Annotated in this window: 41 protein-coding genes and 1 pseudogene; 19 read left to right on the forward strand and 23 right to left on the reverse strand. The window is 64.6% G+C overall.

The genetic code is table 11. The features are described 5' to 3' along the window. Positions 1-1,266: geranylgeranyl reductase family protein (locus BEN49_RS10135; protein ID WP_317040430.1), on the forward strand; the 1,266-nt coding region annotated here is incomplete at its 5' end. 144 nt (positions 1,267-1,410) lie between these two features. Here BEN49_RS10135 and BEN49_RS27815 read toward each other — a convergent pair. Further along, complete coding sequence (locus BEN49_RS27815) at positions 1,411-2,331, reverse strand: tetratricopeptide repeat protein (protein WP_070742933.1); 921 nt, start codon at positions 2,329-2,331, stop codon at positions 1,411-1,413. 217 nt (positions 2,332-2,548) lie between these two features. Here BEN49_RS27815 and lpdA point away from each other — a divergent pair, with 217 nt between their 5' ends. The 3 genes from lpdA to BEN49_RS29485 all read left to right on the forward strand — a co-directional run bounded on the left by lpdA (position 2,549) and on the right by BEN49_RS29485 (position 5,019). Then, positions 2,549-3,943: a dihydrolipoyl dehydrogenase gene (lpdA, locus tag BEN49_RS10145; protein ID WP_070742934.1), complete on the forward strand. Its 1,395-nt coding sequence runs from the start codon at positions 2,549-2,551 to the stop codon at positions 3,941-3,943. A gap of 174 nt (positions 3,944-4,117) precedes the next feature. Next, the gene (locus BEN49_RS25590) at positions 4,118-4,828 is read left to right on the forward strand and encodes a virulence RhuM family protein (RefSeq protein WP_239691896.1); all 711 of its coding nucleotides are present in this window, start codon (positions 4,118-4,120) and stop codon (positions 4,826-4,828) included. After that, positions 4,825-5,019: a Fic family protein gene (locus BEN49_RS29485; protein ID WP_239691897.1), complete on the forward strand. Its 195-nt coding sequence runs from the start codon at positions 4,825-4,827 to the stop codon at positions 5,017-5,019. The genes BEN49_RS25590 and BEN49_RS29485 overlap by 4 nt, the downstream gene beginning before the upstream one ends. Positions 5,020-5,066: 47 nt before the next feature. Here the strand turns inward: BEN49_RS29485 and BEN49_RS10155 are convergent, their stop codons facing one another. Together BEN49_RS10155 and BEN49_RS10160 are read right to left on the reverse strand one after the other, a co-directional pair. Then, complete coding sequence (locus tag BEN49_RS10155) at positions 5,067-5,948, reverse strand: energy transducer TonB (RefSeq protein ID WP_070742936.1); 882 nt, start codon at positions 5,946-5,948, stop codon at positions 5,067-5,069. A gap of 157 nt (positions 5,949-6,105) precedes the next feature. Then, positions 6,106-7,038, reverse strand: a complete 933-nt coding sequence (locus BEN49_RS10160; RefSeq protein ID WP_070742938.1) for a DMT family transporter — start codon at positions 7,036-7,038, stop codon at positions 6,106-6,108. Positions 7,039-7,134: 96 nt separating this feature from the next. Here BEN49_RS10160 and BEN49_RS10165 point away from each other — a divergent pair, with 96 nt between their 5' ends. The 5 genes from BEN49_RS10165 (at position 7,135) to BEN49_RS10185 (ending at position 14,086) form a co-directional block, all read left to right on the forward strand. After that, positions 7,135-8,463: a replication-associated recombination protein A gene (locus BEN49_RS10165; protein ID WP_070742940.1), complete on the forward strand. Its 1,329-nt coding sequence runs from the start codon at positions 7,135-7,137 to the stop codon at positions 8,461-8,463. A 151-nt stretch (positions 8,464-8,614) separates the two neighbouring features. Beyond that, positions 8,615-9,289 carry a porin family protein gene (locus BEN49_RS10170; protein ID WP_083325973.1) on the forward strand — a complete coding sequence of 225 codons (675 nt, stop codon included), beginning with the start codon at positions 8,615-8,617 and terminating at the stop codon, positions 9,287-9,289. A gap of 86 nt (positions 9,290-9,375) precedes the next feature. Continuing rightward, entirely contained in the window at positions 9,376-11,163 is a 1,788-nt protein-coding gene (sppA, locus tag BEN49_RS10175) for a signal peptide peptidase SppA (protein WP_070742944.1), read from the forward strand. Between the two features lie 187 nt (positions 11,164-11,350). Continuing rightward, positions 11,351-13,228, forward strand: a complete 1,878-nt coding sequence (locus BEN49_RS10180) for a M1 family metallopeptidase (RefSeq protein ID WP_070742946.1) — start codon at positions 11,351-11,353, stop codon at positions 13,226-13,228. A gap of 12 nt (positions 13,229-13,240) precedes the next feature. Next, on the forward strand, positions 13,241-14,086 hold the full coding sequence (locus tag BEN49_RS10185) for a purine-nucleoside phosphorylase (protein WP_070742948.1): 846 nt from the start codon (positions 13,241-13,243) through the stop codon (positions 14,084-14,086). On the opposite strand, the gene BEN49_RS25595 is transcribed toward BEN49_RS10185, so the two are convergent. From BEN49_RS25595 to BEN49_RS10215, 6 genes are all read right to left on the reverse strand, one after another. Then, positions 14,049-14,507, reverse strand: coding sequence for a type II toxin-antitoxin system VapC family toxin (locus BEN49_RS25595; RefSeq protein WP_083325974.1), 459 nt, complete (start codon positions 14,505-14,507; stop codon positions 14,049-14,051). The genes BEN49_RS10185 and BEN49_RS25595 overlap by 38 nt on opposite strands. 87 nt (positions 14,508-14,594) lie before the next feature. Then, positions 14,595-14,852 carry a hypothetical protein gene (locus BEN49_RS10195; RefSeq protein ID WP_070742951.1) on the reverse strand — a complete coding sequence of 86 codons (258 nt, stop codon included), beginning with the start codon at positions 14,850-14,852 and terminating at the stop codon, positions 14,595-14,597. A gap of 25 nt (positions 14,853-14,877) precedes the next feature. Further along, positions 14,878-15,714, reverse strand: a complete 837-nt coding sequence (locus BEN49_RS10200) for a DUF4249 domain-containing protein (protein WP_070742953.1) — start codon at positions 15,712-15,714, stop codon at positions 14,878-14,880. A 204-nt stretch (positions 15,715-15,918) separates the two neighbouring features. Continuing rightward, the gene (locus BEN49_RS10205; protein WP_070742955.1) at positions 15,919-18,324 is read right to left on the reverse strand and encodes a TonB-dependent receptor; all 2,406 of its coding nucleotides are present in this window, start codon (positions 18,322-18,324) and stop codon (positions 15,919-15,921) included. A gap of 157 nt (positions 18,325-18,481) precedes the next feature. After that, positions 18,482-18,793, reverse strand: a complete 312-nt coding sequence (gene trxA, locus BEN49_RS10210; protein ID WP_070742956.1) for a thioredoxin — start codon at positions 18,791-18,793, stop codon at positions 18,482-18,484. Positions 18,794-18,970: 177 nt separating this feature from the next. Further along, positions 18,971-19,426 carry a hypothetical protein gene (locus BEN49_RS10215; RefSeq protein WP_070742958.1) on the reverse strand — a complete coding sequence of 152 codons (456 nt, stop codon included), beginning with the start codon at positions 19,424-19,426 and terminating at the stop codon, positions 18,971-18,973. A 159-nt stretch (positions 19,427-19,585) separates the two neighbouring features. On the opposite strand from BEN49_RS10215, the gene BEN49_RS10220 reads away from it, so the two are divergent. Together BEN49_RS10220 and BEN49_RS10225 are read left to right on the forward strand one after the other, a co-directional pair. Then, positions 19,586-19,930, forward strand: coding sequence for an HNH endonuclease family protein (locus BEN49_RS10220; protein ID WP_239691898.1), 345 nt, complete (start codon positions 19,586-19,588; stop codon positions 19,928-19,930). Positions 19,931-19,947: 17 nt separating this feature from the next. Next, on the forward strand, positions 19,948-21,012 hold the full coding sequence (locus BEN49_RS10225; protein ID WP_070742960.1) for a DUF6687 family protein: 1,065 nt from the start codon (positions 19,948-19,950) through the stop codon (positions 21,010-21,012). Between the two features lie 199 nt (positions 21,013-21,211). On the opposite strand, the gene BEN49_RS10230 is transcribed toward BEN49_RS10225, so the two are convergent. Further along, the gene (locus tag BEN49_RS10230) at positions 21,212-24,931 is read right to left on the reverse strand and encodes an AAA family ATPase (protein ID WP_070742962.1); all 3,720 of its coding nucleotides are present in this window, start codon (positions 24,929-24,931) and stop codon (positions 21,212-21,214) included. Positions 24,932-25,168: 237 nt separating this feature from the next. Between BEN49_RS10230 and BEN49_RS10235 the strand changes: the two genes are divergently transcribed. Continuing rightward, the gene (locus BEN49_RS10235) at positions 25,169-26,095 is read left to right on the forward strand and encodes an alpha/beta fold hydrolase (RefSeq protein ID WP_070742964.1); all 927 of its coding nucleotides are present in this window, start codon (positions 25,169-25,171) and stop codon (positions 26,093-26,095) included. Between the two features lie 103 nt (positions 26,096-26,198). On the opposite strand, the gene BEN49_RS10240 is transcribed toward BEN49_RS10235, so the two are convergent. Next, positions 26,199-26,708, reverse strand: a complete 510-nt coding sequence (locus tag BEN49_RS10240; protein ID WP_125916709.1) for a hypothetical protein — start codon at positions 26,706-26,708, stop codon at positions 26,199-26,201. A 278-nt stretch (positions 26,709-26,986) separates the two neighbouring features. On the opposite strand from BEN49_RS10240, the gene BEN49_RS10245 reads away from it, so the two are divergent. Both BEN49_RS10245 and BEN49_RS10250 read left to right on the forward strand, forming a co-directional pair. Beyond that, entirely contained in the window at positions 26,987-28,234 is a 1,248-nt protein-coding gene (locus BEN49_RS10245) for a putative sensor domain DACNV-containing protein (RefSeq protein WP_158022819.1), read from the forward strand. A gap of 263 nt (positions 28,235-28,497) precedes the next feature. Next, complete coding sequence (locus BEN49_RS10250; protein ID WP_158022820.1) at positions 28,498-29,040, forward strand: hypothetical protein; 543 nt, start codon at positions 28,498-28,500, stop codon at positions 29,038-29,040. A gap of 36 nt (positions 29,041-29,076) precedes the next feature. Here the strand turns inward: BEN49_RS10250 and BEN49_RS10255 are convergent, their stop codons facing one another. The 6 genes from BEN49_RS10255 to BEN49_RS10275 form a co-directional block, all read right to left on the reverse strand. Continuing rightward, positions 29,077-30,342, reverse strand: a complete 1,266-nt coding sequence (locus BEN49_RS10255; RefSeq protein ID WP_070742971.1) for an exonuclease SbcCD subunit D C-terminal domain-containing protein — start codon at positions 30,340-30,342, stop codon at positions 29,077-29,079. A 79-nt stretch (positions 30,343-30,421) separates the two neighbouring features. Then, a complete protein-coding gene (locus BEN49_RS10260; RefSeq protein ID WP_070742973.1) occupies positions 30,422-30,835 on the reverse strand; it encodes a putative toxin-antitoxin system toxin component, PIN family in 414 nt (137 codons plus the stop codon). Further along, on the reverse strand, positions 30,816-31,040 hold the full coding sequence (locus tag BEN49_RS10265) for a hypothetical protein (RefSeq protein ID WP_070742975.1): 225 nt from the start codon (positions 31,038-31,040) through the stop codon (positions 30,816-30,818). Before BEN49_RS10265 ends, BEN49_RS10260 begins: the two co-directional genes overlap by 20 nt. Positions 31,041-31,158: 118 nt before the next feature. After that, positions 31,159-31,773: a hypothetical protein gene (locus tag BEN49_RS26770; RefSeq protein WP_125916713.1), complete on the reverse strand. Its 615-nt coding sequence runs from the start codon at positions 31,771-31,773 to the stop codon at positions 31,159-31,161. Between the two features lie 116 nt (positions 31,774-31,889). Further along, the gene (locus BEN49_RS10270) at positions 31,890-33,251 is read right to left on the reverse strand and encodes an MBL fold metallo-hydrolase (protein ID WP_083325976.1); all 1,362 of its coding nucleotides are present in this window, start codon (positions 33,249-33,251) and stop codon (positions 31,890-31,892) included. A gap of 204 nt (positions 33,252-33,455) precedes the next feature. Then, on the reverse strand, positions 33,456-33,890 hold the full coding sequence (locus BEN49_RS10275; protein WP_070742976.1) for a DUF4890 domain-containing protein: 435 nt from the start codon (positions 33,888-33,890) through the stop codon (positions 33,456-33,458). A 204-nt stretch (positions 33,891-34,094) separates the two neighbouring features. Between BEN49_RS10275 and BEN49_RS10280 the strand changes: the two genes are divergently transcribed. Beyond that, a complete protein-coding gene (locus BEN49_RS10280; protein ID WP_070742978.1) occupies positions 34,095-35,675 on the forward strand; it encodes an amino acid permease in 1,581 nt (526 codons plus the stop codon). An 89-nt stretch (positions 35,676-35,764) separates the two neighbouring features. On the opposite strand, the gene BEN49_RS10285 is transcribed toward BEN49_RS10280, so the two are convergent. Further along, positions 35,765-36,199 (reverse strand): hypothetical protein, encoded by a 435-nt coding sequence (locus BEN49_RS10285; RefSeq protein WP_070742980.1) that lies wholly within the window; start codon positions 36,197-36,199, stop codon positions 35,765-35,767. A 49-nt stretch (positions 36,200-36,248) separates the two neighbouring features. Further along, complete coding sequence (locus BEN49_RS10290) at positions 36,249-36,458, reverse strand: hypervirulence associated TUDOR domain-containing protein (RefSeq protein WP_070742982.1); 210 nt, start codon at positions 36,456-36,458, stop codon at positions 36,249-36,251. A 157-nt stretch (positions 36,459-36,615) separates the two neighbouring features. Between BEN49_RS10290 and BEN49_RS10295 the strand changes: the two genes are divergently transcribed. The 4 genes from BEN49_RS10295 (at position 36,616) to BEN49_RS10305 (ending at position 43,500) form a co-directional block, all read left to right on the forward strand. Continuing rightward, the gene (locus BEN49_RS10295; protein WP_239691899.1) at positions 36,616-38,751 is read left to right on the forward strand and encodes an amidohydrolase family protein; all 2,136 of its coding nucleotides are present in this window, start codon (positions 36,616-36,618) and stop codon (positions 38,749-38,751) included. 5 nt (positions 38,752-38,756) lie between these two features. Continuing rightward, complete coding sequence (locus tag BEN49_RS29490) at positions 38,757-39,722, forward strand: amidohydrolase family protein (protein ID WP_239691900.1); 966 nt, start codon at positions 38,757-38,759, stop codon at positions 39,720-39,722. A gap of 166 nt (positions 39,723-39,888) precedes the next feature. After that, entirely contained in the window at positions 39,889-41,196 is a 1,308-nt protein-coding gene (locus tag BEN49_RS10300) for an amidohydrolase family protein (protein ID WP_070742984.1), read from the forward strand. Between the two features lie 276 nt (positions 41,197-41,472). After that, the gene (locus tag BEN49_RS10305) at positions 41,473-43,500 is read left to right on the forward strand and encodes an RICIN domain-containing protein (RefSeq protein WP_083325977.1); all 2,028 of its coding nucleotides are present in this window, start codon (positions 41,473-41,475) and stop codon (positions 43,498-43,500) included. A gap of 236 nt (positions 43,501-43,736) precedes the next feature. Here BEN49_RS10305 and BEN49_RS10310 read toward each other — a convergent pair whose 3' ends face one another. The 4 genes and pseudogenes from BEN49_RS10310 to BEN49_RS27820 form a co-directional block, all read right to left on the reverse strand. Continuing rightward, complete coding sequence (locus tag BEN49_RS10310) at positions 43,737-45,803, reverse strand: OmpA family protein (protein ID WP_070742987.1); 2,067 nt, start codon at positions 45,801-45,803, stop codon at positions 43,737-43,739. Positions 45,804-45,939: 136 nt separating this feature from the next. Next, the gene (locus tag BEN49_RS10315) at positions 45,940-47,043 is read right to left on the reverse strand and encodes a tetratricopeptide repeat protein (RefSeq protein WP_070742989.1); all 1,104 of its coding nucleotides are present in this window, start codon (positions 47,041-47,043) and stop codon (positions 45,940-45,942) included. 119 nt (positions 47,044-47,162) lie between these two features. Beyond that, the gene (locus tag BEN49_RS10320) at positions 47,163-48,260 is read right to left on the reverse strand and encodes a hypothetical protein (protein ID WP_070742991.1); all 1,098 of its coding nucleotides are present in this window, start codon (positions 48,258-48,260) and stop codon (positions 47,163-47,165) included. A 268-nt stretch (positions 48,261-48,528) separates the two neighbouring features. Next, positions 48,529-49,025: pseudogene (locus tag BEN49_RS27820) on the reverse strand (FAD-dependent oxidoreductase); the annotation flags it as partial.

Here is a 49,025-nt window from a genome sequence, read left to right on the forward strand (position 1 = left end):
GGGCTACCTTCGCCCCCGATTATGCTGCACCACAACATCTGCATCCTGGGCGCGGGGCCCGGCGGGGCCACCGCCGCCCTGCACCTGGCCAACGCCGGCCAGCCCTGCCTGCTGCTCGACCGCGCCGCCTTTCCGCGCGACAAGGTGTGCGGCGACGCGCTGAGCGGCAAGGTGTTGATGGAGCTCAAGCGCATCGACGAAACGCTGCCGGCCAAGTTGGGGGCCCTGCCCACGCAGGTGCCAAGCTGGGGCATCGACTTCTTCGCGCCCAACGGCCGCCGCCTGGCCATTCCCTTCAAGCCCAAGTTCGACAAGGCCACCGACCGGGCCGCCGGCCACGTGGCCAAGCGCATCGATTTCGACAACTTCCTGGTGGAGGAAGTGCGCCGGCGACCCGAAATCGACTTCCGCGAAAACGTGGACGTGGCCCGCACCGAGCGCACGCCCGACGGCGGCTGGCAGCTGTTCGACAAGGCCGGCCAGGAAGTAGCTACCTGCCGCCTGCTGCTGGTGGCCAATGGGGCCCAGTCGGCGTTTGCGCGCCAGGTGGCCGGCCACGCCCTCGAGCCCGACCACCACTGCGCTGGCCTGCGCACCTACTACCGGGGCGTGGCGGGCCTCAGCCCCGACAACTTCATCGAGCTGCACTTCCTCAAAGACTTTTTGCCCGGCTACCTGTGGGTGTTTCCGCTGCCCAACGGCGAGGCCAACGTGGGCGTGGGCATGCTCTCGAAGACGGTGGCGGCCAAAAAAATTAACCTGCGCCAGCGGCTCGACGAGATTCTGGCCACCCACCCGGCCCTGGCCCCGCGCTTCGCGCAGGCCGAGCGGCTGGGGCCTGTGCGCGGCTTCGGGCTGCCGCTGGGCTCGAAGCGGCGGGCGCTGTCGGGGCCCCAGTACCTGCTGCTCGGCGACGCCGGCTCGCTCATCGACCCGTTCTCGGGCGAAGGCATTTCGCACGCCATGGTGAGCGGGCGCCACGCCGCCGTGTGGGCCGCCCAGGCCGTGGCCAGCGGCGATTTCAGCCCAAAATTCCTCCAGAACTACGACAAGGCCGTGTACAACCGCCTCTGGCAGGAGCTGCGCCTGAGCCGCGCCATGCAGCGGTTGCTCAACTTCCCCAGCCTGTTCAACATCGTGGCCAACCGCGCCGCCAACAACCCCACGCTGGCCGAAACCCTCTCCGCCATGTTCCTCGACCTGGACCTGCGCGAGCGGCTGCGCAAACCCAGCTTCTACTTCAAGCTACTGTTCGGCGGGAAGTGATTTTTAGGGCCCCCAGGCGGTCATGCTGAACGCAGTGAAGCACCACTATCGCAGCAGTAGACAATGATTGCTAGCGCAGTAGAGATGCTTCGGCTGCGCTCGGTATGACCGCCTGGGGCCCCTAAAAGCAAGCCCAAACGCGCGTTAGTGCCGGGGAACCGTGGGGCGCGGGGCGCGCATGGGCGCGACCTTGATGGGCTCTTTACCGTCGTGGCCCACGTAGCGGCGCAGGCTTTTGGCGGCGTTGGGGTTGAGGTCGGTGGCGTGCTCCAGGTCGCGGCGGGCCTCGGGCATTTTGTCGAACGAGGCGTAGCTGATGCCGCGGTACTCCCAGGCGTCGGCGTAGGCCGAATCGATTTGGATGGCGTGGGTGAAATCGGCCACGGCGGGCTTGTACTGGAGCATCTGCATCTTGGCCACGCCGCGGCCGAAGAACGATTCCTTGTCGTCGGGCCGGTAGCGGAGGGCCCCGGCGAAGTCGGCTGAAGCGGCCTTGTACTTCTTCATCATCAAGTGGTTCACGCCGCGGTTGTAGTAGGCGTCGGGGTTGTTGCGCTGGTAGCGCAAGGCGGCCGAGTAGTCGAGCTGGGCGGCGGGGTACTCGTGCAGGTAGCTCTTGGCCTTGGCGCGCTGGAGCAGGGCGGCGGCATCCTTGGGGTTGTTCTCGAGGGCGGCGTCGGCCGTGGCTAGCATCTGGCGGTACTCGGCGCCGGTCATTTTCTTCTCGCGGCTGCGCTCAGCCGAAATCTCGCGGGCCGTGGGGGCCCCGGCGCTGGCGCCCTCGGTAGCCAGCACGCCGGCGCGGACGTCAGGGGCCGAGCGGGCCGCGCCGGTTGAGTCAACGGCCGGTACCGTTGGCGCGTCGGCCGCCGCAGCTGGTGCGTTGGCCAGTGTATCGGCGGGTGCGGCTGGCGCACTAGCCATTGCAGCTGGAGTGGTAAGCGCCACAGATTGCGCGCGCGTCACCACGGTGGTAGACCGCTCCTTTTCGGAGCTGGCGGCGCAGTTGGTGAGGGCCCCCAGCAGGCCCAGGGCCGCCAGTGAAAATGGAGTCGAAATGCGCATAGGGAAAGGAAAAAGTGAACCGTTTTGGCCGGAGCGGCTAAAACCGGGCCTTATACGGCCAAGTGCGCCCGGCGGCTGTCCGGCTTCTGAAGAAGCGCGGGCACGTTCGGGGCCCCGGCGGGGTTTAGGAGCGGGCCGGGGTGCGCGGCTATCTTTGCGCACCGGCCGGGGCGGCGGCCGGGCGGCGATTTTCCTTTCTCTTCTTTCGTAAGACTTTATGGCATTGCAATTTGATTTGGTGGTGGTGGGCAGCGGCCCGGGCGGCTACGTGGCGGCCATTCGGGCGTCGCAGCTGGGGCTGAAAGTAGGTGTAATTGAGCGCGAAAGTCTCGGCGGCATCTGCCTCAACTGGGGCTGCATTCCCACCAAAGCGCTGCTGAAATCGGCGCAAGTATTCGAGTATTTCCACCACGCCGCCGACTACGGCCTGAGTGCTGAGGGCGTAGGCTTCGACTTTGCCAAGGTGGTGCAGCGCAGCCGCGGCGTGGCCGACGGCATGAGCAAGGGCATCAACTTCCTGTTCAAAAAGAACAAGATCGAAGCCGTGATGGGTGTGGGCAAACTGGTGGCCCCCGGCAAGGTGGAAGTCATCAAGGCCGATGGCACCAAGGAAACCGTCGAAGCCAAGAGCATCATCCTGGCCACCGGCACCCGCGCCCGCCAACTGCCCAACCTGCCGATTGACGACAAGAAAATCATCGGCTACCGCAAGGCCATGACCCTGGAGCAGATGCCCAAGAAAATGGTGGTAGTGGGCTCGGGCGCCATCGGCGTCGAGTTTGCCTACTTCTACCGCACCATGGGCGCGGAGGTCACCATCGTAGAGTTTATGCCCCGCATTGTGCCGGTGGAGGACGAAGAGATTTCGCGCCAGATGGAGAAATCCTACCGCAAAATCGGCATCAACGTGCTCACCAGCGCCGAAGTGACGAAGGTGGACACCACCGGCCCCGGTTGCGTGGTGACCGTGAAAACGGCCAAGGGCGAAGAGCAAATCAGCTGCGACGTGGTGCTCAGCGCCGTGGGCATCCAGACCAACATCGAGAACATCGGCCTCGAAGAGCTGGGCATCAAAACCGAGCGCGGCCGCGTGTTGGTGGACGACTTTTACCAGACCAACGTGCCCGGCGTGTACGCCATCGGCGACATCGTGCCGGGCCCCGCGCTGGCCCACGTGGCCTCGGCCGAGGGCATCATCTGCGTCGAGAAAATCGCCGGCCACCACCCCGAGCCGCTCAATTACCAGAACATCCCCGGCTGCACCTACGCCTCGCCCGAAATCGCCAGCGTGGGCTACACCGAAGCCGAAGCCAAGGCCAAGGGCTACGACATCCTGGTGGGCAAGTTCCCGTTCTCGGCCTCGGGCAAGGCCAGCGCCGCCGGCGCCAAAGACGGCTTCGTGAAGGTCATCTTCGACAAGAAGTACGGCGAGTGGCTGGGGGCCCACATGATTGGGGCCAACGTGACCGAGCTGATTGCCGAAGTAGTGGTGGCCCGCAAGCTCGAAACCACTGGCCACGAAATCATCAAATCGGTGCACCCGCACCCCACCATGAGCGAGGCCATCATGGAAGCCGCCGCCGCTGCCTACGGCGAAGTGATTCACCTGTAAGCTTTTCAGCTGCTAGTAACTCTAGGGGCCCCGGCTGCATCGCGCAGCCGGGGCCCTTTTGCTTGGGCTAGAATCGTAGTGTTGCTTTGCAAATAATTACCCTTGCGTTTCTCGATGACTCCCGCCGAAAACATCCTGCTTTACCAGGCCCCTAATGGGCAAACCTAGCTCGAAGTGCAGCTCGACCACGAAACCGTGTGGTTGACGCAGGCGCAGATGGCGGAGTTATTCGCTGTTTCCCGCCCTAATATAACGCTGCACTTGCGCAACGTGTTCAAGGAAGGAGAGTTAGACGAAATTTCAGTTGGTAAGGAATCCTTACTAACTGCTACCGACGGTAAGCAGTACAGTACTAAATACTACAACCTCGACGTCATCATCTCCGTCGGCTACCGGGTGAAATCGTTGCGCGGGACGCACTTCCGGCAGTGGGCTACGGGCGTGCTACGCCAGTACCTGGTGCAAGGCTACGCGCTGAACGACAAGCGCCTGCGCGAAAGCGCCCGCCAACTGGCCGACCTCAAGCGGCTGGTGCAACTGCAAGGTGAAGTGGCGGCCAACCAAGAGCTGACTTCGGACCAATCGAATGCTTTGCTGCGCGTGCTGGGCGACTACGCCAGGGCCCTCGACGTGCTCGACCAGTACGACCACCAGCGCCTGCAAGTGCGCGGCACTGCTTCGGATGAGCCGTTTGAATTGACTTACGAAGCCGGCCTGGAGGCTGTGGAAGGACTGCGTAAGCAATTTGGCGGCAGCGCTTTGTTTGGGCGGGAAAAGGATGCGTCGTTCCAAAGCTCGGTACGTACCATTTACCAAAGTTTCGGCGGCGAGGACTTGTACCGAGCGTGGAGGAAAAGGCGGCCAACCTACTGTACTTTGTGGTGAAAAACCACTCGTTTTCCGACGGCAACAAGCGCATTGCGGCTTTTCTATTCGTGTGGTTTCTCGACCGCAACCGCTGCCTCTACCATCCCGATGGCTCACGCCGGCTGGCTGAAACGCTCTGGTGGCCCTCACGTTGCTCATCGCTGAAAGCAAGCCCGAGGACAAAGCCACAATGGTTACGCTGGTGGTGAATCTGATTAACCAGGATAATTAAACGCGGTATTCGAAGCAGGACGTCTTACTGGGGGAGGGCTACCACCGCCGCGTTGAAGTTTAAGTTTTTGAGAATTGGCGCCAGATGCGCATCAAGCTGGGTTTTTTCGTTGAGAAAACCCAGCGTGTTTTCCTGTTCCAAATTCCAAGTGACGAGGTAGTGCAGCTGGCCGGGAGCTACTGTGAATAAGTAGCGGGTGGTGCGCAAGCCGCTGCTGGGGCCCGGACTAGCAATTTTGTGCAGGCTTTCCACCCGGGTTTCACTGCCGTACCACTTGCTGGACGTGAACTCGTACTTGTACAAGGCGTAGCGGCCGGGTGGCAGGGCGCAGCAAAACGTGTTTTGCTTGCGGGAGCGGAGCGGCGGCTTTACTTCAATGCGGACGGATTTGCCCGTGGTTAGGTTTGCCAGCCGCACGTACTGGCCAAGCCCACCGCTTTCGAAACCCAGGCGCTGAATGAAGCTGCCGTACACAATGCCTTTGTCGGACGGGAATATGCGTCGGTCGGCGCCCCACACGGGGGCGGGTAGTGCCACCTTGTTGAAAGCGGGAATTTCCAACGAGTCGCCGGCCGCCGCAAGGTTCAGGTTAAAATTGACGGGAATGGTGAACGAGACGCGGACGCCGCGGCCGTTTTGCGTGCCGGGCCGCCATTGGATTGAGTCCAACCGGTGCGCGTTGCGCAGCACTTCGGCGTCGATGTCGGCGCGTATGCCCTGTACGAGCTTGATGTCGACGGCATGACCCTGGGCATCAACCGCGAATGAGAAAAACGCCCGGCCTTGCACGCTGCCGTCCCGGGCAAGTTGGCGGGCGGGCCCCAGGCCATCGTTAATAAATTTTACAATCCGCTCGTTATTCGAGCGGGTGCTGTCGCCAGGTTCGAGCCCCGGAAACTGTGGCATGCGTTCTACATAAACGTATTTTTTGGTCTCAGCATTGGCCTTGCCTAGAACAGACTGGCCAAAAGCGTTGCCAACCGATAACGATGCTAAAAAACCACCAAAAAGAATAAAAGTATAGCGCATAATGGCCTAATATAGGCCACCAGGGGCACAATTTTCAGTCCTGCGCTTCCAGTACCCCAGTTGGCGCTGGGGCCCCGGCTTTAGGCTTTTTGCTCACCAGCCACACGCCTACGAAAATGAGCACGGCCTGGCCGGCTTTATCCCAGGTGAGGGTGTCTTTGCCCAGGGCCACGGCGATGAGCACGGCCAGCACCGGCTGGAGGTAGATGTAGACGCCGAGCAGGGCAGGGGAGGCGTACTTCAGAGCCCAGTTGTTCAGCAAGTAGGCCAGGATGGTGAGGAAGAACACCATGTAGAGCACCTCGGCCCAGATTTTGGGCGGGAAGTGGGCGTAGTCGGTGGCCAGGGCTTCGCGCCAGCCAAAGGGCACTGCCACCAGGGCCCCTATCAGGAAGATGCGCCCCAGCACCGTGAAGGGGTGGTACTTACGCATGAGCGGGGCCACCAGCACCAGGTACAGCCCGAAGAACGTGGCGTTGAGCAGGATGTAGATGTTGCCCAGCGTGGCGTGCGGGTACACTGCCGCCTGCGCCGGCCGGGTGAGGATGAGCGCCGCCGCGCCGCCTGCCCCCACCAGGATGCCCAGCAGCCGGTAAAGAGTAATCTTTTCGCGCAGCAGCACGGCCGAGGCCACTACTACGACGATGGGCGAGATGGTTTGGAGCAGCGAGGCCGAGATGGGCGACGTGTAGTTCAGGCCCGAAAAAAACAGCAGCTGGTTGAGCCCGATGCCGCTGACGCCGCAGAACAAGGCCCGCAGGTTGTCGGCCCGGCCCTGGATTTTGTCTTGGGGCGCGGCTAGCTGCTTGGCCACTGCGAAGAAGATGGAGGCCCCCAGCACCCGCAGCGTCACGATGCCGAAGGGGTGCATGTACGCGGGCATCAGGTCTTTGGCCAGGCTGTAGGTAGCGGCGTAGATGAGGGTGACCAAGAACAGGGCCGCGTGGACGCGGTATTGGTTTTTCATGGGGGATTGGGGCGGCGCGGGGCGAACTTTGTGGCGTGCGCTGGGGCCTAGCAATGGGGCCCCGGTGCACGCCACAAAGTTCGCGCTCCTTCCGCTATGTCCTCCCTCTTTCCCGACGACGAACCCGCCGCCTTTGCCCCGCTGCCCGGCCCGGGCCCCGACGCGCCCCTGGCCGAGCGCCGCCGCCCCCACCGCCTGGCCGACTACGCCGGCCAGCCCCACCTACTGGGGCCCCAGGGCGTGCTCACGCGCTACCTGGCCGCCGGCCGCATGCCCAGCCTGTTGCTGTGGGGCCCCCCGGGCGTGGGCAAAACCACCCTGGCCCTGCTGCTGGCCAGTGAGTTGAAGCAACCATTCGCCGCTCTTAGCGCCATCAACGCCGGGGTGAAGGACGTGCGCGAGGTCATCGAGCGGGCCAAGCGGCAGCGCGGCACGGTGCTGTTCATCGACGAGATTCACCGCTTTAGCAAGGCCCAGCAGGACGCGCTGCTGGGGGCCGTGGAAAATGGGACGATTACCCTAATTGGGGCCACTACCGAAAACCCGTCGTTTGAAGTGATTCCGGCCTTGCTCTCGCGCTGCCAGGTGTACGTGCTCGAGCCGCTGGGGCCCGACACGCTGCGCGACATCGTGGCCAAGGCCCTGGCCGAAGACGCGGCCCTGAGCCAGAAAAAGGTCAAAATTAAGGAAGACCACGCCCTGCTGGCCCTGAGCAGCGGCGACGCCCGCAAGCTGCTCAACCTGCTCGAAATTGTGGTGCAAAGCACGCCGCCCGACAAAAAGGGCCTCGTCACCGTTACCGATGCCGTGGTGCAGCAGGTGGCGCAGCGCCCGCTGGCGCGCTACGACAAGGGCGGCGAAATGCACTACGACGTGATTTCGGCCTTCATCAAAAGCATCCGCGGCTCCGACCCCAACGCCGCGCTCTACTACCTGGCCGTGATGCTGGAGGGCGGTGAGGACGTGAAATTCATCGCCCGCCGCATGCTCATTCTGGCCTCGGAGGACATCGGCAACGCCAACCCCAACGCCCTGCTGCTGGCCACGAGCTGCTTCCAGGCCTGCACCGTCATCGGCCTGCCCGAGTCGGATTTAATTCTTAGCCAGACGGTTATCTACCTGGCCACGTCGGAGAAGAGCAATGCCGCCTACACGGCCATCCGGGCGGCGCAGGCCGAGGTGCGGGCCCGCGGCGTGCACCCGGTGCCGGTGCCGCTGCGCAACGCGCCCACCCGCCTGCTCAAGCAGCTCGGCTATGGCAAAGAGTACGAGTACTCGCACAACGGCGCGGGCAACTTCGCGGCCCAGGAGTTCCTGCCCGATGCCCTCAGCGGCACCACCTACTACGAGCCGGGCCAGAACGCCGCCGAGCAGCGCATCCGCGAGAAGCTGCGCGGTTGGTGGGGTGAGAAGTACAACTACTAAAATCGCAGATTTCGCAGATTTGGGTTGATTGCGCAGATTCCTGGGGGCCCTAAAGTCGCCGGCCTACCCCACCGATTGAGCCACTGCCGCGGCTGGTGCAAGCATAAAGTTGTTGATTTGAGGAATCATTTGCCCTCATCCATAACTTTCCATGCGGAATACCTACTTACCAACTTTGCTGGCCGGTGCGCTGGCCCTTTCTTCTCTTTCGACGGCGCAGGCCCAGCAAACGGGCGTGCAGTTTGGGGCAAAAGCTGGCATGAGCCTGGCGCTGCTGGACGGCTTGATAAATGGCGACGCACAATTTAAGTCCGGGCTGGCCGCGGGGGCGTTTGTGCGCTGGCGTCCATCGGCGCGAATTGCAATTCAGCCCGAACTGGTGTTCAGCCAGCAGGGAACCGACGTCAGCAACTCTTACGCCGGCAACCCGGCAAAAAGCCAAATAAAACTTTCTTACCTCAACGTGCCCGTGCTGCTAAAAATATACCTGGGAAACGTGGTGAATTTGCAAGTAGGGCCCCAGGTTGGCTTGTTGCTAAGCGGGCGCCGCACGGGCCAGGTGGGCTACTCCAGCGGGTCATCGGGCAACGGCTACATCACGACTGATGAAGACGTGGCAAAAAATTATCGGGGCGACTTAGCACTTTGTGGCGGCCTGGGAGTTGACTTAAAAAACGGCTTACTCTTTTCTGCCCGGCTTAATTACGGCCTGACCGACATCAACAATAACGAAGCAGATAAAACGGCGCGGGAATACCTAGGAATTGGCGGCTTGCACAACCGGGGGTTTGAGTTTGCTCTGGGCTACGCTTTTGGGTCGAAGTAAATTATTACCCCTGCATACCAGCGCGGCCACGTAGCGTGCCGTTAGAATCTGCGAAATCAACCCAAATCTGCAAAATCTGCGATTTTATGCGTCAATTTTTTAAATTTACCCTTGCCACGCTGCTGGGGCTGGTGCTGTTTTTCGGCCTTGGCCTGGCCGTGTTGGCCATCATCGTGGGGGTGGCCAGCAGCGCCAGCAAAACCAAAAGCGTGGCCGTCAACTCGGTGCTGGAGCTGAAGCTGAACGAGCCGCTGACCGAGCGCGGCCAGTCCACCGATTTCAACCCGCTGGGCGGCCGGCAGTCGTCCACGGGCCTGGTGGCGCTGAAGGAAGCCATCGGCCGGGCCAAAGCCGACGGCGACATCAAGGGCATCCTGCTGAACCTGGACATTGTGCAGGGCGGCATGGCCTCGCTGGAAGAGGTGCGCGACGCGCTGCTCGACTTCAAGAAGTCGGGCAAATTCGTGGTGGCCTACCACGAAACGGCCTCCGAGAAGAGCTACTACCTGGCCTCGGTGGCCAACGAAATTTACCTGCACCCGCAGGGCCTGCTGGAATTCAACGGCTTGAGTTCGGAAGTAATGTTCTACAAGCGGCTATTCGAGAAGGCTGGCATTGAGCCTTACATCTTCCGGGTGGGCTCGTTCAAGAGCGCCGTGGAGCCGTTTTTTCGCGAGAACTTCTCCGACTCGGCCCGCCTGCAAACCGTGTCGTACCTGCGCTCGCTCAACGACCACATGATTGGCCAGGTGGCCGCCGCGCGGAGCATCGCGCCCGCCCGCCTGCACGTCATCTCCGACTCGATGCTGGTGCACGACGCCGCCGACGCCCTGCGCCTGAAGCTGGTGACCAAGCTCGGCTACTTCGACGAAGTGCAGGACTACCTGCGCGGCAAGCTAGGCGTGGCCAAGGATAAAAAACCCAACCTGATCAGCCTGAGCGACTACACCGACAGCGACCAGGCCGAGGAAAGCGAAGGCAAGACCAGCGGCAACCGCATCGCCGTTATCTACGCCGAGGGCGACATCGTGGGCGGCAAAGGCTCAGACGACAACATCGGCAGCACCAAGTTTGCCGAAGCCATCCGCAAGGCCCGGCTCGATGAGAAGGTGAAGGCCGTGGTGCTGCGCATCAACTCGCCGGGCGGCTCGTCGCTGGCCTCCGACGTGATTTACCGCGAGGTGCTGCTAACCAAGAAAGTGAAGCCGATCATCGCCAGCATGAGCGACGTGGCGGCCTCGGGCGGCTACTACATCGCCATGGCCTGCGACACCATCGTGGCCCACCCGAACTCCATTACCGGCTCGATTGGCGTGTTTGGCGTGCTGCCCAACATCCAGCCGCTGCTGGCCGACAAGCTCGGCATCACGGTGGACCGCGTGACGACGGGCAAGTTCTCGGACCTGCCCACCATCACCCGGGCCCTGTCGGACTACGAGAAAAAGACGATGCAGCACAGCGTGGACCTGATTTACGCCGACTTCACGAGCAAGGCCGCCCTGGGCCGCCACATGCCCGTAGAGCGCCTGCGCCGCCTGGCCTCGGGCCGCGTCTGGAGCGGTGCCGAAGCCAAAGCCAACGGCCTCGTGGACGTGCTCGGTGACTACGAAGCCGCCCTGAAAATCGCCGCCACCCGCGCCCACATCAAGGCCGACGATTACAACGTGCAGCGCCTGCCCCGCCGCAAATCGGGCTTGGAAGCGCTGCTGGCTCGCTTCGGCGTCGGCGATGATACCGAGGCCGCCGATGCCCGCGTGCAGGCAGCCCTTAAAACCAAGCTGGGACCCCTTTATCCGGTGTACGCCCAGTACCAGAAGCTGCTGACGATGAGCGGCGTGCAAGCGCGCTTGCCGTACGAGTTGGAGATTAAGTAGCTTCTGCAAACGGTCACCCCGAAAACGGTCATTCCGAGCGCAGCAAGGAATCTGGATTTGGGGCCCCGACGGAAGCCACCAGATTCCTCGCTGCGCTCGGAATGACAAACTTGCCCCGCAGACAAGCTTTGCTTTTCCATAGCAACTGTGCTTTGGCACGACGATACCTTTCACGCAACAAATAAAAATGCGTCGTTTCCTATTAATCGGCCTGGTCATCACGGCCCTGTCCCAGCCAGCCGTCCACGCCCAGGCGCTCTACCAGCCGCGCGACATCAAGCAGGCCTTTGCCAAGCAAACGCGGGCCGCCGATGGCCGCCCGGGGCCCAAATACTGGCAGAATACGGCCCGCTACGACATCACGGTGCAGGCCGCGCCGCCGGCGCGCGACATCCGGGGCCGTGAGAAAATCACCTACTTCAATAACAGCCCCGATACGCTCAAAAGCCTGACCATCCGGCTGATCCAGAACATTCACCAACCCGGCGCAGCCCGCGAGAGCGACGCCGCGCCCGACTACCTGACGGAGGGCGTGACGATTGACTCGTTCGCCGTGGCGGGCCAGGCGCGGCCGTTTGCTGGCCAGGGCCCCGCCACTTGGAAAACCGTGCGCCTGCCCAAACCACTGGCCCCGCACGATTCGGTGCGGATGGCCTTTGCCTGGCACTTCCCGATTTCGGTGCAGAGCGGCCGGGAGGGTATGATCGACAAAACCACGTTTTTCCTGGCCTACTTCTACCCGCGCATCGCGGTTTACGACGACTACAACGGCTGGGACCGGCTGAACTTCGTGGACAGCAAGGAATTTTATAATGACTTCAACGACTACACCTTGCGGGTGCAGGTGCCGGCCAACTACCTCGTGTGGGCCACGGGCACGCTGCAAAACCCCAAGCAAGTGCTCCAGCCGGCCTATGCCAAGCAGCTGGCCAAGTCCATGACCAGCGACGCGGTGCTGCACATTGCCACGGCCGCTGATTTGGCCAAGAAAAACATCACCGCCCAGGGCCCCCAGAACACTTGGGTGTGGACGGCCAAGGACATTTCGGACGTGACGCTGGGCCTGAGCGACCACTACGTGTGGGACGCCGCCAGCGTAATCGTGGACCCCGCCACCAAGCGCCGCGCCAGCGTGCAGGCCGCCTTCGCCGACTCGACGGCGGACTTCCACTACGCCGTGAAGAACGGGCAGAACGCGCTGGGCTGGTTCTCGCGCAACCTGCCCGGCGTGCCGTACCCGTTCCCGAAAATGACGGTCTTTCAGGGCTTTGCCGACATGGAATACCCGATGATGGTGAACGATAGCCCGGAGCCGGACCTGAAGTTTTCGCAGCTCGTGGCCGACCACGAGATTGCCCACACCTACTTCCCGTTCTACATGGGCATCAACGAGAGCCGCTACGCTTTCATGGACGAGGGCTGGGCCACGACGCTGGAGCTGTTCATCGGGCGGGCTGAAAACGGGGCGGAGCAGGCCGACGAGTTCTACAAGAAATTCCGGGTGAACCGCTGGATCCACGACCCGGCCACGGCAGAGGACCTGCCCATCATCACGCCCACCAGCGAGCTGAAGGCCGGCGCCGGCAACAACTCCTACGGCAAGGCTTCGCTGAGCTACCTGGCGTTGCAGGACCTGTTGGGCGAAGACCTGTTCAAGAAAAGCCTGCGCGAGTACATGGCCCGCTGGCACGGCAAGCACCCCATTCCGTGGGATTACTTCAACTCGATGAACAGCGCCTCGGGCCAGGATTTGAACTGGTTTTTCAACAACTGGTTCTTCACCAACAACTACATCGACCTGGCCCTCGACCCCGTGACGACCACCGCCCAGGGCCCCGCCGTGGCGGTGCGCAACGTGGGCGGTTTCGCGGTGCCCGTGAACCTGAAGGTGACCTACGCCGACGGCACCACGGCCGCCGTGCACCAGTCGCCAGCCGTGTGGCGCGCCAACGAGCGGCAGGCCACCATCGCCCTGCCCGGCACAAAGGCCATCAAAACAATAGAATTGGTGAACGGCATCTACATGGACGCTGACACCAGCAACGACCGCCTAACGGTGAAGTAACCAATTGACAGTATGAGTTTTCCTGACGCCGCCGGGGCCCTACGCGCCCTGCACGAAGCCGCCGATTACATCCGGGCCCAGTCCGGCAACTTCCAGCCCGCCACGGGCATCATCCTCGGCACCGGGCTGGGGGCCCTGGTGGGGGAGGTGGATGTGGCCTACGCGCTTGATTACGAAGACATTCCACACTTCCCGCTTTCCACCGTCGAGAGCCACGCCGGGCGGCTGGTGCTGGGCACACTGGGCGGCCGGCGCGTGGCCGTGCTGCAAGGCCGCTTCCACTACTACGAGGGCTACAGCATGGCCCAAGTGGTGTTTCCGGTGCGGGTGCTGAAACTGCTGGGCATCGAGCAGCTGCTGGTGAGCAACGCGGCCGGCGGGCTGAACCCAGACTTCCAGCTGGCCGACATCATGTTGATCGACGACCACCTCAACCTGCTGCCCACCAACCCGTTGGTAGGGGCCAACCTCGACGCGCTGGGGCCCCGCTTCCCCGACATGTTCGCGCCCTACGACGCTGGCCTGCTGGCGCGTGCCGAGGCGGCGGCCGAGGCCCTGGGCCAGGGCCCCACCACGCGCCGCGGCGTGTACGCGGCCCTGCCGGGCCCCATGCTCGAAACCCCCGCCGAGTACCGCTACCTGCGCACCATCGGGGCCGATGCGGTGGGCATGAGCACGGTGCCCGAGGTAATTGCCGCCCGGCACATGGGCCTGCCCGTGCTGGCCGCCTCGGTCATCACTGATTTGTGCGCGCCCGGCCACCTCAAGCCCGTAGTGCTGGCCGACATCTTCGCCGCCGCCGGGGCCGCCGAGCCGCGCCTCACGGCGCTGCTGCGGGCCGTGGTGGCGGGGCTGTAGGCCAGCACGCCAACCCTTCGCGTACGGCTGCTTCATGCAACCGATGATCGTGGGTGATGAACACCCGTAGGGTTTGAACGGCCAGGGCACTGGCTAATTGGATGGCATCTAATGACCGCAAGGCCAGTTGCATGTGTCTGTTGAGGAGTTGAGCCGCTAACTTTAATACTACCGGGTCCAAGTCAATCCAGCCGTAAGTTGAATGGTCCGCTTCGAACGCTTGCTGCAAAGCACTGCTTTTTTCCAATGTCAGCTCACCGCGTCTGTATTTGCGGCCCAGGGCGCTGACAAATTCTACCCGCGTGAGGGCGGAAAGATAGATCCCCTCCCGGGAGTTGAGATGCCGCCGCAAGTCATCGGAACCGGTTTCATTGTCGTCGTAAAGCTTAATCAGCGAGGACGTGTCTAGAAAAACACTCATTGCAAGGAAGGTGGTTTGGCTCGGAGTGGCCGGTAAAACGCCTTGCTTGGCTCGGTGTTAGCAAAAAAAATACCGGCTTGTGCCCATTTAAATTTCCTCCTCTCGTTCCGCGAGCACTTCCTCGCTTAATGTAGGCCCTGTCATCCCGGCAGTAATTTTACGGCCCGCCTCCCAGGATGCTTGCAGTCGCCGCATCCGGTCGTCGGGGTCGTGGTTGGCCGGCGGATGCACTGCGGCACTCAGCTCGTCCAGGAATTCCACCCGCACCCGCACCGGCTTGCGGTAATCCACCGGTGTATCGAGGCGCAATTGCCCGTTTTCGTAAACTCCTTCGACGACTAGCATATAGCTAAACTACAAAATTATCGGCTTACCTCGACAAGAAGATGGTCTTGCGGGTGTAGTTGAGCACCGTGAACACGCCCACGCCGCCCTGCACGGTGCTGTAGACGGCCGAGGGCTGGCCGAAGGGGTTGCCGTTGGCGCTGCGCGCGTCGTTCACCGACTGGCGGAAGAGGTAGAAAGCGGGGTCGAGGTGGTAGAGGGTGGCCGTGACGGTATCGCCGGGGTTGAAGCGGTAGCTCGTGCCCAGCGTGAAGAGTTGGCCGTTGAGCAGGCGGTCCTGCACGGTCAGGTCGTTTTCGGGGCTGCTGTAGATGCGCAGGCCCTTGTGCAGTTGCAGGCGGTAGTTATCGTCGGGCGTGGCTGGGTCCTGGAAGTAGGTGAGGAAGTAAGCCTTGCGGTTGTCGCCGGTCCCGTCGTTGAATTTGTAATTTAGCGAGTCGATGGGCACCGTGGTGGGCATGGTGGCCGTGCCGGTAACGTGGCGGCCCTTGGTGTCCTGCACATCAAGGCCGAAGGTATCGCCGGGCTTGGCCACCAGCGGCGCGGTGCCGATGTGGGTGTACAATTTCTTGGTCACCGGGTCCTGGCCCGGGCGGTAGTACAGCGGCACCAGGGCCCCACCGGGCAGCGTCAGGTTCACGGTTACGTCGGTGGGCACCGTGGGCAGCACGGCCGACAGGTACGCCTGCGACTCGGTGACGGTGAGGCGCGGCACCACGCCCGGCTCTAGGTAGCACTCGGCCACCAGCTGCGAGTTGTACTCGGGCAGCACCACGGCCAGGTCGTTCGAGAAACTGCCGCAGCCGGCCAGCCCCAGGGCCCCCGCCGCGGCGATGAAATAACGAAAGTGAATCGACTTCATATAAATAAGTAGTTCTTATTGCGGCGGCTAGCTACTTGTCAGCTGCCCGCTAATCATTGAACTGCGAACCGGGCCGAATCATGCCAAACCGTACTGCTTGCGCCCTGGGGCCCCGGCAATTACCGGGTAGCCGGCAATAAGCCGGTAGCCCGGGGCCATCCAAAAAAATCAGCGAAATCACGATTAATCACGGCTAATCTGTGATTAGAATTTGAAATTATAGGTCACCGACGGGATGAATGGGAACAGCGACACTTGCTGGGCCCGGAAGCCAGTGATACGGTCGGTGGTCTTGTCGCGCACGGTTTCGAAGTAGTCGAAGTAGGCGTTGCGGCGGTTGGTGGCGTTGTACACGCTGAAGGTGAAGTCGCGCTCGCCGCCGCGCTGCGTGGGCCGCAGCTTGTACACCAGGCCCAGGTCGAGGCGCGCGTAGGGGATAAGGCGGAACGAGTTGCGGTCGGGGTAAATGGGGATGGGGCGCGGGTCGGTGCCGCCGGTGGTGTTGCCCTCGTTCGTGTTGACGTTGGAGCCGTTGATGTCCTGGTAGCCGAAACGGCCCAGGGGCAGCGTGGTGAGGTTGCCGCTGGTGTAGATGTAGCTGGCCGTGAGGGTAAAGCGCGTGTTGAGCTGGTGCAACACCACCACCGTCAGGTTGTGGCGGCGGTCGTAGTTGGGGTGGTAGTCCTGGCCGTTGTTCACGCCGGTGGTGCCGCGCTGGGGCCCAATGTTCAGCCAGGCCCAAGCCAGGGTGTAGCCCACCCAGCCGGTGGTTTTGCCGGTTTTCTTTTCCAGGTACAGCTCGTTGCCGTAGCTCCAGCTCTTGCCGAACAGGAACTCGGTGTCCAGCTCGGGGTTCACAAACAGCTGGGCCCCGTCCTTGAAGTCAATCTGGTTTTTGCCCCACTTGTAGTACACCTCGTCGGTGAGCAAAAACTTGCCGCCGCCCAGCAAAAAGCTCACCCCCGTGCTGGCCTGCTGCGAGCGCTGCGGCTTGACGGACAGCCGCGACGGGTACCAGATGTCCGTCGGCAGCGTGGCGCCCGAGTTGGTTACCAGGTGCACGTACTGGTACATCAGGGCGTAGCTGGCCTTCAGCGAGACGTTGTCACTCAGGGAGTAGCGGGCCGAGAGGCGTGGCTCCAGGCCGGCGTAGTTGTTGGTGCCGCTGTGCCAGGCCGAGAGGCGCAGGCCGGCGTCGATTTGCAGCTTGTCGCTGGCCCGGAAGTTGTCGCCCACGTACAGGGCCCCCTCGCTGGCGGTGTAGCCCACGTCGGCCCCGAAGTTCACCGAGCCATCGCCCGAGCCAGCCTGCAAGCGGCCCACCCCGAAGCGGTGCGCCGTGGCCGCCGCCCCAAACTTGATGGTGTGGCGGTCGTTGGGCACGTACTCGAAATCAGTGCGCAGGGCGTAGTCGCGGATGGACGAGCCCAGGTTGAACGAGAACTGGTCGAGCTTATTGGTCAGGTTGTACTGGTAGTCGGTAATGGTGGCCGTGGTGTTCACCAGCAGCCGCGGGTTGAACACGTGGTTCCAGCGCAGCGTGGCCAGCGTGTTGCCCCAGTCGAAGTTGAAATTGAAGCCGTTGGTGGCCCCCGAGAAGCCAAACTTATCGCGCCCCAGGTAGGCACTCAAGTACACGTTGTCTTTGGGCCCCAGGGTGTAGTTGGCCTTGAAGTTGAGGTCGTAGAAATAGTAGTCGGGGATGGGCGTGAAGTCCTCCTTGTTTACGTTGGCCCGGTTGTAGGCGCGGGTGAAGATGTCGAAATACGTGCGCCGCCCCGACAGGATGAACGAGCCCTTGCCTTTGTTGATGGGGCCCTCAAAAGTGAGGCGCGACGAAATCAGGCCCAGGCCGCCCGTCACGTGGTAGTTCTGGCGGTCGCCCTCGCGCAGCTTCACGTCCACCACCGACGAGAGCCGGCCCCCGAACTGGGCCGGGAAGCCGGCCTTGTACAGGTCCACGCTCTGCACGGCGTCGGAGTTGAACACCGAAAACAGCCCGAACAAGTGGCTGGGGTTGTACACCGTGGCGTTGTCCACCAGAAACAGGTTCTGGTCGGCCGAGCCGCCGCGCACAAATAGGCCGCTGGTGCCCTCGCCGCCGGGCTGCACGCCGGGCTTGAGCTGCAAGGTTTTCAGAATATCGACTTCCCCAAACAGCGCCGGCAGCAGCTTGGCCTCGCGGATGCTGAGGTGCTCGACGCCCATCTGCGTGGTTTTAAGCTTTTGCCCCAGCGTTTGGGCCCCCTGCACCACCACCTCGTCCAGGGCGTTTTCGCTCGGCGTGAGCGGGTACACGAAGCGCTGGTTGCGGGTCAGGTTCACATCGCTCGTCAGCGGCTCGTAGCCCACAAAAGCCACCACTACCTGGTAGCGCCCGGCCGGCAGCGTGAGGCGGAAGTGGCCCACCGAGTCGGCGGCGGTACCTGTGTTCAGGGCGGGCACCGCCACGCTGGCCCCGGGCAGCGCCTCACCGCCGGCGGCCCGCACTGTGCCGCTCAGTGTGAAGCTGCCCTGCGCCCGGGCCCCCTGGGCAGTGCTAAATAGCAATAAACCAATAACTAAGAATAGTGCTGGCCAGCGGCGCGCATCGGGGGTAATCAATTGCATAGGCGACGGGTAAAGCGCAGTCAAAGGTACGCTGCCCCAACGCCAGCCGGCCCCAAAGTAGTGCGTTTCCCCGGTGAGTAATTAGCGGTGAACAGTTAGTGGTGAACAGTTAGCAATTCTGCCTTTCGGCTAACTGTTCACCACTAACTGTTCACTGCTAACTGCCCACGAAGGGCCCCACAGCCCGGGCCAGCTCGGCGGCGGGCACGGCCCCGGCCTGCCGCCACACTGGCTGCCCCTGGCGGAACAGAATCAGCGTCGGGATGCTCTGCACGCGGTACTGCTGGGCCACGGCGGGGTTCTTGTCCACGTCAATTTTAATGACCCGCAACTTGCCCTGGTGCTGGGCGGCAAACTGCTGGAGGATGGGGGCCATCGTTTTGCACGGGCCGCACCAGTCGGCAAAAAAGTCAACCAGCACGGGCATCCCGGGGCTATCAATCAGTTCGGCAAAGGACTTGCGGGGCATAGGAAAGGCAGTTAGCGGTGAGCAGTTGGCAGCGGGGCCCCACGACGCGGGGCCCCCTGCGGGCTTTAAACGAAAAAAGCCCGGCGGCGGCCGAGCTTTTTAACTGCTTCACTACTAACGATGAATATGGCATGGGACGGCTTAAATTATTGGGCCCCACGTGCTTGCCAGTGGCCGCTAGGGCCGCTCCTTTTGCACCACAGTCACGTCGTTGCCCACCTCGGGCAGGGCAAAGTGGCCCCCCACGGCCCGCTTTCCCTTCACCAGGCATTCCCAGGTGTAGCGGCCGGGCGTGGCGGCAGCCGCTTCGCCGGTGCTGGCCTTGAAATAATCAGGGGATGAGGCTTCGCTGGGGAACATCACGTCCACGCCGTTTTGGCCCTTTTCAATGTTCCGCACCAGCTGGTAGTCTTTGCCGGTGCGCTCACTGTGCACCACAAACGTGGCCGTGTAGGGCCCCAACTGGCCGTACTTGTCGAGCACGCCGAGCGTGACGTGGGCCGTGGTGCTCACCATCCAGGTTTGGGCGCGGGCCGGGGCCGGCACGGCCAGCCACAGCAGCGCCAGGGCCCCCAGAACCCGGCCCCAGCAGGCGGCGGAAAAGATTGATTGCGAGTAAGGTATAGATTGCATAGCGGTTAAATAAGAAAAAATTGTAAGAAGTAATGAAAGCAGATTTGGCTAAAAATTGGATTCTGGCAGTTGCGGGACAAGGTAAGGATTTTACTGAAATTTCATAAAAATCAGGCAACTCCGCCGCGGCCAGCGGGGTTTATTTCACGCCGGCGGCCCATGCCCCGGTTCCTGCCCATGCCCCGCCGCCGCGCTTCGTTGCCTGCTTCCTGGCCCCCGGCCTCGGGGGCCCCCTCCCCGCGCTGCGGCCTGTGCGAGCGGGCGGTGCAGGCCACCTCGCGCCACCACTTGGTGCCCCGCGAGGAAGGTGGCCGCCACGGCCCCACTGTCGATTTGTGCCAGCCCTGCCACAGCAGCGTGCACCGCTTCCTCAGCAACCGGGCCCTGGCCCGCGAATACGCCACGGTGGAGGCCCTGCGCGCCGCCGAAGAACTCCAGACGTACCTACGCTGGGTGAAAAAGCAGCGCGTCGAGCGCATCACCAACCGCCGGGGGCGGACGTAGGGCCCCACCTTTGCGCCATGAACCACCGCTACTTCGTGCCCTTCGCCGCCGTGCGCCGGCAGCCCACCATCGTGGTCGACAGCGTAGGCCTGGGCGCCGCCCTCACCCTGGCGCACTGGCGCGGCGCGGCCACCCCGGGGCCCCTGCGCGACGATACCAGCGCCGGCTCGGCCCTGCGCGCCCTGCACCACCCCGAAACGCCCGGCCTGGAAGCGCAGGCCGTGACGGCCAACCACTTCGACGTCGACGGCTTCGTGGGCGTGTGGGCCCTGCTGCACCCCGCCCTGGCCCTGCGCCACGAGGAGCTGCTGCGCCTAGCGGCCACGCTGGGCGACTTCCGGGAGTTGGATTGGACTAATCCGCTGGCCGACACCGCGCTGAAACTCGTGTGCTGGCTGAACGCCGAGGAAAAAACCCGCTTCTACGAGCCCTTTGGGGCCCCCGCCCGCAAGCGGCGCGAAGACGAGGCTTCGGCTGAGAAGTTCGCCTGGTTCCTGCCGCGCTTCGCCGAAATTTTGGAAAACCCCGCCGCCGGCCGCGCCGCCTGGGGCCCCGAGCACGCCCGCGTGACGGCCGCCGTGGCCGTCGCCCAGGGCCCTAATACGCAGCGCGTGGGCTACGCCGAGGTGGGCCTGGCCGTGGTGCGCACGCCCGGGCCGCTGCCGTACTACGCGCTGTTTGGGCCCACGGCGGGATTCGATTGGGTACTGAGCCTTTACGACGGCCAGCGCTACGAGCTGGAGTGCAAATACACCACCTGGATTGATCTGGAAAGCCGCCCCACGCTGCCGCGCCTGGCCCTGGGGCCCCTGGCCACCCGCCTCAACGCGCTGGAAACCAGCGGCCGCACCTGGGCCGCCGACGGGCCCACCGACACCGGCCCGCTGCTGCGCCTGGCGGGCTCCCGCAAGCTCAGCAAAGCCCAGCGCTACGCCGACCCCGACGGCCGCCCAATCTACGCCTCCTCCATCGCGCCCGACGTTTTGGAGCACGAAGTGCTGGCGTTTCTGCGCGCCGGCTACGCCAACATCCAACCCAAAAAGTACTGGACCTGGGCCGAAGTGAAAGCTACCGGGGCGTAGGCGCTACGCGGCCGCACGGTTGGGTGAAGGCGGCGGTCCAAAACGGGGTGGTCCGGCGACTTTTTCAGTCGTCGCACTCTGATAGTTGAACAATAGCCCCGTTCAACCGTCAGAGTGGCCCGACGACTGAAAAAGTCGCCGGACCACCCGGCTTGATATCATTGCCTAACAGATTAGGGCCCCACGCGCCCACGCTGCCTCACACGTCGCACGGGGTTTCGGTGCCCATCACGTCCACTACGCGCACGGTGCTGGTGCCGCCCGCGCCGGGCTGGACGCGGATTTGGGTGCCGATGCGGTCCTTCAAATCGGCCACGTGCGAGATGATGCCAATCATTTTGCCCGAGTGCTGGAGGCGCTCCAGCGCGTCGAGGGCCGTGTTTAGCGCATCGGGGTCGAGCGTGCCAAAGCCCTCGTCGATAAACAGCGATTCGATGCGGGCCTTGTGGCCGGCCAACTCGCTCAGGCCCAGGGCCAGGGCCAGGCTCACCAGAAAGCTTTCGCCGCCCGAGAGCGAGGCCATCGGGCGCACCGTATCGGCCTGGTCGTGGTCGATGATTTGCAGCTCCAGGTTGCGGTTGGGCGTTTTGAGGATGGTGTAGCGACCCGTGAGCTGGCGCAGGCGCAGGTTGGCCAGCCGCGCCAAGTGGCTCAGCGTGAGGCCCTGGGCAAACTGGCTGAACTTGTCGCCTTTGGCCGAGCCAATCTGCTCGCTCAAATCCTGCCAGCGCTGCTCCTCTAGCTGCCGCTGCTGCAAAGCGCGCAGGCCATCGGCTAGCAGCAGGCGCGCCGCATCGTCCTGGGCCAGTTGGTTGCTGGTGGCCCCCAGCTGCTGCTGCAAAATATCGTCGGCCTTGTTCAGCGCCGCCAGCTGCCCATCCAGCTCGGGGCCGGTGTGGGGCGTGAGGCCGGCCTCGGCGTGGTGGCCCAGCTCGGCGGTGAGGTCGGCGAGGCGGCGGGTGGCGGCAGTCTGGGCCACGAGGTGGTCGTGGCGGCGCTGGGCCAGGCGCTCGGCTTCGGGGGCGGGCAGCAGCAGGGCCCTCGCTTCGGCCGCATTGGCGAAGCCGGCGGCGGCCAGCGCCGTGGCCAGCTCGGTCTGGCGGGCATCGTGGGCGGCGCGGTGCTCGGCTAGCTGGGTATTCAGCGTGCGGTGGGCATCGTGCTTGATGGCCAGGTTCTGCTGCTGCTGGCCGCGGTGGCCATAGGCCAGCTGCTTGGCCTCGTCCAGTTGCCGAGTAGCTTGGTGCAGCTGCTCGGCTTCGGCGGTGGGGTCAGGGCCGGCGTAGCGGGCCAGCCGGGTGGCCCGTAGCTGGTCGAGCAGCTGCTGCTCGGTAGCCAGGGCTTGGGCGTTGGCCCGAAGCGCGGCCTCGGCCAGGGCCAACGTAGCGGCACGGTCGGCTTGCCGGTCCCGGAGGGCAGCGGCCTTGTGCTGCAAATCGGTCAGGTTTTGGGCCCGGGCCGCGTATTCGCTGGCTCGCTCTTCCAGCGTAGCCCGCACGCCGCTGTAGGGCTGCCCCGCGGCGGGCAGCCGCAAGCCGTGCGGCACCAGCAACCCTTGGATGACCGCTCGGTAGTTGCCGGCTTGTTCCCGGAAATTGGCCAGCCCCGCGGCCAGGGCCCCCAGGCTCTGCTGCGCTTTTTGCTGCCGTTCGGTGGCGTGCTGGGCTTCTTCCTGGGCTTGCTTGCTGACTGCGCCCGCGGCGGTGTGGTCGATGCGCAGCTGCGCCAGCTGCTCGGTGAGAACGACGAGGCGGCGGCGGGCGGCCCCGGTGGCGGCCTGGGCGGCGGCGGTATCGGCCAGTAAATGCTGCAAGGCGGCGAGGTCGCTCAGATCGGGGAGGGGCGGCACGAGGGCCGCCGCCAACTCGGTGGCCTGGTGGCGGGCAAGGTTGGCGGCGTTGGCGTTTTCGTCGTGGCGCGCCCGCCGCTGCTGCTGCTCGGTACGGCAGCGCACCAGGTCCTGCCCGGTTCGGGTCAGCTCTGCATTCAGGTGCACCAAGGCCTGCTTTTGCGCATCCACGCGCAGCTCGTACTCGTTGGCATCGGCTGCAAAATCAGCCCCAAAAGCGTGCTCCAGCGCGCCGCACAGCGGACACGGCTGGCCGGTTTGCAGCTGCTGGCGGTGGGCGTTGAAGTCGGCCAGGGCCTGTTGGGCGCGCAGCTCGCGCTGGTAGCTGTCGAGCAGGCGCTGGCCGTCGCCCTGCCGTTCGGTGAGGTGGGCAAAAGCCGTTTCGGCCTGTTCGCGGGTTATTTCTTCTTGAGCGTACTCCCGATCCAAGGCCTGGGCGCGGGCCGCCTGGTCGTGGGCGGCTTGGGCCAGGGGCAGCAGGCGCTGCACCAGTTGCAGGCGGGCGGTGAGGTCGGCGTCGTGCTGGGCCAGGGCGTCGGCGTCGGTGCCGCGCAGCAGCTCGGTCACTTCGTCGCGGCTGGGCCGGCCTTGCTCCACCAGGGTTTGCTGGGTTTGCCGGGCCCCCGCGGCGGCCTGCTCGTGGCGCTTGCGGTCGGCCGTGGCCTCGGCCAGCTGCTGGAGGTGCGCTTGCTGCTGGGCTTCGAGCGTGGCCAATTCGGTATTCACCGCCTCCAGGTCACTAATCTGGGCCCCGATTTCGATTAGCTCGTCCTTAAGCTGGGCCTCGTGGTTGTGGGCTAACAGCCAGGTTTCCGAGGCGATTTGCTGCTGGCCTAGCGCGGCCAAGTCGTGGGTCTGCGCTTTTTGCCACGCGGCTTGCTCGGCCTCGTGCGCTGCCTGTTTCTGGTCGTGGGTCGTGTGGTTCTTCGTCAGCTGCTGCTGCGCCGAAGCTATTTCAGCGTCCTGCTGCCGGGCCATTTGCAGCACGGGCCGTAGCCGGTCCTCCGTGGCGAGTGCTGCGGCGTGGTTATCGGCGGCGGCCTCGTAACGCGCTTCGGCCTCCTGGGTGGCCTGGGCCAGCAGGGGCAAGGCCTGGTCCAGGGCTTCGAGCTGCGCCACGTCGCGGCTCAGTTCCTGCTCGGCGGCGGCAGCCAGGGCCAATGGGGCCCCCAGGTTCGTGGCGCGGAGGTGGCCGTCGAGCCGGGCGGAATCGGGCCGGAGCAGCTCCTCGGTGCGGCGCAACTCCTCGGTTTCGCCGGTGGTTTTGCGCAGCTGCCGGTCCAGCTGGTCCAGGATGGCGCGCCAGGTCTGGAATACGTGCAGCTCCTGCTGCTCTTCGTAGTGGCCTTCGGCTTCTTCGTGCAGGCGGTCGAGCTGGGCTTCCAGGGCCCCGCGCTCGTCGTCGGGCAGCAGGCGGGTGGCTTCGAGCTGGGCGCGCAGCAGCTTGGTTTTCAGCTCTTCCTCCTTGGCCTTTTCAAACGCCGCCACCGACAGCCGCGAGTAGATGCCCACGTTGGTCATCTTTTCGAGCAGGGCGCTGCGCTCCTTTTCCGGCGCGTGCAGGAAGCGCGCAAATTTGCCCTGGCTCAGCAGCACCGATTGCTCGAACTGCCCAAAATCGAGCCCCGACAGCTCGCCCACCTTCGCCGGCACGGCCTCCTTGCCGCTGACGATGGCCGCGCCGGATGGGCTCATTACCAGCGACATGGCGTCCTGGCCGAGGCCGCCTTTGTCGTCGCCGCGTACCTTGCGCTTCACTTCCCAGCGCGAGCGATAGCGCACGCGGGCCACGGCCCCGGTGTCGGCGTCGGTTTCGTGCACCTCAAACTCGACCTCCGAAAACGCGAACGGCGCGTGGCGGCTCACCATCTCGCCTACCTGGCGGTCGTGGCGCGGCACGCGGCCGTAGAGGCCCACGGCAATGGCGTCGAGCAGCGTGCTTTTGCCCGCGCCGGTGGGCCCCGTGATGGCAAACAAGCCTGTGTCGGCCAGCGGCGCGGCATCGAAACGGATGAGGTAGGGGCCCGGCAGCGAGTTCAGATTGGCGAAGCGGACGCTGATAATTTTCATGCTAACTAATTTCCCACAAGACACCCCGAAGGTACGGCCGGCGCGGGGCCCTGGCCCGGCCCGAAAAGGCAAACGGAGCGCATTGGGTTCCGCCAGCGGGGCCCCGGCCGGGTTCGCGGCCCACAACCCGGCGCATGGCCCGGCCGTTGACGACGGGGCGTGTGCGCCCCGTCAGGGGTGGGCGCCCGGGGCCCTGTTCCCCTTTTTTACATCACCAGTCCCTTAACAATCATGGATATGCACTACGTCCGGCGCGGTGCTGGCAAGCCCCTTTTGCTGCTCCACGGCATCGGCGGCAGCTGGCGCTCGTGGCAAACCATCCTCGACGGGTTGGCCGTTGCGCGCGACGTCATCGCCGTCGATTTGCCCGGCTTTGGCCAAACTCCGCCCTTGGTGGGCCCCGTGACCATCGCCGCGCTGGCCGACGCCGTGACGGCTTTCCTGGAGGCCCACGACCTGATCGGCATCGACGCAGTGGGCAGCTCAATGGGGGCCCGGCTGGTGCTGGAGCTGGCGCGGCGCGGCGGGGTGCTGGGCGCAGTGGTGTCGCTCGACCCCGGTGGTTTCTGGAAAGGCTGGGAGAAGCCGGTGTTCTACCGCAGCGAGGCGCTGGCAGTGCGGCTGGTGAGGGCCCTGCAACCTGTTATGCCGGCCATTACCCGCAGCAAGGTGGGGCGCACGCTGCTGTTATCCCAGTATGCGTACTACCCGCGGCGGGTCTCTCCCCACGTGGCGCTGGACGAGATGCGCACCTTCGCCAACGCCCCGTCGTTCGACGAATTGCTGACAGACCTGGTCGAGGGCCGACAGCAGCAGGGGGCTCCCAAGGGCACCATTACTGCCCCGTTGGTTATCGGCTGGGGCCGCCAGGACTACGTGTGCTTTCCCTACCAATCGACGCGGGCACTAGCCAAATTCCCCGACGCCCGCCTGTACTGGTTCGAGCACTGCGGCCACTACCCGCAGTGGGACCAGCCCGCTGAAGCCACCCGCCTCATCCTAGCCGCCACTGGCGGCCAGCGCTTCCTCGACGCCGACATTGCCCAACGCACCCCGGCCTACGCCGTGAACAAGCCCAGGGTGCCTAAAGCAGCCGCGGTGGCCGGCGTGGTGGCCCTGGTGGCAGGCAGCGTCTGGCTGTTGGTAAAGAAAAAGCGCCGGTAAACGCGGATTGCCAGCCTAAAAAAAGCCCCTGCTAAGCCGCACGACGCGGCCCAGCGGGGGCTTTTCGACTGGGGGCCCCACTGGCGGGGGAGCCGCTTGGATGCTAGTTGGCGGGCGCGGCGGCGGCTTGCTGGCGGCGGGCGTCTTCGGCCTGGTAGTAGGCCAGTTCCTGCTGGTAAGGCTGCAAGTCCCAGTTCGAGCGGGCACGGGCCACGCTCACGGCGGCGCTCTGGATGGCCGTGCGCTGCTCGGGCGTGCAGATGATGCCGCCGGGGGTGGCGAGCATAGCGGCGTGGCACTGCTCAAGCTGGGCTTCCAGGGCGGTGATTTGGTCGGCGCCTTTCTTGGGCAGCTGGTCGGCGGGGGTGCGGTGCAGCACCAGCTCCTTGGGCTGCGCCGCGATGGTGGCGGCGGTGTTGGCGGCGGCATTCTTGTCGGCCGTGGCCTGGTCGATGGGCTGCACGGGCACCGGTTGCTTGTCCTTGGCAAGGGCGCGGACGCCCAACCTAGTGCCCAGGCTGATTAGGTGAATCATGTTGCTCCCTTGGGCCTGCGCCGCCTGACCGGCACCCAATCCTGACAATAAAACAACGGAGAATAAGAATCTTTTCATTAAAAAGGAGATAGAGGGTTCGGTGCAGAAAATTACGTGAGGGGCCCCTGAAAAACAAGCGTTCCTCTGCCCCCAAACCGCACCGCGCAGCCCCCGGCCTTCCCCGCAAACGCGTCCTGATGGCCAGCCCAAGGCCGCGCGGCGTGGCCCCTGCGTGCCCAAGCCGGGGCGTTGCGGCCGTTGCGGAGCCACTTGCCCAGCCCGCAACCGTGCGGGTCCGCGTAGGTCTGCGGCCTGCGCGTAGTTTCGTCTGCCCCAACCCTCCTTTCGCCTGCCCCATGCCCAGATCGTTGCACTATTACCCGGCCGACCTGGCCCTGGCCCTGGGCCAGCATTGGCCGGCCACGGCGCCCCCGCTGCCACCCGCCGAGGTGCTCACCGCCTTTATCTCGACGCTCTACCAGGCCAGCCTGCTGGCCGAAGAGGGCCGCCCCGTCGTCTGCCACTTGGTGCTGGCCACCCAGGCCGAGCTGGAAGCCCAGCCGGTGACGCTCACCGACTTCCACCTGGTAAGCTTTGCCGAGCCGCGCGCCTACTCCGAGCAGGAGCTGCGCCGCCTCAGCCCGGCCGTGCAGCAGTCCAGTAGCCTGCTGGCCGTGGCCCCCACCGCCGACGGCAGCTTGCAGCTCTGGGGTATGCTCTTCAGCGAGCATCAGTGGGACCAGCTCGTGGACCAGCCCCGCCTGACCACCGCCCGGCCGCCGCGCGCGCTGCTGGTGCAGGTGAGCGGCCCCGGCAGCCTCGTGTTCTACGACGGGGCCCAGCGCGTGCTCACCCTGCAGCGCGGCCGCATCGCTGGCCACGGCTTCGTGTCCTTCCCGGAGGCCTGGGCCAAGGGGCGCTTCGTTGAGAACCGTGCGCTGGCCGGCGATGCCCTGCCGAACCCTGAGCTTACCCCCGAGCAGGAGGAGCTGGTGGTGCGCCTGACCTTGCAGCTGCAACGGCGGGCCCTGACCCGCATCCGAACCGGCGGCCACGGCGCGCTGATCGTGCTGATGCCCACCGACCGGGTAGTAGCCCTGACGGCCGCCGGGGGCGTGCTGCGCCCCAAGTACCGGCTGATGCCCGGCGGGTCGGGCCCCCGCTTCACCGCCCTGGCGCAGGCCGTGGTGCGCCGCCTGGCCCAGCTCGGGGAGGTGAGCTGGGCGCACTACCAGCAGGCGCACAACGATGCCGAGCTAATGTCTCTAACGGCGGAAATTGAACATTTTGCCGATTACCTGGCGGGGCTCGCCGCCGTCGATGGGGCCCTGGTGCTCACCCAGCAAATCGACGTGGTGGGGTTTGGGGTGGAGGTGCAGGCCACGCAAGTGCCGCTGGAGCGCGTGTACCGGGCCCTCGATTTGGCGGCGCAGGAGCGCCAGCCCCTGGCCTTCGACCACGGGGGCACCCGCCACCGGGCGGCCTACCGCCTCTGCCTGGCCGCGCCCGAGTGCCTGACCATCGTGGTTTCGCAGGACGGCAACGTGCAATTCGTGCACGAGCAGGCCGGGGAAGTCATCGTTTGGGACCAGCTGACTTACTAGCCTGAAAAGCTGGTTGGCTGAGCTGCCTTTGAGCTGCTAAGCGCCTAAGATGGGCGCGTGAGTAGGCAGGGGGAATACCGAACGCGACCAGCCATTGCCTGGCTAGCTAGCGAGCAGGTGAAGTATTGCTTAAGTTTGTGGGACTTTACGCCTTGCCCATGCCCAACGCCCTCGTATTGATTGGCTTAACCAGCTTGCCCCTGCTTTGCCGGGCGCAAGAAGCGCCACCAGAGAAAAGCGCTTACGTGGGGGTAAAGCTATCCATGCAAACCGGTCAGCCATTCAATTCCTACAGCGGCAGCCGGTTTGGCCCGGCGCTCACGCTAGGCGTTCAGCTAAAGCCTGGGCTGGCGTTGGAACTAAGCAACGCCTACACGTGGCGGCACGACGTGTACCACGGCTCATACAACACCAGCTCAGGGGCGGTAGTAGAGGACAACGATAGCCGCCTTCACACCTTCACCATCCCCGTGCTGGTGCGCATTGGCCTGACCAAAGCCGCCAACCCTTGGCACGTGGATGCGCTGGCTGGGGCTACCGTGTTCGTTTACGTTACAAACCGCCACTATTTGCAAACCACTCAGGGAAAGACTACCCGCAGCGAAAACGGTACTTCCGTAGAGCACCAAGCCAGCCTAAGCTTCGGGCCCAGCGTGCGCTACACCCTGACGCCGCAAGTGGACCTCGTGGTGGACGCGCTGGCCAACCTGAGCATTTCTGGCCTGCCCTATTCCTTGGCTGGGCCCCTCAGCGGCCGGCTGTCCTCGCACATATTGGCTGGCCTGCACTATCGCCTCAAAAAGTAGCCCGCACGGCGGCCCTTCAACCTTCTGGCCAGGCCCCTAGCCTTCCTCGCCGCCCCAGGCTTGCGGGTCGGCTTCGGCCAGGAGCTGGCGCAGCTCGCCGAAGGTGGCGGTGAGGGCGGCGGCGCGCTCGGGCGGCAGGCCCGCCACGCGCCGGCCAAATACCTCGCTCACCGTCAGATCGTGCAGGAAGGCCAGGGGCCCCGCGGCGGTGGCGGCGGCCACGTCGGGCGCCTCGGTGGCGCGCTGGTGGCGGGCGCCGCGGGGGGCCTGCACGTGGGCAGCGCGCTCCTTCAGCACGGCTTGCACGCGGCGCTGCACCTCGGCGGGGGCCTCGTCGGAGCGCACCTGCACGTCGGCCCAGGCCACCAGCTCGAAGGCGGCGTTGTCGTAGGCCAAAATGCTGGCCTCCACCTCGTCCAGGGTGCCGTGGAAACGCTGGAGGCGGCGCACCACGGGCACCGGCAGGGCAGTAATAGTAGGGGCCCCGGCGCCCTTAAAATCGAGCAGCAGCACCTGCTGGCGATCGTCTGCCTCGGTGAAGGAGAGCGGCACTGGCGAACCCGAATAGCGGATGTGCGCCTGCCCGCCCACCACCTGCGGCCGGTGCAAGTGCCCCAGGGCCACGTAATCGAACGCCGCCGGAAAATCCGGGGCCCCCACCGAGCCCAGCCCGCCGATATGCACGTCGCGCTCGGCGCCCTCGCGGGCCTCGCCGCCGGCCGCGTAGAGGTGGCCGGTGGCCAGCACGGGCACGTCCTGCTCGCGCAGGCGGCGCACGGCGTCGGCCTCGGCCAGGGCCCCGTAGTGGGCGGCAATGCTCTGGCGCACGCGCAGCTGGCGCTCGTCGGGCGTTTCGCCGGCCACGGCGAGGCGAATGTCGCGGTCGCGGAGAAACGGCACGGCGCAGACCACCAGCGCGGGCCGGCCGCTGGTTTCGGCCAGGGCCACTACCTGCTCGGCGGGGTCAGTGGGCACGCCGCCCACCACGTGGATGCGCAGCCGCCGCAGCAGCTGCCGCGAGGCGTTGAGCAGGGTGGGCGAGTCGTGGTTGCCGCCCACCACCACAATGTCGCGGCAGTGGGTGCCCTGCATCTGCACCAGGAAGTTGTAGTACAGCTCCTGGGCCGCGTGCGAAGGTGTGGTGGTGTCGAATACGTCGCCGGCCACCACCAGCGCGTCCACGCCGTGGGTTTGCACGGCCCCCAGCAACCACGTCAGAAACGCCCGCTGCTCGGTCAGGCGCTCCTGCCCGGTGAGGAAGTGCTGGCCCAGGTGCCAGTCGGCGGTATGCAGTACGCGCATTTAGTTAGGAGGGAGAGGGGCCCAAAGGTACCGGGGCGGCCGCGATGCAAAACGCCCCGGCGCGGAGTGGCCGGGGCGATTATAAATTGGAAACGTACTCCGCAATGGTTAAAATCCGGGTCTTGCCCAAAGGATTCAGCACCAGTAAATCCTTGTCTCCCGTCAACAAATGGGTTGCCCGGCCATCCGTGGCAAGCGCGAGTAGAAAATTGTCCTTCGCATCGCGGCAAATGTCAACTGCTGAGGTCACCGCTATAAATTCAGCTTTTGCCTCGATTTGCACCAGCAAGTCTTGCAAATCAACCAGTGAAAAATATTTTTTGAACTTGGGACGCTGCGCCACTGCGATAAATTCCTCTAATAACTCCTGGCTGAAAAGTAGTGTTAACCCAACTTGGGCAAAGAGCTGATCCAGTTTAGAAGCGCCTTTTGTTAATAGAAAACTAATCCAAAGATTCGTATCAACAATAATTCTATGCTTTCTTCTTGGCATAGCGCTTAGTCCGAACAGCTTCTACTTCCTTGGTTATCTCATCCAGCGTAGGGACCTGGCCCGTCGCCTTGGCCCGAAGCCGATTTACTACGTCCATGAAGCCGTCCGCTGGCGTTTGCCGAATGGAAATGAGTTTTAGGTCGGCAAGGTCTTGCAGCAGCTTGTCGGCTTTGGGGTTCAGGATATCGACTTGGTAGGTAGTCATATTTATACTTGATTACAAGTAGTTTAAGTAATTAAATGATCTTGTCCGATGAGGATGTTGGCCCAGGTGCCAGTCGGCGGTGTGCAGTACGCGCATTTGAAGCAATAGTAAATCGAATTTAAATTAAGGTGTCCTTTGATGACGGGTCAGCTGCTTCGGGTATCCAGCCTAATCCTATTTGCCGGGAGTGAAGCCTATAATATGAAACCACACACTTGATAATCTCGCCTTCTTTTGGCCATTTAGAAAAATCACCTGGCAGCTGTTTGCCACCGTTGAATTCGATGTGGCCTATGTCTATCAAGCCGATGTAAGGAGTTGAAAAATTTATAAAAACCCCGAACGGCACTACTTTTTCAACCTTTCCCTTAACAACAGCTCCCACTTCTAATCCGTCTATGAATTTGTAGAAATCTCTAAATTTTTCTACTTGTGCAGCATTCGTATCACTTGGCTTTGCGCTTAGATACAGCGTGTTGTCGACGCAGTTCTTGACCACCATATCAAGGCGAGTTCCCCTTTCGGGTATCAAGCTTTCTTTAAACATTTTATAATTATGATCTTCAATTAGGTCAGCGTACGAGAGGATGCACTTGAGTTTTGAATTTGCTTTAATCTCTATGTGGCAATCAATAAAACCTCCAGCAGTCTCAAACTTTCTGTACTCCAGTACAGTGCCTGAAATGGGATGACCGATTTTATGAATAGTTCTTATTACTTCATACGAATCCATAGTTTATTAAATAGACTATTGCTAAAATAATTCGGCATTAGCTGTAAAGAACCTAATACACATTCTTTACCACTAATGCCGAATTTAATTAAGGTGTTCGTGCCTCGCACCGCCACCTAAAACCCTGCCACCGCCTCCCCCAAATCCAACACCTCCGCGCCGGGCAACGCGGCGGCCAGGATGCTTGCGCCGGCGGCCGAGCGGTAGCCGCCGGCGCAGTGCACCAGGATGGGCTTGCCGGTAGGGACTTCGTGGGCGCGCTCACGCAGCTCCGGCAGCGGGATATTTAGGGCCCCGGGGAAGATGGGTGGCTGGGCCTCGGCGGGGTTGCGGATGTCGACGATGGTGAAGCGCTCGGGGTGCTCGCGGACTGCCGCCACGTCGACCTCCGGGGCGGTGGCGGGCCGGGCGGCGGGGACTAGCAGGGCCCCCTTGATGTTGGTTTCGTAGCCGATTTTGGCAGCTTTGCGGATCACGGCGTCCAGCGCAATGTTGGAATCGGCCATTAGATAGAATGGCTCCTGGGGCCCCACGATGGAGCCCAGCCAGGTTTCGAACTTGCCGCCGTCCATCAAATTCAGGGCCCCGGGAAGGTGGCCGGCGCGGAACTGGGCGGCGGGGCGGGTGTCAACCAGCAGCACGCCGGGGGCCGGGGCGGTGCCGGGCGCCAGGTGGGGCACAGCGCGCACGCTGGCCTCGTAAGCCTTGGCACCCAGCTTGTTGAGGCGCACGCCGTGACCGAAGTACTTGGGCACGAACGGCTGGTCTTCGAGCAATACCTTCACGAACTCGGGCTCCGACATGGGCTGGAGGGCGTAGTTGGTGGCCAGCTCCTTGGCAATGGTGCTGTCGAGGTCGGGGCTGGTGGTTTTGCCGCAGAGGCTGCCGGGGCCGTGGGCGGGGTACACCTTGGTGGTGCCGGGCAGCGTCATCAGCTTGCGGCGGGTGCTCTGGTAGAGCTGGGCGGCGAGGGCCTCGCGGGTATGGCCGCCCACGGCGGCGTCCTCGCGCAGGTCGGGCCGGCCCACGTCGCCCACAAACAGGGTGTCGCCGGTGAACACGGCGCGCGTCTGGGCCAGGTCGTCCATCAGCACCACGCTGATGCTGTCGGGCGAGTGGCCGGGCGTGTTCACGGCGTGCAGCTCCACGGTGCCCACGACGATGCGGTTGCCGTCGTCGAAATTCTGGTGCGCGTACTGGGCCCCCAGCAGCTTGCTACAGTAAATGTGGGCCCCGGTTTCCTCGGCAATTTCCAGGTGCGACGACACGAAATCGGCGTGCGAGTGCGTCTCGATGACGGCCACGATTTTGGCTTCGTGCTCGTCGGCAAAATCGTAGTACACCTGTGGGTCGCGGCCCGGGTCGATGAGGGCCACTTGGCGGCCGCTGCGCACGGCGTAGCTGGCGTGGGCGAGGCCCTTGTCGTAGAACTGCTGGATTTGCACGGCCGGGGCCGCGCTACTGGGGAGGGGGGGCATGGGGGATTTTTTGCGTGGAAGCGCCGCGGCGGGGCCCCGGCAAAGCCGGCGTAGCCCCGCCGGGGCCCCATCGGTTTAGCCAAATATAAACGGCCCGGCCCAACGCCGGCCCGCCGCCGGGGCCCCCGCCTTGCCCCGAACGCAAAAAAGCCCCGGCCAGGTGGCCAGGGCTTTTACAAAACGCGCGGTGGAATAACGTCGGCGTTAGTTATTGGGGGCCAGGCCCGTGCGCTGCTGGCGTTTGGCCTTCATCTCGGTGCGCTTTTGCTGCTGCATGGCCGTGTACTGCGTGCGCTGGGCGGGCGTGAGGATGGCCTGCACCTGGGCCTCGTACTGGGCGTGGTTGGCCTTCATGGCCTGGTGCAGGGCCTTGCGGTCGGCGGGGGCCGGCGATACGGCCGTCATGCCCTGGCGCTCGGCCAGCAGGGCGGCCTGGAGGCGGCTTTGCTGGTCGGGACTGAGGCCGAGCTGCTGGGCCATTTTCTGGGAGCGGCGGGCGGCCATCTGCTCCGGCGACTTCATTTTGTGGGGCCCCTTGTGGCGGCCCTGGTGGGCCATTGGCGCGGCCGGGGCGGTTTGGGCGAAGGCGCTGGGGGTGGCCAGGGCCAGGGCGGCCAGCAGGGCGAGGGACTTGAACATAGCGAATAAAGAAAATGTGGACGAGTACGTTGGAGGGCAAAAGGCCCGGCCGGTTTAAGCGGCTTCGTCCAATGCTTTGCAAGCAGGGTGCCATAAAATGGGCCAGGGCCCAAAAAAGCTGCCTATATTTCGGGCCCTGTGCCGTGGTGCGGCGCGGGTGCTTTGGTTCGGTACCCTTCCTCAACGTTCTCTTTTTTCTAAAATATGGCCAATATTTTCGCCAAAAAACCCCTGGCCGTGCTGCTGGGCGAGGCCAACTCGACCGGCCACGGGGCCCTGAAGCGCACGCTGGGCGCGGGCAACCTCGTGGCGCTGGGCGTGGGCGCCATCATCGGGGCGGGCCTGTTTGTGCGCACCGCCGCCGCGGCCGCGCAGGCCTCGGGCCCCGGCGTCACGCTGGCCTTCATCCTGGCGGCCTTCGGGTGCGTGTTTGCGGGCCTGTGCTACGCCGAGTTTGCGGCCATGATTCCGATTGCCGGCTCGGCCTACACCTACGCCTACACCACCATGGGCGAGCTCGTGGCCTGGGTCATCGGCTGGGCCCTCATCATGGAGTACGCGCTGGGTGCGGCCACCGTCAGCATCGCCTGGAGCGAATATTTGAACAAGCTCCTGGAGGTCTTTGGGACCAGTATCCCGTACAATTTAAGCCATTCGCCCTTTGAGCACGCCGTGGTGAACGGCGTGGCCCAGCACGGCCTCATCAACCTGCCCGCACTGCTCATCATTGTGGCCCTGAGCCTGCTGCTGGTGAAAGGCACCCAGGAGTCGGCGCTATTCAACGCCGTGGTGGTGGTGCTGAAGGTGCTGATCGTCATTGTGTTTATTGCCATCGGTTGGCAGTTCATCAACCCCGCCAACCACACGCCCTACCTCATTCCGGCCGATGCCGAAGTGAAAAACTCGGCCGGCGAAGTGGTCCGTACCTACCAAGGCTTCTTTAAGCACGGCATCGGCGGCATCATCGGCGGCGCGGGCATCGTGTTCTTCGCCTTCATCGGTTTTGATGCCGTGAGCACGGCCGCGCAGGAAGCCAAAAACCCTAAGCGCGACATGCCCATCGGCATTCTGGGCTCGCTGGCCATTTGCACGGTGCTCTACATCCTGTTCGGGCACGTGCTGACGGGCGTGGCCAACTGGCGCGAATTTGCCGACCCGGCCCTGGGCGGCGAGGCTTCGGTGGCCTACGCCATCCGGGCCCACATGCCCGGCTACGAGTGGCTGGCCACGGCCGTGACGGTGGGCATTCTGCTGGGCTTCACGTCGGTAATCCTGGTGATGCTCATGGGCCAGAGCCGCGTGTTCTTCTCCATGGCCAAAGACGGCCTGATGCCCAACGCCTTCTCCGAGCTGCACCCCAAGTTCAACACGCCCTACAAGTCCAACCTGATGCTGATGGTGTTCGTGGGCCTGTTCGCGGCCTTCGTGCCCGGCTCGCTCGCCGGCGACCTCACCTCGTTCGGCACGCTGCTGGCCTTCGTGCTCGTGAGCTTGGGCGTGTGGATCATGCGCAAGTCGAACCCCGAGCAGCCCCGGCCGTTCCGCTCGCCGCTCTCCACGCCCAGCTTCCCGCTGGTGCCCATCATGGGGGCCCTGGTGTGCACGCTGCTCATCGTCGGCCTCGACCTTTTCACCCTGGAAGTAGCCCTGGGCTGGATGCTGCTGGGCTTCGTGGTGTATTTCCTCTACGGCAAGCGCAACTCCAAGCTCCAGCAGGGCATTGTGGTGGTGCCGGAGGAGATGGAGAAAGAAGCCTTCATCAAGCCCGACTCCCGCAACCGCTAGCCGGTTTGCCAGCTTCGGCTGAATTGCCTAAAAAGGGGCCCCGCTACTTGGTAGCGGGGCCCCTTTTTTATGGGAATAATGCAGACCAGCTACGCCGACTCTTGTGGCACTTCGGGGCCCCGCTGTTGGTCGAGCCAGGCCAGGGCCTCGGCCTCGCTGGTGAACCAGCCGGCGCGGAACGTGGCCGCCACCGTGGCAGCCGGCTGGGCAAAGCTGCGCAGCTGCAACGTGGCCCAGAAAGCGGGCTCAGCCACAAACGCCACGTACAGCACGTGGACCAGGGTGCGGCGCGCCCGCGGCAAAAAATCCTCCACCAGCCACTCGTACACGTCGCCCGGGCGGTCGGCGCTATCGGCGCGGCCGTCGAGGAGCCAGTAGGGGCAGCCGTGGGGGCGGGCCGTGGCCAGCAGCAGCTCGCAGACCTCGGTGAACTCCGTCACCGACAGCGGGCGCAGAACTTGGCCGTGCACCAGGGGCGGGTAGGCCTGGTAGTGCGCGGCGTAGTACGAAAGGGAAGGGGGCATGGGCGCGGGGCGCGGGGGCCCCAAACAATACGTCTTACGGCTGAAGTAATTATTTGGCGGCCTTCACTTCGCTTTGGAGCTTGAGCACCTTGTCGCCGTTTTCCTGAACGATGACCAGGGCGGGGTCTTCGGGCGAACCGTTGCGGTGGATTTCGCTGCCTTTGATGGTGCGCTTGATGGGCTCTTTGTGCACCGATTCGATTTTGCCGGTGGCCGTGCCGGTGCCGTATTTCCAGGTAACTGCGGTGCCTTTGCGCATGGGAGTAGGAGGGAAGAAGGAGTAGATAGAATAATTACTTACTGCCAATGCCGCCCGGCCGTTGCAACCCAGGGCCCCGGCCGGTTACTTTTAGGCCGTGCCCGGGCGCGCACCGGGCCCTGGGGCCCCCGCCGGGCGTTTCCCTTTTCCGCACTGCATGAAAAAAACCACTACTTCCTTGCCCATGCTGGCCGGGTTGCTGCTGGCCGGCGGCACCGCCCTGGCCCAGCCCAGCACCTACCCGCGCAACGGCGTGTACGACCAGCGCCCCGGCCTGTACGCCTTCACCCACGCCACGCTCTACGCCGACTACCAAACCCGCCTGGAAGACGCTACGCTCGTCATCCGCGACGGTAAGATAGAGGCCGTGGGGCCCGGGGCGAAGGTGAAAATCCCGGCCGGCGCCGTGGTGCAAGACCTCAAAGGCAAGTTCGTGTACCCGGGCTTCGTGGACGTGTACACGGCCTACGGCGTGCCCGAAACCAAGGCCCCCGAGCGCCGCGGCCGCCGCGACGCGGGGCCCCAGTTCGACTCGCAAAAGGCCGGCGCTTACGACTGGAACCAGGCCGTGCACCCCGAGGTAAACGCCGCCGACCTGTTTAAGGTAAACGCCGACGCGGCCGCCGCGTACCGGGCCCTGGGCTTCGGGGCGGTGCTCACGCAGCAAGCCGACGGCATCATGCGCGGCACCGGGGCCCTGGTCACGCTCAACACCGAGCGCAAGGAGAACGAAGTCATTCTGCTTGACAAAGCCGCCGCGGCGCTTTCGTTCGACAAGGGCACTTCGACGCAGGACTACCCCGGTTCGCTGATGGGCAGCATCGCGCTGCTGCGCCAAACCTACCTCGACGCCGCCTGGAACAAGCGCAACCCGCGCCGCGAGCAAAACCTGTCGCTGCAAGCCCTCACGACCCAAAAAACCTTGCCCGCCATCTTCCAGGTGCGCGACAAGCTCTCGGCCATCCGGGCCGACCGCGTGGGCGACGAAGCCGGCGTGCAGTACATCATTAAGGGGCGCGGCGACGAGTACCAGCGCCTCGACGAGCTGAAGGCCACGGGCGCCACCTTCGTGGTGCCGCTCGATTTCCCCGAGGCCTACAACGTGGAGGATGTATACGACGCCCGCCGCATTCCGCTCGAAGACCTGAAGCACTGGGAGTTGGCCCCCGCCAACGCCGCCCGCCTGGCCCAGGCCGGCGTGCCCTTCGCCATCACCGCTGCCGACCTCAAGGATAAGAAGAAGTTCCTGCCCAACCTGCGCAAGGCCGGCCAGTACGGCCTGAGCGAAACCGCCGCCCTGCGCGCCCTCACCGACACGCCGGCCCGCCTGCTGCGCGCCCAGGACCAAGTGGGGGCCCTGCGCCCGGGCCTGGTGGCCAACTTCGTGGTGTGCTCGGCGCACCTGCTGGCCGACGACAACGTGCTGCTCGACAACTGGGTGCAGGGCGAGCGGTACCAGCTCAGCACTGTGCCGGCCGACTACCGCGGCGTGTACACGCTGCAAATCGGGAAGCAGCCCGAGGGCCGCTTCCTCATCCAGGGCAAGCCCGAGGCGCCGGAACTGAAGATTGTGCCCGCCGCCGGCGACACCATCCGCGGCACCCTGGCCGTGGCTAGTGACCTGACCACCATTGTGTTCAACCCGAAGGATAAAATTGACAAGGGCAAAAAGCCCAGCACCACGCCCGGGGCCCCCGCGCCCGGCGAAGGCGCCACGCGCCTCAGCGGCTACTACGCGCAGGAGGGACGCACCTTCCAGGGCGAAGGGCTACTGGCCGACGGCACGCCGGTAAAGTGGGTGGCCCGCCGCCAGGAGGAAGCCACCCGCGCCGCGCGCCTCGACACGGCCAAGGCCAAGCCAGCGCCCGCGCTGGGGGCCCTGATGTACCCCTTCGCCGCCTACGGCCGCGCCGCGATGCCGGCCCAAACCACCACGCTCATCAAAAATGCCACGGTGTGGACCAGCGAGACCGCCGGCAAGCTCGAAAACACCGACGTGCTGCTCGAAAACGGCAAAATCAGCCGCGTGGGCAAGAACCTGGCGCTGCCGAAAGGCGGCCGCAGCATCGACGGCACGGGTAAGCACCTGGCCCCGGGCATCATCGACGAGCACTCGCACCTGGCCATTTCGGAGGGCGTGAACGAGGGCACGCAGTCGGTGACGAGCGAGGTGCGCATCGGCGACGTGATTGACCCTGAGGACGTGGGCATCTACCGCGACCTGGCGGGCGGCGTGGTGGCGGCCCAGCTGCTGCACGGCTCGGCCAACCCCATCGGCGGCAGTCGGCGCTGATAAAAATGCGCTGGGGGGCCCCGGCCGAAGCCATGAAAATCGCGGGGGCCCCGGGCTTCATCAAGTTTGCGCTGGGCGAAAATGTGAAGCAGAGCAACTGGGGCGAGCAAAACGTGCTGCGCTTTCCGCAAACGCGCATGGGCACCGAGCAGGTGTTCATAGACGCTTTCACGCGGGCCAAGGAGTACGAAAAGGAAATGCTGGCCTACAGCAAGTTGTCGAAGAAAGCGCAGGCCACGGCCGAGGCCCCGCGCCGCGACCTGGAACTGGAGGCGCTGGTGGAAATCCTGCACGACACGCGCCACATCACCTGCCACAGCTACGTGCAGTCGGAAATCAACATGCTGATGAACGTGGCCGACCGCATGAACTTCAAGGTCAACACCTTCACCCACATCCTAGAAGGTTATAAGGTGGCCGACAAGATGAAGGCGCGCGGCGTGAACGCCAGCACGTTTTCGGACTGGTGGGCCTATAAAAATGAGGTTAAGGACGCCATTCCGTTCAACGCGGCCATCATGACGAAGGAAGGCCTGAACGTGGCCATCAACTCGGACGACGCCGAAATGAGCCGCCGCCTCAACCAGGAAGCCGCCAAATCGGTGAAGTACGGCGGCCTGAGCGAGGAGCAGGCCCTGCGCCTGGTCACCATCAACCCCGCCAAAATGCTGCACCTCGACCAGCACATGGGTTCCATCAAGGAAGGCAAGGACGCCGACGTGGTGCTCTGGACCGATAACCCGCTGAGCATCTACGCCAAAGCCGCCTACACCTTCGTGGACGGCCGCGAGCTGTTCAGCCTAGAAAGCGACTTAGCCCTGCGCGCCGACATCGCCCGCGAGCGGGAGCGCCTTGTGCAGCGCATGCTGACCGAGAAGAAAGCCGGGGCCACCACGCGTCCGCCCGTGGCCAAGGCCAACAGCGCCTGGCACTGCGACACGCTGGGCGAGGAAAAGGATTTGGCGGAGTAGGTACTTCGCAACCTCACCCCCGGCCCCTCTCCTGCGGAGAGGGGTGCCAGTCGTCAGCTAAAAGCAAGTATTACTAGCCGAACGAGCAACCTGAACGCACCCCTCTCGCAGAGAGCGGGGGTGAGGTTCCCCAGTCGCAACAATCAACTTTATAACAATCAACGCCATGCGTTTCCAATTTACTTTCGCTCTCGCCTTGCTGGGGGCCCTGCCCGCCCTGGCCCAGGTGCCCGCTCCGGCGGGGCCCCAGGCCAAGCCCGTGCTCATCACCGGGGCCACGCTGCACGTGGGCAACGGCACAGTGGTGCCCAACGCCACTGTGGCCTTTGCCCAGGGCAAGCTGACCTACGCTGGCCCAGCCAGCGGTTTCACCGCCGACAAAGCGGGCTACGAAGCTGTGGACGGCACCGGCCAAGACCTGTACCCGGGCCTGATTTTGCCCAATACCACGCTGGGCCTCACCGATGTCGAATCCATCCGGGCCACCGTGGACGAGCAGGAAGTGGGCATCCTCAACCCCAACGTGCGCAGCCTCATTGCCTACAATACGGACTCCGACGTGCTGCCGACGCTGCGCGTGAACGGCGTGCTGCTGGCCCAGCCCACGCCTCGCGGCGGCCTGCTGACCGGCCAGAGCAGCGTGGTGCAGCTCGACGCCTGGAACTGGCAGGACGCCGTGGTGCGCGCCGACGAAGGCCAGCACCTGAGCTGGCCCCAGCTCATCATCCGCACCAACCCGGCCGAGGACGCCGCCGCCCTGGAGCGCCGCCAGAAGGCCCGCGAAACGAACCTGCGCGACCTGGAGCAGCTCTTCGGCGAGGCCGCGGCCTACCGCCAGCTGCCCGCCGGCCGCCGCGAAAACCTGCGCCTGACGGCCCTGGCCGGCCTTTTCGACGGCAGCAAAACGCTGTACCTGCACGCCGACTACGGCAAGGAAATCATCGAATCGGTGCGCTTCGCCAAGCGCCTGGGCGTGCAGAAAGTAGCCGTGGTGGGCGGGCGCGACGCCTGGATGGTGCTCGACTTCCTCAAGCAAAACGACGTGGCCGTGGTGGTAAGCCGCCTGCACGCGCTGCCCCGCCGCGACGCCGACGACTACGACCAGCCCTACAAGCTGCCCGCCCAGCTGCAAGCCGCCGGCATCCGCTACTGCCTCGATTACGAGGGTAGCCAGGAGGCCCCCGGGGGCCGCAACCTGGCCTTCATCGCCGGCACGGCCGCCGCGTTTGGCCTCACCAAAGAGCAGGCCCTGACGGCAGTGACGCTGGCCCCGGCCCAGCTCATGGGCATCGACAAGGCCTACGGCTCGCTCGAAACCGGCAAGAGCGCAACGCTCGTACTCAGCAAAGGCGACTTGCTCGATATGCGCACCAACAACGTCACTGCCGCCTTTATCGACGGCCGCCGCCTCAGCCTCGAAACCAAGCAAACGGCCCTCAACCGCAAGTTTTTAACCAAGTACGGCCTGAACTGAAGAGGTGTTCGAGCAAGCTGAAAAACGGCCGGGCTGCCCATATCGTCGCATTTGTTTCGCTCAGCAAACCGCTGCTACTGTGAGATAAATGCAGCGGTACGGGCAGCCCGGCCGTTTTTGGGCAATGCCAACCGTGCGCTGGGCTACGGTTCAGCCTTTCTTCAAATAAAACAGCTTCAGCGGCGCTAAATGCAGCCAAGCGGGCGTTTCAGTCGTTCATAGCGTCTTTTGCGCTTACTTTAACCTAGCGCGTGCGGCCCGCCGTGCGCTCCTGCCATGCGCCGTTTGCTGCCTTTAGTGCTGTTGTTTTGTTCATTGGGGGCCCTGGCCCAGGGCCCCTTCCAGCCGGATGAGCGGGCCTACTACGGCCTGATTGACCGGGGCAGCGGGCGCTGCCTCGACGTGGTGGGCGCTGGCACTAATGCCGGCGACGCGGCCGTGCAGTGGGAATTCACCCACTCTAATAGCCAGCAGTGGCGCTTCGTGCCGGTGAGCGCGGGCAGCGAGTATTTTCGCATCGAGGCCAAGCACAGCACCTTGTGCCTCACGGTGCCCAAGCCCGGCGAGGCCGTGCCGCTGGTGCAGCAGCCGTTTCAGGGCGGGCTGGGGCAGCAGTGGCGGCTGGTGCCGGCGGGGCCCCTGGGCAACTTCCTGTTCGAAAACCGGCTCGAAGGCCGCGTGGCCGGCCTGGCCGCTGCCGACAAGTTCAACGGCACGCCCATGCAGGCCCAGAAGGCCAACGGCCGGGCCAGCCAGCAGTGGCACCTGTTCCGGCTGCGCCTGAACGTGGCCCCGGGCCCCGGCTTCGGGCCCCGCGAGCCCCTCACGGCGCTGAACTCGGCGGGCAATGAGCTCGGCCCGGTGTTGGCCCCCGACGGGCAGACGCTGTACTTCGGCCGCACAAAATTTGCCGGCAACACCGAGGGCAACACCGATACCGGCGACGCCTGGGCTTCCCAAAGCCCCAACAAGGGCAAAACCTGGGGCCCCCCGCAACGCCTCGACGCGCTGAACACGCCCCAGAACAACGGCGTATTGGCCGTGGTAGGGGCCCAGGGCCAAACGCTGCTTGTGCGCGGCACCTACAACCGCGAGGGCTTCCGCGACGAGGGCGTGAGCCGGGTGAGCCGCACCGCCGCGGGCCCCCCCGGCGGCACGCTCAAAAACCTGCACTCGGAGGACGTGGACGTGGCCAGCTACTACACGGCCGTGCCCGCCACGGGCTTTTTTATGACGGCCGACGAGAAAATCCTGCTGCTCTCGCTCGAACGCGGCGACGCGGAGGGTGGCAACGACCTCTACATCAGCCGTCCCGTGGGCGCGGGCGGCTACTCGGCCCCCCAGAGCCTGGGCCCCGTGCTGAACTCGCCGGGCTTTGACTTTGCCCCGTGGCTTACGCCCGACGGTAAAACGTTGTATTTCAGCTCGTATGGCCACATGGGCTACGGCGGAGCCGACGTGTTCGTGAGCCAGCGCCTCGACGATTCGTGGACGCGCTGGAGCGAGCCCCAGAACCTGGGCCCCGCCCTGAACGGCCCTGGCTTCGACGCCTACTTCAGCCTGGCCGCCGACGGCGAAACGGCCTACTTCGCCTCGTCGGCCACCGCCAATGCTTCGGCCGACCTGTTCCGCGCCGGCCGTGCTGCCCCCGATACCGCCGTGGTGGCCGCTGGCCCCGCCCCGGTATCGGAAACCAACCGGGCCTTCGTGAGCGGCCGGGTGCTCGACGCCCGCAACCGCCAGCCCGTGCCCGGGGCCACCGTGCGGGCCGTGCTGCTGCCCAACGCGGAGGGCGTGCAGTTCGAAGCCACCGCCCGCACCGACGCCGCGGGCAGCTTCGTGCTCTCGCTGCTGGCCGGGCGCTACCGGGTGGCGGGGGCCAACGGCTTGCTGTCCAGCGTTGATACCGTGGCCTTTGCCGGCAACTCGGGCCGCGATCTGCTGCTGCGCCCCGCCGCGGTGGGCGAAAAGGTGGACCTGCCCACCATCATCTTCGCCCAGGGCAAGGCCACCCTGCTGGGCACGTCCTACACCGAGCTGAACCGCTTGGCCATTGCCTTGCAGGCCGAATCCGGCACGGAGGTGCGCCTCGAAGGCCACACCGACAACGTGGGCCCCGCCGACAAAAACCAGCAGCTCTCCGAAGACCGGGTGGCCGAAGTGAAGCGCTACCTGGTGAAGCGCGGCATCGATGAGCAGCGCATCAGCACCGTAGGCTACGGCGGCTCGCGCCCCCGCTTCGGCAACGACCGCGAGGAAACCCGCCGCCTCAACCGCCGCGTCGAGCTGGTGATCGTGAAGTAGGTTTTTTTAGCTGTTGGCTGTTGGCCCGTCATGCTGAGCGCCGCGGAGTCAAAGCATCTCTATTGCTTACTAAGCAGCTAGATTTAGTGAACTATAGAGATGCTTCGACTCCGCGGCGTTCAGCATGACGCGCTAAAGAAGTGAAGCTTTAGCAATAGTTTCCTTCCAGCGCTTTTTCGACGCCTTTTGAACTGTAAGCTAACAGCCAGCAGCCACTAACTAACAGCCAACAAAACCTACTTGCCCGTCACCTTGAACTCGGTGCGGCGGTTGAGCTGGCGGCCGGCCTTGGTGGCGTTGGGGGCCACGGGGCGGGTGTCGCCGTAGCCGGCAGCGGCCAGGCGGGCGGCGGCCACGCCGTGCTGGGTGAGGTAGGTTACCACGGCTTGGGCGCGGCGCTGGCTCAGGTCCTGGTTGGCAGCGGGCTTGCCCACGTTGTCGGTGTGGCCGGCCATTTCGAGGCGAAGGGTAGGCTGATCGGTGAGCAGCTTTTGCAGGCGCTCCAGCTCGGCGGTGCTTTCGGGGCGCAGGATGGCTTTGCCGGTGTCGAAGAAGATGTTGTTGAGCACAATCACCACGCCCACCTCCAGCTTTTTCAGCGGCACGTCCTTGATGACCTCGGCGTAGGCGGCCTCGGCGGGCAGGTCGAAGTTTTCGGAGTGGAACAGGTAGCCCTCCTGCCGCACCACGATGCCGTAGTTGGTGCCCGAGGGCAGGCTTACGAGGTACTTGCCCGAGGTGGCGTTGCTGTGGAAGGTGGCAATTACCTGGTTTAACTTGTTGTCCACCAAGTCAATGGTGGCCTCCAGGGGCTGGTGGGTGGCGTCGTCCGTCACGGTGCCCTTGAGGATGGTGACGCGAGCCGTGGCCACGGCCACCGGTGGCGAGAGCAGGGTTTGGGCCACCGGCGCGAGGCGCGAGGCCAGCAGCTGGCTTTCCTCGCTGAGCACGGGCGCTTTCTCGGGGCCCAAAAACGTGACGCGGTAGATGTCCTTGCCGCCCTGCCCGCCCGGCCGGTCCGACGAGTAGTACCCATGCCGGCCCGAGGCCGAGGTCACGAAAAATACGTCGTCGTCGGGCGTGTTGATGGGCCAGCCCAGGTTTTCGGGGGCGCTCCACTGGCCGTTGGTCAGCGTCGACTTGAAGATATCGTAGCCACCCATCGAGTTGTGGCCTTCTGAGGAGAAGTACATCGTCCGGCCGTCGGGCATCATGAACACGCCTTCCTCGCCATAGGGCGTGTTGATGGCCGCGCCCAGGTTTTCGGCGGGTCCCTTGCCTTCCAACTCAATCTTGTAGATGTCGCGCCCGCCGCGGCCGCCCTCGGGCTTGTCGCTCACGAAGTACAAATAGCGCCCGTCGGGCGAGTACGAGGCCGACGACTCGTGGTAGCGCGTGTTCACGCGGTTGCCCAGGTGCAGGGGCTTGCCCCAGGCCGCGCCCTTGAGGTTGGACTCGTTGAGGTCGCCGCCGTTTTCGTCGTCGTACACCAGCAGGCGCTGGCCGTCGGGGGCCAGGGCCACGGTGGCGTCGTGGCCTTCGGTGTCCACCGGGGCCCCCAGGCTGGCGGCCGGGCGCCAGCGCTTGCCCTGCCAGGCAGTCTGGTAAATGTCCTCGTAGTAGCTGTCGCCATCGGGGTCCTTCTTGGCGTTGGGGCCCCCGGGGCGGCGCGAGGTGAAGAGCAGCGTGGCCTCGTCGGCCGATACCACGGGGCCATAGTCGGAAAAAGTCGAGTTCACTTCCGGCCCGGCGTTGTCGACGAACACGCGCACGGGGTGCTTTTGCAGCTCCTGGCCGTTGCGGCACTCGCGCAGGCGGCGGGCCAGGTCGTCGGCCGTTAGGGTGAGGGCCCCGTCGGCGGCGCGCTTGCCGCCGCCCATCGGGGTGGCGCGCTGGTATTCCTTGATGGCCTCGGCCCACTTGGCGTTCAGGTGCAGGGCGCGGCCCAGTAAGTAGTGCGTGCGCGAATCGTCGGCCGGGGCCAGGGCCTGGGCGCGCTGCAAGTAAGGCAGGGCCAAGGCCTTGGTGCCCGAATGCAGGTAGCAGTCGCCGATTTTGCTGTTGAGCGCCGCGTTGTCGGGGTTGAGCTGCTGGGCTTGCAGGAAGTGGGGCAGGGCCGCGCCGTAGTTGGCCGGGTCGGCGGCGTAGGCGTCGTCGCCGGCCCGCAGTTCGCGCAGCGCGTCCTTCAGCGCATCCTTGTCACCCCCAAATTTCTCCTTAGTAAACTCCACGCTTTGGGCGTGGGCCGTAGCGGCGGCCAGGCTGCCTAGGAGCAGTACGGACCGGGTAAAAGCACGTATCATATAATAAGTATTGAGCTGTTAGCTTTTAGCTGATAGCCATTAGCTTTTCAATTGATAACTAGACTACTACATCCGAATTAATGTATAATTGATTCGGGCCAGGTACTTGAGCAGGCGTAGTGGCTGCAACTAAGGGCTACTTGCCGGCCGGTACTTCGGCGGCGTCGCCGGCGCAGCCAGCGGCCGCGGCGTAGTCGTTGCCCACGGCCAGGCCCAGGGCGGCGGCCTGGTGCCAGTCTTGGCAGGCCTCGTCGGCCTGGCGCAGCATTTCGCGGGCGTGGCCACGGTTGAGGTAGGCCTCGGCGTACTTGGGGTTGAGGCGCAGGGCCTCGGTGGCGTCGGCGTTGGCCTTGGCATAGTGCTCCAGCTTCAGCTCGACGGCGGCGCGGTTGTTCCAGGCGTAGGCGTACTTGGCGTCAAGCGTGATGGCGCGGTCGAAGTCAGCCAGGGCCCCGGCGTAGTCCTTGTTCTCAAACCGGGCGTTGCCGCGGTTGGTGAAGGCCAGCGGGTTGTCGGCTTTTTGGGTGAGGTAGGCGTCGTAGTCGCGCAGGGCCTCGGGCAGCTGGCCGGTGCGGCGCTCAGCGGCGGCGCGGTTCAGCAGGGCCGGCAGCAGGGTGGGCTGCAGAGCCAGGGCCTTGGTGTAGTCCTGCACGGCGGCGGGCCAGTTGGCCAGCTCCAGGTTGGCGCTGGCGCGGTCGTGGTAGGCGTAGGCGTAGTTGGGGTCGGCCTTCACGGCCCCGTCAAAATCGTCGCGGGCGGCCTGGTACTCGCCCTTCTCGAAGCGCAGCACGCCGCGGTTGTACCAGGCCGGGGCGTAGGCGGCGTTGGCCTGCAGCGCCGCGCCGTAGTCGGCTTCCGCCGCGGGGCCCTCGCCGGCCGCCTCGTGGGCCTGCGCCCGGCCGAAGTAGTGGGCGTAGGCCCCCGGCTCCAGCTTTAGCGCCTGGTCGTAGTCGGCTACGGCGGCGGGGTAGTTCTTGAGGGCCAGGCGGGTAGCAGCGCGGTTGGCGAAGGCGGGCGCAAAGTCGGGCTTGGCGGCCAGGGCTTGGTTGAAGCTGGCCAGCGCCGCCGAATAGTTCTGGGCCGAGTAGTTGGCCAAGCCGGCGTTGTAGGCTTTTTCGGCCAACTGCCGGCCAGGCAACGTGCTGGCCCGCACGCTGTCAACTTGGGCCCGGGCCGGGGCAGCGCACAGGAGTGCGCCCGCGCAAAGGCCCCAGGCGAGGAGAGGAATGGTTCGCGGCATAGCGGTAGCGAATAGGATAAAGGCTAAAAAATCCGTGGCGGATGCTGCGAAGGTAAGGCTGTTTTACGAATTGTACATTTTAAATAATTATTGACTTTTTACAAGATTTTTATTGGCATTTAATGGATTCCAACTTGCGCTTGGCTCCGCTGGGGCCCCAGGCGGCTGGTAGCAGCGCGCCGCCAAATGAAGCCGTCGAGCACGTAGTGAGTGCTTTGGGGCAGAGCCAGCAGCGGCACCAGCCAGGCAAGCCACGCCGCGCGCGACACGTCGGGCAGCGCCTGAAACCAGCCAAACACCGGCCCGTGCTCGCGCCACACCAGGCCGTCCCACAGACCTTCTTCGAGGTAGGCAAACACCGCAATCAGCCCCAGAAATGCCAGCCAGCCGTACTTGCCCGCCCAGGGGCCCCGGCGCGGCGGCGCGGCCACCGTGGCCGATGTTGGCCGGCCCTGCCACACCAGCGCCAGGTACGGCACCCCGTGCGACACCACGTTGAGCAGCGTGAAAGCCAGGTCGCCGTTGCACCACACGATGCCCGCGTACCATGAAACCGCGGTGCCGGCCAGCAGCAAATTGCGCGGCACGTTGAAGGCGCGGGTGCGGCGCCACAGCCACAGCTCGCGCCCCGCGTAGGCCACCAATAGGGCCCCGTAAAGGGCCGTGGCCCAGTGCCGAGCTGCGGGCCAGTCGCGCTGCACAAAGTCGCCGTCCACAAACCAGTTGAAGTTGCGCGGCGGCGACAAGTGCCAGTACACCAGCGGGTAGAGCGTGGCGGCGTAGATGGTGGCCGTGGCCAGCCACGCGCCCGGTGCGGGGCCCTCGCGCCGGGCGTACAGCCGCAAAAAGCCGTATTGCTGCCGAATGAAGTGGAACACCGCCAGGTACGCCAGCGCCCGCCAAAACCACAGCCCACCCGCGCTGTGCAGCGCCACGCCCGCCGCGTAGCAGGCCAGCGGCGCCACCCACAGCAGCGTGCGCCGCTCGCGCCGCCGCACCGGGTCGAAGTAGGTTTGGAAAAGCGTGCCGTACACGTGCGCCACGTCGATGAGCAGCACAAGGCCCACCCAAGCCAGCAGCGGCAGCTCGCCGGTGGCGCGGAAGCGCGCGGGCAGCACCAGCACCACCAGCAGGGCCACGAAGGGCGGCGCCAAAATTAGTAGCCCATCATAGCGGGCCGAGCGAATCCAGGGCTGGGAAGAAGCGGGGGCGTTCACGGAGGGAAATATGCGCAGAAATGGCCGCCTGAATGTAGCGCGGACTTTAGCTACGCTGACCTTCGGTTGTAGTCCGCGGCACTGCCCGGTCGCTGCCCGGTTTGTAGCGTGGACTGTGCGAGTCCGCGCGTTAAATGGTTACTCAACGATTGCCGTCGGGACGAAACGAGAGCCGTGGACTACAACCGAAGGTCAGCGTAGCTAAAGTCCGCGCTACAGAATGGGCAGCTTCTGTTCAAAGCGCGGACTCGTAGAGTCCACGCTATATTCAGGCTGTACCTAATAGCTCCCGCGCGGCCCGGATGCCTTGGTAAAAGGCTTCCTCGAAAATAGAGATGCCGCTGAAGTCAGTGTGGGCGAAGAAGATACGGTTTCGCACCGGGCGCTGGGCGGCGGCCCGGCCAGGGCCCCACAGCAGGCCGGGCGTGGGGGCTACCATGCCGTGGCCCCACACCCAGAGGTCGGCCCGCTGGAGGTAGGGCGTCACGCCGGGGTGGTAGGTTTCGAGCTCGGCCACCACGCGCGGCAGCCACTGCGCGTAAGATGTTTGGTAGGCGTGACGGCGGGCCAGGTCGGGGGCTTCGTCGGTGAGGGGCCAGTAGAGGGTGACGACTTTGGGGCCCCCGGTGTCCTGGGTCAGGTCCTGCTGGTTGGCGTTGATGTAGCCCAGCGAGGCGCTACCGTAGCGCACGTTGTCCCAGCTCAGAGGCCGGCCGGGGCCCTGTGGCAGGCCGGCCGACCGGTGAGGTTGGCGATGAGCCACGG

Origin of the sequence: Hymenobacter coccineus (genome assembly GCF_001816125.1) — a bacterium.
GTDB lineage: Bacteria > Bacteroidota > Bacteroidia > Cytophagales > Hymenobacteraceae > Hymenobacter > Hymenobacter coccineus.

Excerpts from the sequence above, each read along its gene's own strand:
- BEN49_RS10235 (WP_070742964.1), top strand. The coding sequence starts at position 25,169 with ATGCACTACGTCCGGCGCGGTGCTGGCAAGCCCCTTTTGCTGCTCCAC.
- BEN49_RS25595 (WP_083325974.1), bottom strand. The coding sequence starts at position 14,507 with ATGAGTGTTTTTCTAGACACGTCCTCGCTGATTAAGCTTTACGACGAC.
- BEN49_RS10260 (WP_070742973.1), bottom strand. The coding sequence starts at position 30,835 with ATGCCAAGAAGAAAGCATAGAATTATTGTTGATACGAATCTTTGGATT.
- BEN49_RS10250 (WP_158022820.1), top strand. The coding sequence starts at position 28,498 with ATGCAAACCGGTCAGCCATTCAATTCCTACAGCGGCAGCCGGTTTGGC.
- BEN49_RS10195 (WP_070742951.1), bottom strand. The coding sequence starts at position 14,852 with ATGCTAGTCGTCGAAGGAGTTTACGAAAACGGGCAATTGCGCCTCGAT.
- BEN49_RS10170 (WP_083325973.1), top strand. The coding sequence starts at position 8,615 with ATGCGGAATACCTACTTACCAACTTTGCTGGCCGGTGCGCTGGCCCTT.
- BEN49_RS10220 (WP_239691898.1), top strand. The coding sequence starts at position 19,586 with ATGCCCCGGTTCCTGCCCATGCCCCGCCGCCGCGCTTCGTTGCCTGCT.
- BEN49_RS10230 (WP_070742962.1), bottom strand. The coding sequence starts at position 24,931 with ATGAAAATTATCAGCGTCCGCTTCGCCAATCTGAACTCGCTGCCGGGC.
- BEN49_RS10180 (WP_070742946.1), top strand. The coding sequence starts at position 11,351 with ATGCGTCGTTTCCTATTAATCGGCCTGGTCATCACGGCCCTGTCCCAG.
- BEN49_RS10265 (WP_070742975.1), bottom strand. The coding sequence starts at position 31,040 with ATGACTACCTACCAAGTCGATATCCTGAACCCCAAAGCCGACAAGCTG.
- BEN49_RS10285 (WP_070742980.1), bottom strand. The coding sequence starts at position 36,199 with ATGCCCCCTTCCCTTTCGTACTACGCCGCGCACTACCAGGCCTACCCG.
- BEN49_RS27815 (WP_070742933.1), bottom strand. The coding sequence starts at position 2,331 with ATGCGCATTTCGACTCCATTTTCACTGGCGGCCCTGGGCCTGCTGGGG.
- BEN49_RS26770 (WP_125916713.1), bottom strand. The coding sequence starts at position 31,773 with ATGGATTCGTATGAAGTAATAAGAACTATTCATAAAATCGGTCATCCC.
- BEN49_RS10165 (WP_070742940.1), top strand. The coding sequence starts at position 7,135 with ATGTCCTCCCTCTTTCCCGACGACGAACCCGCCGCCTTTGCCCCGCTG.
- lpdA (WP_070742934.1), top strand. The coding sequence starts at position 2,549 with ATGGCATTGCAATTTGATTTGGTGGTGGTGGGCAGCGGCCCGGGCGGC.
- BEN49_RS10300 (WP_070742984.1), top strand. The coding sequence starts at position 39,889 with ATGCGTTTCCAATTTACTTTCGCTCTCGCCTTGCTGGGGGCCCTGCCC.
- sppA (WP_070742944.1), top strand. The coding sequence starts at position 9,376 with ATGCGTCAATTTTTTAAATTTACCCTTGCCACGCTGCTGGGGCTGGTG.
- BEN49_RS10240 (WP_125916709.1), bottom strand. The coding sequence starts at position 26,708 with ATGAAAAGATTCTTATTCTCCGTTGTTTTATTGTCAGGATTGGGTGCC.
- BEN49_RS29490 (WP_239691900.1), top strand. The coding sequence starts at position 38,757 with ATGCGCTGGGGGGCCCCGGCCGAAGCCATGAAAATCGCGGGGGCCCCG.
- BEN49_RS10305 (WP_083325977.1), top strand. The coding sequence starts at position 41,473 with ATGCGCCGTTTGCTGCCTTTAGTGCTGTTGTTTTGTTCATTGGGGGCC.
- BEN49_RS10205 (WP_070742955.1), bottom strand. The coding sequence starts at position 18,324 with ATGCAATTGATTACCCCCGATGCGCGCCGCTGGCCAGCACTATTCTTA.
- trxA (WP_070742956.1), bottom strand. The coding sequence starts at position 18,793 with ATGCCCCGCAAGTCCTTTGCCGAACTGATTGATAGCCCCGGGATGCCC.
- BEN49_RS10160 (WP_070742938.1), bottom strand. The coding sequence starts at position 7,038 with ATGAAAAACCAATACCGCGTCCACGCGGCCCTGTTCTTGGTCACCCTC.
- BEN49_RS10245 (WP_158022819.1), top strand. The coding sequence starts at position 26,987 with ATGCCCAGATCGTTGCACTATTACCCGGCCGACCTGGCCCTGGCCCTG.
- BEN49_RS10225 (WP_070742960.1), top strand. The coding sequence starts at position 19,948 with ATGAACCACCGCTACTTCGTGCCCTTCGCCGCCGTGCGCCGGCAGCCC.
- BEN49_RS10185 (WP_070742948.1), top strand. The coding sequence starts at position 13,241 with ATGAGTTTTCCTGACGCCGCCGGGGCCCTACGCGCCCTGCACGAAGCC.
- BEN49_RS10255 (WP_070742971.1), bottom strand. The coding sequence starts at position 30,342 with ATGCGCGTACTGCATACCGCCGACTGGCACCTGGGCCAGCACTTCCTC.
- BEN49_RS10200 (WP_070742953.1), bottom strand. The coding sequence starts at position 15,714 with ATGAAGTCGATTCACTTTCGTTATTTCATCGCCGCGGCGGGGGCCCTG.
- BEN49_RS10155 (WP_070742936.1), bottom strand. The coding sequence starts at position 5,948 with ATGCCACAGTTTCCGGGGCTCGAACCTGGCGACAGCACCCGCTCGAAT.
- BEN49_RS10295 (WP_239691899.1), top strand. The coding sequence starts at position 36,616 with ATGAAAAAAACCACTACTTCCTTGCCCATGCTGGCCGGGTTGCTGCTG.
- BEN49_RS10315 (WP_070742989.1), bottom strand. The coding sequence starts at position 47,043 with ATGCCGCGAACCATTCCTCTCCTCGCCTGGGGCCTTTGCGCGGGCGCA.
- BEN49_RS10310 (WP_070742987.1), bottom strand. The coding sequence starts at position 45,803 with ATGATACGTGCTTTTACCCGGTCCGTACTGCTCCTAGGCAGCCTGGCC.
- BEN49_RS10275 (WP_070742976.1), bottom strand. The coding sequence starts at position 33,890 with ATGTTCAAGTCCCTCGCCCTGCTGGCCGCCCTGGCCCTGGCCACCCCC.
- BEN49_RS10290 (WP_070742982.1), bottom strand. The coding sequence starts at position 36,458 with ATGCGCAAAGGCACCGCAGTTACCTGGAAATACGGCACCGGCACGGCC.
- BEN49_RS10270 (WP_083325976.1), bottom strand. The coding sequence starts at position 33,251 with ATGCCCCCCCTCCCCAGTAGCGCGGCCCCGGCCGTGCAAATCCAGCAG.
- BEN49_RS10215 (WP_070742958.1), bottom strand. The coding sequence starts at position 19,426 with ATGCAATCTATACCTTACTCGCAATCAATCTTTTCCGCCGCCTGCTGG.
- BEN49_RS10280 (WP_070742978.1), top strand. The coding sequence starts at position 34,095 with ATGGCCAATATTTTCGCCAAAAAACCCCTGGCCGTGCTGCTGGGCGAG.